Here is a 57,671-nt window from a genome sequence, read left to right on the forward strand (position 1 = left end):
ACTACGAGCCGAACTCCTACGACGGCCCGGTGGAGACCGGCCGCCCGCTGTCGGCCCCGCTGGCCGTGACCGGCCACACCGGCACCCACGAGGCGCCTCTGCACACCAAGGACGACCACTTCTTCCAGGCCGGCGAGCTGTACCGGCTGATGTCGGCCGAGGAGAAGTCCCGCCTGGTCGCGAACATCGCCGGTGGCCTGTCCCAGGTCTCCCGCGACGACGTGATCGAGAAGAACCTGGCCCACTTCCACGCCGCCGACCCGGAGTACGGCAAGCGCGTGGAGGAGGCGGTCCGCGCCCTGCGCGAGGACTGAACCCCCGAGCTGCGTCCGTCTCCTGACAGGAGGTCATGAGCGGACGCACCGCCCGCGCCACGCTGCCGATCGACCCGGATGAGGGGTGGTCGACCGGAAGAGGGCGCGGGCAACGTGAGGACCGCGGCGGCGTGCGAGCCAGTGCGGTGGTGAAGGTCCGGACCTCCTTCTCGACCAGAGGGAAGGGGCCCCGGTTCCGTCGCTGCCGCCGCGGTCCCGAGCCCAGCCGGGCCCTGGACCCCGTCCGGCGGCGCGAACGTCCTGTCGCGCCCAGCCTCGCACCGTCGGACGGCCACAACCGAATACCTCACCGGCTGAAGAGCGCCGGGTACGGACGGTCCCGTACCCGGCGCTCTTCGGCGTCCGGGGTGCCGCGAACGGGCCTTCCGTGGGACGCTCAGGACGCTGGAGGCAGGGCAGCACACCCGGCCGAACGTCCGCGTGTCCGCACGTCCGCACCTCGTAGCGCGTACGCACTTCTGGAGACGTAAGACATCTACGCAAAGCTCAAATCAAGCTCTGAACCTTGTTCAAGGGGCTTCAACTGCCGCCGTTCGAGGGCAACATTCTCATCACACGGGGCCCGCCGGCACGGGGGCGGCGGGCCTCGACGGGGGAGCAACACCCACGGGGGAGCACGGAAAAGGGGCGGTCCGGCCTTTCGGCTGGACCGCCCCTTCTGTGTCCGGGCGGGTGGGAGCTACCGCGTCAGACCTTCAGCGTCCTGATCGACGTCGGCGCGTGCTCCGGCTCCGTCGCGAGCTCCTCGAACTCGACCACGTTGCTGATGTCGTTGGTGGTCGACATGGAGATGTTGGTGACCCGCTCCAGGATCGCCTCCACGACGACCGGCACCTGGTGCTCGGCGGCGAGCTTCTTGGCCTGCTCCAGGGCGGCGCCCAGTTCGCTCGGGTCGGTCACCCGGATCGCCTTGCAGCCGAGGCCCTCGGCGACCTTGACGTGGTCGACGCCGTAGACGCCCAGTTCGGGCGAGTTGATGTTCTCGAACTCCAGCTTGACCTGGAAGTCGATGTCGAACGCCCGCTGCGCCTGGCGGATCAGCCCCAGGTAGGCGTTGTTGACCAGGACGTGCACGTACGGGATCTTGTGCTGCGCGCCGACCGCCAGTTCCTCGATCATGAACTGGAAGTCGTAGTCGCCGGACAGGGCGACGACCTGTGCCTCCGGGTCGGCCTTCGCCACGCCCAGCGCGGCCGGGACGGTCCAGCCGAGGGGGCCCGCCTGGCCGCAGTTGATCCAGTGGCGCGGCTTGAAGACGTGCAGCATCTGGGCGCCGGCGATCTGCGAGAGGCCGATGGTGGAGACGTACCGGGTCTCCGGCCCGAAGGCCTTGTTCATCTCCTCGTAGACGCGCTGCGGCTTGATCGGGATGTCGTCGAAGTGCGTACGTCGCTGGAGGGTCGCCTTCTTCTCCTGCGCGGAGGCCGCCCACGCGGAGCGGTCCGGCAGCTTGCCCGCCGCCTTCAACTCCCTGGCCACCTGGACGAACAGCTCCAGAGCGGCCTTCGCGTCGGAGGCGATGCCGTAGTCGGGGGCGAAGATCTTGCCGATCTGGGTCGGCTCGATGTCGACGTGGACGAACTTCCGGCCTGCCGTGTAGACGTCGAGCTTGCCGGTGTGGCGGTTGGCCCAGCGGTTGCCGATGCCGAGGACGAAGTCGGACTCCAGGAAGGTCGCGTTGCCGTAGCGGTGCGAGGTCTGCAGGCCCACCATGCCGGCGTTCAGCTCGTGGTCGTCGGGCAGCAGGCCCCAGCCCATCAGGGTCGGGACGACCGGAGTGCCCGTCAACTCGGCGAATTCCACGAGCAGTTCGGCGGCGTCAGCGTTGATGACACCGCCGCCCGCGACGATCAGCGGCCGCTCGGAGGCGTTCAGCATCCCGATCGCCTTCTCGATCTGGGCGCGGGTCGCGGCCGGCTTGTAGGCCGGGAGGGGCTCGTACGTCTCCGGGTCGAACTCGATCTCCGTCAGCTGGACGTCGATCGGCAGGTCGATCAGGACCGGGCCGGGACGGCCGGAGCGCATCAGGTGGAAGGCCTGCTGGAAGACTCCGGGGACCTGGGCGGCCTCCAGGACGGTCACCGCCATTTTCGTGACCGGCTTGGCGATCGAGGCGATGTCGACGGCCTGGAAGTCCTCTTTGTGGATCACGGCGGTCGGCGCCTGGCCCGTGATGCACAGGATCGGGATGGAGTCGCCGATCGCGGAGTACAGGCCGGTGATCATGTCGGTGCCGGCGGGACCGGACGTGCCGATGCAGACGCCGATGTTGCCCGCGTGCGTACGGGTGTAGCCCTCGGCCATGTGCGAGGCGCCCTCCACATGGCGGGCGAGGGTGTGGTTGATGCCACCGGAGGCCTTGAGCGCCGCGTAGAAGGGGTTGATCGCCGCGCCCGGCACACCGAACGCGTTGCTGACGCCCTCGCGCTTGAGGATCTCGACTGCCGCTCGGGCAGCGGTCATACGAGCCATTGAGTACTCCTGCTTCGGCTGTCGGATTCGCACTCCCGTCGCGCCCCGCGGTGAGCAATTCCGTGACGATGTCTGTTCTGCTTTACTGCAGCATTTCCGCATTGTGGAAATACTTTTCTACTATCTGGAAGCAATGTAGGTGGGCAGGTGAAGACCGTCAAGGGGCGGACAACCGGGCACCACCTGGAGGACGATGGGGGCGCTGTCCCGATGCGAGATCGTCCTGGAGTGGGCCATGTCCGAGAGCGTGTCGGTGCGCTGCCCGGCCTGTCGGCGGGAGCATCTCTACGCGGCGCCCGTCTACCCGTGTGCGTGCGGGGCGCCCGTCGCGCCGACGCTGGATGCCCAGGGGACCGCCACGGTCATCACCCATCGCTCCTGGGACGAGGAGTGGGTCGGCGTGCGCTGCGGGGCGTGCGGCCGCGAGGACGAGTGGCCCCGTCCGGAGCTGGGCTGCCCCTGCGGGACGGTGCTGCGCGTTCCGGTCGTGGAGACAGGGACCGGCGAGGACGCGGATGCGGATGCAGGAGGGGAAGCGGATACGGATGCGGCACAGCAGAAGACGCCCGTGCCGCGCCGCGCCTTCCAGCCGATCACGATCCGCACCGCCCGCGACGCGGTCACGGCGGCCGCCGTCTATCTGCGCTGGCTCGGCTACCGGGACATCCGCCGCGCCGACCAGCGGCCGCCGACCGGGATCGGGATCGCCGCTCACGGGCTGCTCGCCCAGGTCGACCCGACCGTGGCTCCGGCGTCCCTCCGCGACGTGGAGTGCCTGTGGCTGACCGCGATGACGGAGTCCGCGGCCTGCGTCTACTTCTCCCTCGCCGGATACGCCCCCGAGGCCCGCGCCCGCGCCGACTCGCTGGGCGTCCCCCTGTTCGTCCTGGACCTCACGGGGACACCCCAGCCGGTCAACAGCCTCGCCGACGAACTGGACGCGACGGGCGCCCGGTAATCCGCTCGCGCCCGGCGCCGCGGCCGACGGACACTCGGCCCATGCGCATCCGCCCCGCGATCCCCGACGACCTCCTCGTCCTCCAGGACATCGAGCGCGCCGCGGGCGCCCCCTTCCGCGACCTCGGCATGGCGGCGATCGCCGACGACGAGCCGCCCGCCCTGGACGTCCTGGACCGCTTCCGCCGGGCGGGCCGCGCCTGGGTGGCCCGCGACGCCGACGATCACCCGGTCGCCTATCTGATCTGCGAGCCCGTCGACGGCGCCCTGCACATCGAGCAGGTCTCGGTCCACCCGGACGCCGCCCGCCGGGGCCTGGGCCGGGCCCTCCTCGCCCACGCCGCCGACCACGCACACGAGCAGGGCCTCACCGCCCTCACCCTGACCACCTTCACCGAGGTCCCGTGGAACGCCCCGTACTACGCCCGCCTCGGCTTCCGGGCCCTGGCGGAGGCCGAACTCACCGCGGGGCTGCGGAGGATCCGCGCCCACGAGGCGGAGCTCGGCCTCGACCGGTGGCCGCGCGTGTGCATGCGCCGCGACTGGCCGGAGACCGGCTGAAGCCTAGGCCGAGGGGGCCGCGTACTTCTCCCGCAACTCCACCTTCCGCACCTTCCCGGACACCGTCATCGGGAACGACTCGAGGATCCGCAACCGGCTGGGGATCTTGTAGTGCGCCAACTGCCCGTCGCAGAAGGCCCGTAGCTCCTCCAACGTCAGCGGATCGGCCACGTCGCGCGGGATGACACAGGCCAGCACCTCCTCGCCGTACCGCTCGTGCGGCACCCCGACGACCTGGACGTCCGCGATCTTCGGGTGGGCGTACAGGAACTCCTCGATCTCCCGCGGGTAGATGTTCTCGCCACCCCGGATGATCATGTCCTTGATACGGCCGACGATCTCGACGTAGCCGTCCTCGCGCATCGTCGCGAGGTCACCGGTGTGCATCCAGCGTCCGGCGTCGACGGCCTCGGCGGTCTTCTCGGGCTCGTTCCAGTAGCCGAGCATCACGCTGTAGCCGCGGGTGCACAGCTCGCCCGCCGTGCCGCGCGGCTGGGTCACGCCGGTCGCCGGGTCGACGATCTTCACCTCGATGTGCGGCAGGACGCGGCCGACCGTGGACGTGCGGTGCTCCAGGTCGTCCTCCCGCCGCGTCTGGAGGGACACCGGGGACGTCTCGGTCATGCCGTAGCAGATGGAGACCTCCGCCATGTGCATCTCGGCGACGACCCGCTTCATCACCTCCACCGGGCAGGGCGAGCCCGCCATGATGCCGGTGCGCAGGGAGGAGAGGTCGTACGACGCGAAGTCGGGGAGGTTGAGCTCCGCGATGAACATGGTCGGGACGCCGTAGAGCGAGGTGCAGCGCTCCTGCTGGACCGCCTCCAGCGTGGCCTTCGGGTCGAAGGAGGGGGCCGGGATCACCATGCAGGCACCGTGGGAGGTGGCGGCCAGATTGCCCATGACCATGCCGAAGCAGTGGTAGAACGGCACGGGGATGCACACCCGGTCCTGCTCGCCGTAGGCGATCATCTCGCCCACGAAGTAGCCGTTGTTGAGGATGTTGTGGTGCGAGAGGGTGGCCCCTTTGGGGAAGCCCGTCGTGCCCGACGTGTACTGGATGTTGATGGGGTCGTCGCAGGACAGCTCCTCGTACGGAACCGGGGTCCCGCGAGCGATCAGCGTCTCCCAGCCGGGGTCGCCGATGTACACGGTCTCCCGCAGCCGCGGGCACTTGCCGCGCACCTGCTCGACCATCGCCCGGTAGTCGCTCGTCTTGTGGCTGACGGACGCGAAGAGCAGCGAGATCCCGGCCTGGTTGAGCACGTACTCGACCTCGTGGGTGCGGTACGCCGGGTTGATGTTCACCATGATCGCGCCGATCCGGGCCGTGGCGTACTGGACCAGGACCCACTCGGGGCAGTTGACCGCCCAGATGCCCACCCGGTCGCCCTTGGCGACCCCGCTCGCGAGCAACGCGTACGCCAACTCGTCGACGTCGGCGGCGAATTGGGTGTACGTCCAGCGTCGCCCGGACGGTACGTCGACCAGTGCCTCCCGGTCCGGCCACGCGGCGACCGCACGGTCCAGGTTGGCCCCGATCGTGTCGCCGAGCAGGGCCATCCCGCTCGTCCCGTGGGTGTACGACAGCTGTGCGGTCACCGGAAGTCCTCCTCGTGGTACTCGGCGTCCGACCCCGCGGCCGTGGCCTCGCGCAGCTCGATACGGCGGATCTTGCCGGAGACGGTCTTGGGCAGCGGCGCGAACTCCAGGCGGCGGATGCGCTTGTACGGCGCGAGAACGTCCCGTGAGTGCTCGAAGAGCACCTTGGCCGTGTCGGGGCCCGGCTCCCAGCCCTCCGCCAGGACGACGTACGCCTTCGGCACCGCGAGCCGCAGCTCGTCCGGCGCGGGCACGACGGCCGCCTCGGCCACCGCCCCGTGCTCCAGCAGGGCGCTCTCCAGCTCGAAGGGACTGATCTTGTAGTCCGATGCCTTGAACACGTCGTCCGCGCGACCCACGTACGTGATGTATCCGTCGGCGTCCCGCGAACCGATGTCCCCCGTCCGGTAGTAGCCGCCGGCCATCGCCTCCGCCGTACGGTCGGCGTCGCCGTGGTAGCCGGTCATCACGCCGACGGGTCGGGCCGACAGGTCGAGGGCGATCTCGCCCTCCTCGGCCCCCGGTGCGCCGGAGACCGGATCGAGGAGTTCGACGCGGAAGCCGGGGCTGGGGCGGCCCATCGAGCCCGTCTTCAAGGGCTGGCCGGGGCTGTTGGAGACCTGGACGGCGGTCTCGGTCTGCCCGAAGCCGTCCCGGATGGTCACGCCCCAGGCCCGCCGGACCTGCTCGATGACCTCGGGGTTCAGGGGCTCACCCGCCGCCACGACCTCACGGGGACGGGTGCGCAGCGCGCTCAGGTCGGCCTGGATGAGCATGCGCCAGACGGTCGGCGGGGCGCAGAAGGTGGTGACGCCCGCGCGGTCCATCTCGGCCATCAGCCGGGCCGCGTCGAAGCGCGTGTAGTTGTGGATGAAGACGGTCGCCTCGGCGTTCCACGGGGCGAAGAGGTTGGACCAGGCGTGCTTGGCCCAGCCGGGCGAGGAGATGTTCAGGTGCACGTCGCCGGGCTTGAGGCCGATCCAGTACATGGTGGCCAGGTGCCCGATCGGGTACGAGGTGTGGGTGTGCTCGACCAGCTTGGGGCGGGCGGTGGTGCCGGAGGTGAAGTAGAGCATCAGCGGGTCGTCGGAGGCGGTCGGCCCGTCGGGGACGAACTCGGCGGGGGCCGCGTACGCGTCCTCGTACGACTGCCATCCCTCGCGCGCCCCGCCGACGCTGATGCGCGTGTAGCGGCCGGGCACCTCGTCGAACTTGCCGGTGTCCTCGGCCCGCACCAGCACATGCCGGACGCGGCCCCGCTCCACCCGGTCGCGCAGGTCGGCCGGGCCGAGCAGCGGGGTGGCCGGGATGACGACGGCGCGCAGCTTCATGGCGGCCAGGGCGGTCTCCCACAGCTCGGCCTGGTTGCCGAGCATGACGAGGACACGGTCCTCGGCCCGCACGCCCCGCGCCCGCAGCCAGTTGGCGACACGGTCGGACCGCTCGGCCATCTCGGCGAAGGACAGCCGGACCTCGCTGCCGTCCTCCTCGACGATGTGCAGCGCGGGGCGGTCGTTTCCGGCCGCGATGACGTCGAACCAGTCGAGCGCCCAGTTGAACCGCTCGGGTCGCGGCCAGTCGAAGCCCTCGTAGGCGGTCGCGTAGTCCTCGCGGTGGTCGAGCAGGAAGTTCCGCGCGTCGCGGAACAGCTCCGTCCCCGTCGTCATCTGTCCTCCTGGTCTCCGGACCTTGCCGGGCGGCTCTCTGTCATCGTGTAATCCGTGACGTGGGTCTCACTACCCCCGAACGGGGGTGTGCGCTCGGGAAACAGCGGTGAAAGGGCGAGCACGTGGCAGTTGACGCGGCCGCATCGGTGGAGATGAGGAGCGCGCTGGTACGCCTGCGCCGCTCGACGGGACTGCCGGTCGCCTTCGGCGGCATGGTGGAGCCCGGGCGCCCCCGGATGCGCATCAGCGAACTGAACGGCACGGCGACCGAGTCCCTGCGCAGACTCGCCGTGACCGCCGGCAACGGCCTCGGCGGCAAGGCCGTCGCCCTCGTCCGGCCCTGCGCGGTCACGGACTACTCCGCCTCCCGGCAGATCAGCCACGAGTACGACGCCGTGGTCGCCGCGGAGGGCCTGCGCTCGGTGCTGGCGGTCCCGGTCGTCGTACGGCGCCGGGTGCGCGGTGTCCTGTACGGCGCCCTGCGCACGGCCCAGCCGCTGGGCGACCGCACGCTGACGGCGGCCGTGGAGGCGGCGCGGGACGTGGAGCAGGCGCTGGTGGTGCGGGACGAGGTGCGAGGGCTGCTGGAGGCGGCCCGGCCGCGGACGGCGCCGTACGACGACGAGGGCCGGGGTGCCGCCTGGGAGCAGGTCCGTGAGGCCCACGCCGTCCTGCGCGCCCTGGCCCCGCGCATCGACGACCCCGCGCTGCGCACGGAGCTCCTGGAGGTCTGCGGCCTGCTGGCGGAGGGGCCCGCACCCACGCCGGACGGCCGCCGGGACGGCACGCGGCTGGCCCCGCGGGAAGTGGACGTGCTGGCGTGTGTGGCCGCCGGCTCGACGAACGCGGTCACCGCCGAGCGGCTCGGGCTGCGCGCGGAGACGGTCAAGGGCTACCTGGGCTCGGCCATGCGGAAGCTGGGCGCCCACACCCGCGGAGAGGCGGTGGTGGCGGCACGCCGGGCGGGGTTGCTGCCGTAGAGCGGGGAGGGGCGGGTTGCCTCCGGGGGGCGGTGGGTCTCCGCCCCTGGTCCAGCCCACTCCGACGACCGCCCATTCATTCATCCGCGCCTTGAATTTCCCCATGACGATCGCAAGCTCTCCACGGCTGTTATTTGCCTCACCACGTCGTCCGTCCGAATTTCAAAGATTCGTTGCCTAATATTGGCCCGGACACGACACACGGAGGGGAGCGGTGACCGTGCGACGGGACTTCAAGGAGCCTGCCAGATGCCGCCCCGACCAGGTCATCGGCAGGGACGAGCTGTTCAGGGCGGCGCGTGAGCAGCTCGGGCGGGGCGGCAGCGTGCTGCTTCACGGACCCGCCGGAATTGGGAAGTCGACGGTCCTGCGGGCATTGGCCGGGGAATACGGCGGGGCGGCGCGCACCGTGTTGCGCTGCTCGCCCACGGAGTCCGAATCCCACCTTCCCTTCCTCGCCCTGGCCGACCTCCTCGGCCTGGTCCTGGACGAGGTGTCCGAGCGGCTCCCCGCCGCCCAGCGCACCGCCCTGGAGTCGGCGCTCACCGGCCGCGGCGAGTCCACCCTCCAGCGCGACGGCCTCGCGCTGCGCCTCGCCGTGCTGTCGGCCCTGCGCGCCCTCGCCGACACCGGGCCCGTCCTCGTCGTCGCCGACGACCTCCAGTGGCTGGATCCGGCCAGCGCCGAGCTCCTCGGCTTCGCCGCCCGCCGCCTCGGCGACACCCCGGTCCGGATGTTGTGCGCGGTGCGGACCGACGGCCAGGAGTACGACCGCCATCTACGCGCGTCCCCGCCGGACACCCTCGCCGTACGGCTGGGACCCCTCTCGCGCGCCCAGCTGTCCGCGCTGCTCGACCACCGCGGCTACACCGGCCTGCCCCGCTCCACGGTCCGGGACATCCACCGCACCAGCGGCGGCAACGCCCTGTTCGCCCTCGAACTGGGCCGCGCCCTCGCCGAGAACCCGACCCCGCCCCGCCCCGGCGAACCGCTGCCGGTGCCCACCTCGCTGCGCGCCCTGGTGCTGAACCGCCTGGAGATGCTGTCGGAGGAGGCCCGCCGCACCCTCCTCGTGGCGAGCGCGGGCGCCCGTCCCACGCTGGCGCTGCTGCACGCGGCCGGCCGGGACAACGCCGAGGCCGAGACCGCCCAGGCCGCCGAACTCGGGCTGCTGGCGACCGAGCCCGAGGGCCCCGCCGTACGGTTCGCACACCCGATGATCTCCGCCGCGCTGTACGCGGAGGCGCCCGCGCAGGAGCGGCGGGCCGCGCACGCCGCGCTGTCCACGGCGGCCTCCGACCCCATCGAACGCGCCCGGCACCTGGCCCTGGCGACCCACGGCACCGACCTGGAGGTGGCGGCCCGGCTCGCCGAGGCCGCCGCCCAGGCCCGGGACCGGGGAGCGCCGTCGGTCGCGGCGCAACTGGGCCTGCTCGCGGCGCGGCACACGCCGGCCGACGGCACGTCGAACCCGGAAGTGCTGCGCCTGGCGGCCGCCGAGGACGCGATCACCGCCGGAGAGCTGGACCTCGCCCGGGACATCGCCCGCGAGGTACTGAGCCGCACGACCGTGCCCGAGGACCGGGTGCGGGCCTGGATCATCGTGATCGACACGGCGGGCCACGCCATGACCGAGGTCGACGCGATCTTCCCGCAAGCCCTGGCCGACGCCGGTGAGGACCCGAGGCTGCTCGCCCTGGTCCACTACCAACTCACCTGGCGCGCCCTGCTCGTGGAGGGCGACTTCGACGAGGCCCGCGGCGAGGCGGCGTACGCGGCGGAGTTGGCCGGGCGGGCCGGCGACCGGCACACCGAGCTGATGGCTCTCGCCTTCCAGGCGCAGATCGAGACGCTGATGGGCCACGCGGACGCCCCCGCGACCATCCGGCGGGCGCTGGAGGAGCCGCAGGACCCGAGGGTGGCGTGCCATCACAACGGCGCCGGCTACTCCCGGTTCCGCTGGCTGATCATGAGCGACCAGCTGGCGGAGGCGCGCACGACGGTCACCGCCCTGCTCCGCGAGGTGCGCCGGCGCGGGTCGGTCGAGAGCGAGGTGCACTTCCTGCGCGGGGTGGCCGAGACCGAACTGCACTCCGGGCACTGCGGGCGCGCCCTCGACCTGGCCCGCGAGAGCCTGCGCCTCGCCCGCGACACCGGTATCGGCGAGGTGGCCTCCGCCGTGCTGACCTCGCTCGCCGAGGCGGCGGGCGGCGAGACGGACCGGGCGCTGGCGCTGGCGCGGGAGGCGGTGGAGCACGCCGAGGAGGACGGCGACCAGATGTACGTCTCCCGTGCCCTGGCGGCCCTGGGCCACGCCCAGTTGGTGGCCGGGGACGTGCGGGCGGCGGTCGTCTCGCTGCGCCGGGTACGCGAAGTGGAGCAGGGCCTCGGCATCACCGACCCGGCGCGCGGCCGCTGGCACGGCGACCTCGCCGAGGCCCTGGTCCGCAGCGGCGAGCTCGCGGAGGCACAGGACGTCATCGACGTCACGCGGGAGCTGGCGCTGCGGCTGGACCGCGAGAGCGTGCTGGCCGTCCTGGACCGGGCCGAGGCGCTGCTCCGCGCGACACGCGGCGAACAGGACGCCGCGGTGGCCCAGTTGACGTCGGCGCAGGACCGTCTCGGGAAACTGGGCTACAGCCTGGAGGAGGCCCGCGCCGCCTTCGCCCTGGCCCAGCTACGCACCGGCGCTCCCGGCCCCACGTCGTACGACGAGGCGGCCCGGCTGTTCCGCCGCTGCCGGGCACTGCCCTGGCTGCGGCAGGTCGAGGCGGCCGCCGCGGCGCGCCCCGTGGAGGCGGCCCCCACCCCCGCCGCCGCGCCGCCGGACGGTCTTGAGGGCCTGGACGGGCTCGCCTCTATGGAGCGTCAGGTCGCCGCGCTCGTCATGGAGGGCGCGACGAACCGGGAGATCGCCGCGCGCCTGTTCATCAGCGTCAAAACGGTCGAAGCGACACTTACCCGCGTATATCGCAAGCTCGGGATCCGATCGCGCGTCGACATCGTCAGACTGGCGGCGGGACGGCGCACTACGTGAGTTCGGGACGGCGCACGGCGTGAGTTCGGGGTGCCGGACGACGTGAGTCGAGGTACCGGAGGGCATGAGTTCCGGGTGCCGGACGACGTGTCTTTGAGATGCCGTGCCTGTGCGTCGGGGCGTAGTTCGCAGTGCCCTCGGGTCGTCGTACGACGCCTCGCGGCGCGTGAGTTCACCCGTCCTTGTCGGTCCGCGGAGGTTTAGCCGACCCCGACCGAGGGTTTTCCCTGCCCAACTCCCTTAGGGGGTTCCCTCATTGGGAAGGGGAACTTCCGGGACCTACCTTGAGTGCGTGCCGCTCGCCGGGCACACGGGGGTCGGTCCCGCGGCCCCCGTGCACCACCCCCCACCCGCGCGACCCCCCACCGGCAACCCCCCAATGAGGAGTCTCATGTCCGGGCTCACCCGTGCCAGAAAGACCGCCGCCGTCGTGGCCACCGCTGCCGCGGCCGCGACAGCCCTGCTCAGCGCCCCCACGGCTGAGGCCGCCTCAACGCGCATCGTGGGCGGCACGACCACCACGACGACCGCGTACCCGTTCATGATGCAGATCACCGACGCCTCGCAGAACCAGTTCTGCGGCGGCACGTTGGTCTCGGCCACCAAGGTCGTCACCGCGGCCCACTGCATGGTCGACGAGACCACCAGCAGCGTCCGCGTCGTCGGCGGCCGCACCTACCGCAACGGCACGAACGGCACCGTCAGCCGGGTCAGCGACATCTGGGTCCACCCCGACTACACGAGCGCCACCGACGGCAACGACGTGGCCGTGCTGACCCTGTCGACCTCGATGCCGTACACGACGGCCTCGTACGTCGACTCCTCGGACACCGGCGTGTACGCGGCCGGCACCACCGCCCGCGTCATCGGCTGGGGCACCACGTCCTCGAACGGCAGCTCCTCCAACCAGCTGCGGACGGCCACCGTGCCGCTCGTCTCCAACTCCAGCTGCGCGAGCTCCTACGGTTCGGACTTCCTCGCGTCCGACATGGTCTGCGCCGGATACACCTCCGGCGGCGTCGACACCTGCCAGGGCGACAGCGGCGGTCCCCTGATCATCGGGGGCGTCCTGGCAGGGATCACTTCCTGGGGCGAGGGCTGCGCCCAGGCCGGTTACCCGGGTGTCTACACCCGGCTGACCACGTTCTCGGACGAGGTGACCGAACAGGTCGAGTCCTGACCGGGACTGTCGTCCAGAAGGTCTCCCGAGCACACCTCGGGTGAAAGACCAGGGGGCGTTGCGGGCCTCCACGAGCGGCCCGCAACGCCCCCTATCCATGTCTGCCGCCTGCTCTTGCGCGTCCGCCGCCGTGTCCGTTGTCAGTGGGGCCTGGTTGAATTGGGTGCCGTTCGGAAGTGACGGCACGGGAAGTGAAACAGGCGTCGGGGGTGATGGGCATGGTGTCCGCGGACCGTTTGCTGGCCTTCGCGGCGATGTCGTTGCTGGTGATCGTGGTTCCGGGGCCAAGCGTGCTGTTCGTCATCGGCCGCGCCCTGGCCCACGGTCGCCGCACCGCCATGGCGACCGCGCTCGGCAATGTCCTCGGCTCGTACCTGCTGGTCGTCGCGGTCGCGGTGGGCGTCGGCTCCCTGGTGGAGCGGTCCGTGGCGGTCTATCTGACGGTGAAGCTGGCCGGCGCGGCCTATCTGGTCTACCTGGGCGTGCAGGCGTTCCGGCACCGCAAGGAGCTGAAGGCGTCGGCGATAGAGGTGCGGCCCACGGGACCGTCGCGCGGCGATCTGCGAACGCTCCTCGACGGCGCCCTGGTCGGTGTCACCAACCCGAAGGGCGTGGTGTTCTTCGCCGCCGTCCTCCCCCAGTTCGTGGACCACTCGGCAGGCAGTGTCCCGACGCAGATGCTGCTGCTGGGCCTGGTCCCGATCACCATCGGCCTGGTCACGGACACCCTGTGGGGCCTGACCGCATCCGCCGCCCGCAGCTGGTTCGCCCGCTCCGACCGCCGGCTGTCCCTGATAGGCGGAGCCGGCGGGGCCACGATAATCGGGCTCGGGGTGACCGTCGCGGTGACGGGACGGGCGGACTGAGCCGGAACGAGGCGTGGGCGGTGCCTGTTTGAGGATGCCGGTCACTGGGAGATGACTTGTCGCCAGGAGGCGACAAGTCGCCGGGGGGGCGACGGCCGCTAGGGGATCACGGTCCCGAAGCGGATGTCGTACGAGTCCTCCGAGTGCAGGACCCGCAGCATCCGCTCCCCCTCTTCGAGGACGTCCGCGCGCTGCTGCTTGCTGAGCTCGACGAACGGCTCTATGACCAGGGCGTCGCCGAGGATCCGCCACACCCCCGCGAGGAAGCCGTCGACGAGGAGCGGGCAGTAGAAGGTGTTCGCCTGCCAGGTGCGGCCACGGTTCGCGGGCGGGATCACACGGGTGCGGTCGGCGTGGGAGAGGAGCAGATTGTCGAACTCGGGCAGGAAGCGGGGCGGGGCCGGGGTCTCCGGGTCGGGGCGCGGGGCGTCGGGCAGGTCGAAGAGCTCGACGCCGCTCTCGTCCCGGAAGGTGAGCAGCTGAGGGCGGAGCCGTTCGAAGGCGGCGCGCATCCGGGTCAGGCCGGACCAGGTCTGCATGTCCTTCACGGAGGCCGGCCCGAAAGCGGCCAGATAGCGCAGCACCGCGGCGTCCGGGGAGGCGGCCGGCTCGGCGGGGCGGCCCAGCCAGTGCTCGACGGTGGTGAGGGCGACCTGGGCACTGCGGCCCCACAGTCCGCGCGGGGTGACCTGGACGAGGGGAAGCGTGCAACGGGCGGCGACGGCCAGGGACTGCGGGTCCGCGTCCGGCCACTCGGCGCTCAGCGCCTCGCGCAACTGCTTCATGGTGCGGGGCTCGGCCTCGACGAGGTCACGGGCGATGACGGCGAGGCGGCCCAGGTCGACGCCGACCAGGCCCTTGCGGAAGAGGTTCACCTCGCGGTCCCGGGCGGGCTGGACCAGCGGACGCAGGGTGAGAGTGTCGTCGGCGGTGTGCAGGTGGATCGTCGAACGCAGGGTGACGATGCGTACGGCGGCGCGGTCGGCCAGCGGCCCGGACAGCTTCTCGGGCGTGAAGCCGTCGAGGCGGGCGGCGAGCGCGTAGTACGGCGGTTTGACCTCCTGGGCCTGGAGGCCGACCAGATGTTCCACGGCCGCCATGACGGACAGCGGGGAGCGGCGCAGCAGCAACTGCCGGTCGAGGGTGGCCCGGTTGAGGGCGCGGGTGCTGAGGATGGGATCGGTCCCCGCGGCCCCGGTGGTCCGCTTCGTCGTCTTCGTCATGCTCCGCACGCTAGCGAGACTTGCGGACACCTTCGGTCCGCAACTCTCACGGAATCCAGGATCGGCTCCCCCTCCCATGTCATTCATCCCGTATATCCTGCTCCGTGATCACGCACACGAACACGCACGCACAGACACACACGCACTCATCGTCTCGTCCGGGAGGCAGCCGCGATGTCCGAGCGACGCGCCCGCCCCGCCTCGAAGAACCCCATGAAGTCCGTCTGGCGCCGAGCGCTCACTCCGCCGCAGCCACCTGAGCCACCGGCCCCGGCACATCCCGCGCGGTCCGCGACTGCCGATTCCGCCGAGGTGGCGAGCGTCGTGGAGTCGGCGCTGTACCAGGACGGCGTCCGGGTCTCCTCCCCCGCCACCCTCGCCGAGACCTTCCGCGAGCTGCGCGAGCAGCCGTCCGGCATGGCGTGGATCGGCCTCGCCCGCCCCACTGAGGCCGAACTCCTCTCGCTGGCCGCCGAGTTCGACCTGCACCCGCTCGCGGTCGAGGACGCGATGGAGGCACACCAGCGACCCAAGCTGGAGCGCTACGGCGACACCCTGTTCGTGGTCCTGCGCGCGGCGCGCTATCTCGACGCGCCCGAGGAGGTCGACTTCGGCGAACTGCATGTGTTCGTCGGCCCCGACTTCGTGATCACCGTCCGCCATGGCGCGGCCCCCGATCTGTCGGCGGTGCGCCAGCGTATGGAGGAGACTCCGGAACTGCTCAAACTCGGCCCGGAGGCGGTGCTCTACGCGATACTGGACGCGGTGGTCGACGGCTACGAGCCCGTGGTGACGGGCGTCCAGATCGACATCGACGAGATCGAGACCGAGGTCTTCCGCGGCGACCCCGAGGTCTCCCGCCGCATCTACGAACTCTCCCGCGAAATGGTCGAGTTCCAGCGCGCCACCCGCCCCCTCGTCGGCATGCTGCACGGATTGATGGCCGGCTTCTCCAAGTACGGCACGGACGAGGAACTACAGCGCTACCTCCGCGACGTGGCCGACCACGTCACCCACACCAGCGAACGCGTCGACGGCTTCCGCCAGGCCCTGACCGAGATCCTCACGGTCAACGCGACGCTGGTCACGCAGCAACAGAACGCGGAAATGCGGGCGTTGGCAGAGGCGGGGTTCGAACAGAACGAGGAGATCAAGAAGATCTCCTCGTGGGCGGCCATTCTGTTCGCTCCGACGCTGGTCGGGACGATCTACGGCATGAACTTCACGCACATGCCGGAGTTGCACTGGGTGCTCGGATATCCCTTTGCAATCGCCCTGATGGGCGTTGTATGCACCAGCTTGTACGTCATTTTCAAGCGGCGTGATTGGCTCTGAGTAATCGCCCCGGAGTCCCGAGCTCGTGCAGCTCCGATCCAGGCGCGGCCGACGCGCTTTGAGGCCGCTGGGGAGAATCTGGGGAGCGTGAGCCGCGCTCCGTTCGGGGCGGCCTCCTGCGGTCGTGGGCGGTGGTGTGCGAGGGCGTCGACTCTGCGGCGAGGCGGCGCATTCCCCCGGATCGATGCCACTTCGAGGTCCGGGTAGTCGGCAGATCTTTCAGGGAGTGGAGGTACAACTGGCCGTCCGGCGTGCGGATCCAGGTGGGGCCGCCGAAGGCCGCATGCCAGTCGTTGGGGGGCTCGCTGCCGTTCTTCCCTCTCCCCTCGCGGAAGATGAACCGGTGTCGTTCTGGGGAGCCGGGCGCCGCCGCCAACGCCTCCTGGAACCAGGCGTGTTGGTTGGAGACGTGGTTCGGGACGATGTCGAGGATCACCCGCAGGCCCAGCTCGTGGGCCTCGGTGATCAGCTTTCGGGCCTCGTCCAGGGTGCCGTATGTGGGGTGGATATCGCGGAAGTCGGAGACGTCGTAGCCGAGGTCGGCCAGCGGGGACGGGTACCAGGGAGTGATCCAGATCGCCTCGACACCGAGGTAGGCCAGGTACTGCAGGCGGGAGCGCGGGCCCGCGATGTCGCCGGTTCCGTCGCCGTCGCCGTCGGCGAAGCAGCGTATGTAGACCTGGTAGATGACCGCGAAGCGCCACCAGGATTCGTTCGCGGGGTCGTTCGTGGCGTCGTTCGCGGGGGGGGCGGGTTGTTCATGTGGCTCGGTCCTGTCGGAGGGGACGCGTGGTCCACACCGCCCGCGCATTGATCACAACGAATTTCGGGTGCCTCGCCCGGCTACCCGGTGGTCGCGCCTGCCGTGCCGCCGCGGACGAAGTGCCGTTGGAAGGCGAAGAAGACCAGGGCCACGGGGATGGTCATGAGCAGGGTCGCCGCGAGCTTGATCGGGTGCTGGTCGCCCAGGCCGAGCTGGCCGGAGACGAGTGAGGCGACCCCGGATGTGAGGGTGTTCGGTTCCGGGCTCTGCCAGGACACGATGAAGTGCGGCAGTTCGTTCCACGATCCCTGGAACGACAGGATGGTCAGGGTGATGAGGGCCGGGCGAGCCATCGGCAGCGCGATGGACCAGAAGATCCGGAAGGTGTTCGCGCCGTCGATCCTGGCTGCTTCCTCGACGCTGACGGGGATCGACTCGAAGAACTGCTTCATGGTGAACACCCCTGCGGCATCCGCGAGTCGGTTTCGGCACCAGAAGGACTGATCCTCGAAGAACACTCGGCATCGCGGTCCTGAGGATCATCGGAAGGGGCGGGCCGCCAACATGAGCCTGTGCCGGCCGGCCCCGGCAGGAAGGCCAAGAGGGCCACCGCGGCGATCGCCGGACCGGACAGCGGCATGACGATGCGCCGGTACCGGGCCCGCGGTGCGGGCCCGGCCCGACGTCAGTCACCGGATCGGGCGAGGTCAGGCCAGGTCAGGTCACCGGATCGAGGAAGGTCAGCACCGAGGCGTCTTCCTCGATCAGCGGGACGAGCGCCGCGTTGAACGGGCCGCCGTACGGTGCCTTCAGGTGCGCCTGGAAGGCGTCCTCGTCGCGGTACACCTCGAAGATCCAGAAGGCGCGCGGGGCGGCTGCCTTGGTGTAGACGTCGAAGACGAGGTTGCCTTCTTCCTCTCGCACCTTGAGGGCGTAGTCCCCGATCAGGCGGGCGACCTCGTCCTCAGCTCCCTCACGGGCGGTGAACTCGGCGAGCAGGGTCTTCTTCACGGTGTCGTGTCCTTGTCTGTTGCAGGCGTCAGTCGCGGTAGGAGTCGAGGTGCCAGACGCGGGCCTGGTCCAGCTTCACCGAGCCGTTCTCGGCGAAGATCTGCACTCCCTGGCTGGCGGGGTCGGGGAAGATCTGGTCGGTGATGACGGCCTCGCCGTTGCCGCCGAAGACCTCGACGGACGACCAGTCGACGAGGATCCGCAGCTTCACCTTGCCGTTCTTCGCCTTCAGAGGCGCGGTCTGGACGCCGGGGAAGGTGCTGTTGAAGTCGACAGCGCCGGAGCGGGTGCGGTCGACGTACAGCTCCTGTGTCGTGGTGTCGTAGCCGATGACGGTCTCCTCGCCGTCGGCGCCGGTACGCACCTTCAGACCGAAGCGGTCGGCGTCCTTGAGGGAGAAGGTCGCCTCGATGTCGAGCGCCTTGCCCTGGGCCGCGGGGCCGATCAGGGACTTCGTGGTGCTCTGGACGGTTACACCGGACGCTGTCGCCGGGCGCTTCTTCCGGAGCGACTCCAGGCTGCTGACCGGTGTGCTGGTCAGCCGGATCTGGCCGTTGACCGTACGCAGGGCCATCTCCCGGGGGACGCTCTGCGCACCGCGCCAGGGGGAGGTGGGGATGGCGCCGCTGTAGTCCCAGTTGTTCATCCAGCCGACCATGTACCGCTTGCCGCCCGGTGCGTTCTCCCAGGACACGGCCGCGTAGTAGTCCTTGCCGTAGTCGGCCCAGTCGGCGCGCTGTACGACGGACTTGGCGGCGGTGTCGGCTTCGGTGAACTGGTCGGCCAGGAGGTGGCCCCAGCCGGCGTTGTTCATGTCGACGATCTGGATCTTCGCCTTCTTGCCGGTGTAGGGGCGCAGGTCGAAGGAGGCCCAGTCCAGGGTCTCGCTGTTGGCGCCGGTGGCGCTGCGGACGACCTGGCCGTCGACGATCAGGTTGACGGACGTCTCCTGGGAGACGGGCTGTGCCTTGGTGTCGGACAGCATGATGTGGTCGACGTTGAGGTGGCCCCAGCCGCCGGTGTTGTCGTCGACGACCCTGATCTGCGCCTGCTTGCCGGCGAGGTCGCCGACGTCCCAGGAAGCCCAGTTGAGGGCCTCGCCGTCCTTTCCGGTGGCGCTGCGCACCACTTCGCCGTCGACGACGAGTTCGAGGGCGGTGGGTTCGGCGGAACCGGCGGGGTGGTTGCCGCCGCCGATGAGGAAGTTGATGTGCTTCTTGTCGATGGTGAACTCGGGCGAGGTAAGGGTGCCGGTGGAGGTGTCGCCGTTCAGGTAGCTGTTGACCAGGCCGCTGCCCCGGAATCCGGAGACTTCCTGCTGGTCGGGAAGGGTGCCGGTGGCCGGTGCCGAGCCGAAGGCGTCTCCGGTCGTCGTCCAGTCGCCGTAGCTGCCGCCTTCGAAGTCGGCGAGGACCGTGCCCTCCGGCAGCGGTCCCTGCTCCATGACGGTTCCGGACTCGTGCGGGTGCCGCCCGCCGCCGACCTTGAAGTTCAGGTAGGAGCTGTCGACCGTGAATTCGGGTGAGGTGAGGGTGCCGGTGGCGCCGTCACCCGAGTGGAAGCTGTTGGCGAGGCCCTTGCCGTCGAAGCCGTCGACTGTGCCCTGACCGTCCAGCGCCCCGGCGGCCGGCGCCTGGCCGAACGCGCTGCCCGTGGTCGTCCACGAACCGAAGTTTGTGCCCTCGAAGTCCTGTACCACCGTGCCGGTGGGCGGGGTGTAGGTGCCCTTGTCGTCGGCGGTGAACTTCTTGCCGTCGAAGTCGCCGACGAAGTACTGGGCGGCCGAACCGCCCGCGATACCGCCGGGGTTGATGTTGACGACCAGGACCCACTTGATCTTCTTCTTGTCCCCGTCGACCGCGAGGGGGAACAGGTCCGGGCACTCCCACACACCGCCCGTCGCGCCCGCCGGACCGAACTCGCTCTGCAGCTTCCAGTCCTTGAGGTTCTTGGACGAGTAGAACTGCACCTTGTGCTCGGCGGACAGCGACACCGTCATCAGCCAGCTCTTGGTCGGCGCGTACCACTGGACCTTGGGGTCGCGGAAGTCCTTGGAGCCGATGTCGATGACGGGATTGCCCTGGTACTTGGTCCAGGTGCGGCCCCGGTCGGTGCTGTAGGCGAGCGACTGGGCCTGCTTGCCGCCGTTCTTGTAGGCGCTGGTGTAGATCGCCACCATGGGCGGGTTCTTCTTCGTGCCGAACCCGGTGGTGTTGTCCCGGTCGACGACCGCACTGCCGGAGAACACCATCTCCTCACCGTCGTGCGACAGGGCGAGCGGCAACTCCTCCCAGTGCACGAGGTCCTTGCTCACCGCATGCCCCCAGGACATGTCTCCCCACGAGTTGCCGTTCGGGTTGTACTGGTAGAAGAGGTGGTACTCGCCCTGGAAGTACACGAGCCCGTTGGGGTCGTTCATCCAGTTCTTCTCCGGAGTGAAGTGGAACTGGGGGCGGTAGGTCTCGGTGTACGGCGGGGTGTCGGCAGCTACGGCTGAAGGAGCCAGCGGGGCCGCCGACAGGGCGCAGACGGTCACCACCGCCGCCATCATCCGTATACGAGCATGCCGGGATACACGTCCAGAGCTCATGCTGTCTCCTGTGCTGCGGCCGTCCGCGCAACGAAGCCTGCTGCCCGGCGCGGATCTGGTGAAGAGTGACGCCCTTGTCGGCGCCGTCGTCCACGGCATCGGCAAGGGGTGTCATCGTTGACTTGTGTCATCGATGACATCGAGTGGCCCGATGATGGGGGCAATCCGGCCAATGCGTCAACGGTTCGGCCGTGATGTGCTGTTGAGCGGCAGGCTCGCCCGTCAGGCGCGCTCGGCCGCGGCGAGCGACGCCAGCTGGCTCTGCCACGGCGGGTTGGGTCCGATGACGGAGCAGGTCAGGGCCGCGACGCGGGTGCCGAAGCGGCAGGCTTCCTCGACGTCGTCCAGTCGGAGTTCCGTCAGCCGACCACCCAGAAGCCCACGAGCGCCGAGGTGGTGCAGCAGTCCGGCGGTGAAGGAGTCGCCCGCCCCGACCGTGTCGGCGACGCTCGTCGAGACAGCGGGCACCTGGACCCGTTGGCCGTCGAGCGAGGCCAGGGCGCCGTCGGCACCGCGCGTGATCACGACGAGCCGCGCCCCGGCCGCGTGCCAGATGTCGCACGCCTGCTCGGGCGGCGTGCCCGGCAGCAGGAGTTCCAGGTCGTCCTCGCTCAGCCGGAGCACGTCGGCGAGGGCGCACCAGTGCGCCAGCCGGGCGCGGTAGACGTCGGGGTGCACCAGCAGTGGCCGCACATTGGGGTCGATGCTGATGGTCGCGTGAGGGGCGGCCGCCGCCAGGAAGTCCTCCACCACCACCGCCCCGGGTTCCTGGACCAGGGCCAGGGATCCGGTGTGCACACAGGCCGTTTCGGACAGGTCCACCCGCGCCAGTTCCGCTGCCGTCCACTGCCAGTCGGCCGTGTTCTGCGCATGGAAGGAGAACGCGGCCTGTCCCTGGGCGTCCAGTTCCGCCACGGCCAGCGTGCTGGGCTCCGCAGCCTGGACGGCGTCCGACAGGTCCACCCCCGACGCCTCCAGGTGGGCGCGGAACAGACGGCCGAACACATCGCCGGACAATCGCGCGAGGAAACGGGCCGGGGTGCCGAGGCGGGCCAGTGACACTGCCGTATTCGCAGGTCCGCCGCCCGGCAGTACACGTAGGGCGAGTTCGTTGGTGGTGCTCGCGGGTTCGGCGAACGCGTCCGCGACGCACTCCCCCAGGACGGTGATCTGACGCGGGCTCATGGGCTGACCCTTCTCTGACGGCCGTACGGGCACCGGTCACGTCGAGCGCGGCTGCCGGGCAGCCACGGTGGGCGGCGACGGCGGATGTTTGCCGATTTGTGACGAGCGAAAAGCATTGACGTTTCCGGGAAGCGGAGTCCATCATCCTCGCCAGGCAGTGTCAACGATGACATAAGTCAACGATGACACCCCGGGCGGCGTGCTCTGATCCCAACTCCGTGCCGCTCGCTATCCCACAGGAGTCGATCATGTCTCGCACCACTCGCCTGTCCTCCTCCCTCCTCAGAGTCGCCGCGCTCTCGGGCGTCGCGGCCCTCACCCTGACGGCCTGCGGGTCCGGCTCCGGATCGGGCTCCTCGAGTTCCGGCTCGGGCGAGGTCAAGGTCGGTCTGATCACCAAGACCGACACCAACCCGTTCTTCGTGAAGATGAAGGAGGGCGCGGAGAAGGCCGCCAAGGAGAACGGCGCCCAACTGTCCACTGCGGCGGGCAAGTTCGACGGGGACAACGCCGGGCAGGTCACCGCCATCGAGAACATGGTCGCCGCCGGGGTCAAGGGCATCCTGATCACCCCGAGCGACTCCAAGGCCATCGTGCCCGCGATCGAGAAGGCCCGCGCCAAGGGCGTCCTGGTCATCGCCCTGGACACCCCGACCGACCCGGAGAGCGCGGTCGACGCCCTCTTCGCCACCGACAACCTCAAGGCCGGCGAGCTGATCGGCGAGTACGCCAAGGCCGCCATGAAGGGCAAGACCGCGAAGATAGCCGCCCTCGACCTCGCGCCGGGCGTCTCCGTCGGCGTCCAGCGGCACAACGGTTTCCTCAAGGGCTTCGGCGCCACCGACAAGGACGTCGCCTGCGCCCAGGACACGGGCGGCGACCAGGCCAAGGGCCAGACGGCGATGGAGAACTGTCTCCAGAAGGAGCCCGACATCAACGTCGTCTACACCATCAACGAGCCGGCGGCCCTGGGCGCGTACACCGCGCTGAAGGCCAAGGGCCGGGAGAAGGACGTACTGATCGTCTCCGTGGACGGCGGCTGCACCGGCACCCAGGCCGTCAAGGACGGCAAGATCGCCGCGACTTCTCAGCAGTACCCGCTGAAGATGGCCGCCGAGGGCGTCAAGGCTGTCGTTGCGTACGCCAAGGACGGCAAGAAGGCGTCCGGCTACACCGACACCGGCGTCACGCTGATCAGCGACAAGGCCCAGGACGGCGTCACGTCGAAGGACACCGCCTACGGCCTGGAGAACTGCTGGGGCTGAGCCGGCCGCCTGATCCGTACGCCCCCGCAGCGGGGCGGCCGTCCCTTCCTCCCTGACCGGGGGACGGCCGCCCGCTCGTCCTTTTGTCCTCCGACCAGGAAGGACAACGACCACTGTCTTCCGACAAGGACCTCGCATGACAGCCACGACCACACCCCCGGGCACGTCCTCGCCGTACGCAGAGCTCAAAGCACCGACCACGGCCCGCCGCCTGCTCACGGCACCGACCACCGGCCCCCTGGTCGCCCTCCTCCTGGCCTGTGCCTTCTTCTCCTTCTCGACCGAGCAGTTCCTCACGGGCGGGAACTTCTCGCTGATCGTGCAGCAGGTCATGGTCGTGGGCACCCTCGCCATCGGACAGACCCTGATCATCCTGACCGCGGGCATCGACCTGTCGTGCGGTGCCGTGATGGCGTTCGGCAGCATCGTGATCGCCAAGATGGCGGCCGAGGGCTCCCTGCCTCCGCTCGCCGCCATCGCCCTGGGCCTGGTCGTCTGCGGCGGATTCGGTCTGCTCAACGGGCTGTTGGTGCAGAAGATCCCGCTGCCGCCGTTCATCGTCACCCTCGGCATGCTCAACGTGGCGTTCGCGCTGACCCACATCTACTCCGAGGAGCAGACGGTCACCAACCTGCCGGGCCCGCTGACCGCGCTCGGAGAGACCTTCCCGCTCGGCCACACCGACATCACCTACGGCTCCCTCGTCACCATCGCCCTGTTCCTCCTCCTCGCCTACTCGCTGAGCAACACCGGCTGGGGCCGGCACGTGTACGCCCTGGGCAACAGCCAGGAAGCGGCGCGCCTCAACGGCATCCGCACCTCCCGCCTGACCATCGGCATCTACACCGTGGCGGGTCTCCTCTACGGCATCGCCGCCCTGCTGCTCATCTCCCGCACCGGAGTCGGCGACCCGCAGGCCGGCCAGACCGACAACCTCGACAGCATCACCGCCGTGGTCCTCGGTGGCACCAGCCTCTTCGGCGGACGCGGATCGGTCCTCGGCACCTTCATCGGCGTCCTCATCGTGGGCGTCTTCCGCAACGGTCTGCAGCTGATGGGCGTCGCGTCCATCTACCAGACCCTGATCACCGGCGTCCTGGTGATCCTCGCGGTGACCGTCGACCAGCTCTCCCGGAAGAAGGCCCGATGACCGCCACCTCCTCCCCCACACCCGTCCTCCAGGCCCGCGGTCTGGTCAAGCGCTACGGCCACGTCACCGCCATCGACGGCGCCGACTTCGACCTGCTGCCCGGCGAGGTCCTCGCCGTCATCGGCGACAACGGCGCGGGCAAGACCAGCCTGATCAAGGCGCTCACCGGTGCGGTGGTCCCCGACGCGGGCGAGATACGCCTCAACGGCAAGCCGATCCAGTTCTCCGGTCCGCAGAGTGCTCGTGCCCACGGCATCGAGACGGTCTATCAGGACCTCGCCGTGGCCGCCTCGATGGACATCGCCTCGAACATGTTCCTCGGGCGCGAGCTCCGCCGCCCCGGCGTCCTCGGCAACGTCTTCCGCATGCTGGACAAGAAGCGCATGCGCCAGGAGGCCGCAGAGCACATGGCCGACCTGAAGATCGGTCTGCGCTCGCTGACACAGGCGGTCGAGACGCTCTCCGGCGGACAGCGGCAGGCGGTCGCGGTCGCCCGTTCCGTGGCCTGGGCCCGCAGTGTCGTCGTCATGGACGAGCCCACCGCCGCGCTCGGCGTCAAGGAGTCCGGTCAAGTGCTGGACCTTATCCGCCGGGTCCGGGACAAGGGCATGCCGGTCGTCCTGATCAGCCACAACATGCCGCATGTCTTCGAGATCGCCGACCGGATCCACGTCCACCGCCTCGGCCGGCGCGCCGCCGTCATCAAGCCCTCCGACTACTCCATGGCCGAGGTCGTCGCCATCATGACCGGCGCTCTCACCGTCGACGCGGCCGGAGATACTGTCGTAGCGGATTCCGAGGCGGCGAAGGCCGCCGGAGTCCAGGCCACCTGACAGCACGACCCAGCTCTCGTGGTTTCCGGCCGAGGCCGCGGCCGGAACCGAGAGCCCTCAGGAGACGGTTTCCTCCATGGCAGCGAACCGCCGCCCCACCCTGGCCGATGTCGCCCGAGAAGTCGGCGTCAGCGCCAAGACGGTCTCCCGCGTCCTCAACGAGGACGGGCCCGCCTCCGCCCAGACCAGGGAACAGGTGCTCGCCGCGGTGGCCAAGCTCGGCTTCCAGCCGAACCTCATGGCCCGCAACATCCGCGTCGGCGGACCCGACACCACGGTCGGACTGGTCATCCCGGACCTCGGGAACCCCTTCTTCGGGGCCGTGGCCCAGAGCATCGAGGACACGGTCCGCGACCGCGGACTGACCCTGCTCATGGGCTCCTCCGCGGACGACGCCGAACGCGAACGCGCCCTGACGGACAAGTTCCTCGCCCGTCGCGTCAGCATCCTGATCGTCGTACCGTCCGTCGGCGCCGACCACTCCCACCTCAAGTCCCACCGGACGGCGGGACTGCCCGTGATCTTCCTCGACCGACCCGGAGTCGGCCTCGCCACGGACAGCATCGTCAGCTCCAACCGTGCCGGAGCCCACGATGGTGTCGCCCACCTCATCGCCCACGACCACCGGCGCATCGGCTTCGTCGGCGATCTGCCCACCAAGCTCTACACCCGCCGCGAACGCCTGGCCGGCTACCGCTCGGCGCTGCAGGAAGCCGACATCCTCTACGACCGCCTGCTCGTCACCAACGCCCACGACCAGCAAGGAGCCGAGGCCGCGACCGCCCAACTCCTCGGCCTGGCCGATCCCCCCACGGCCCTGTTCGCCGGCAACAACATCATGGCGCTGGGGATAGTCGCCGAACTGGCCCGCAGCAAACGCAAGGACGTCGCCGTCGTCGCCTTCGACGACGTGTCGCTCGCCGAGGCGCTCGAACCGGCCCTGACGGTCGTCGCCCAGGACCCGGAAGAACTCGGCAGAACGGCGGCGACCACCGCCCTGACCCGCCTCGACGGCGACCGCACCCGCGCCCGCACCATCACGGTCCCCACCCGGCTGATCGTCCGAGGCTCGGGCGAGCAGCCCGCGCCCAAACGGTAGGCGGCTTGTCCCTGCCGGAATCGGGGACGGCACGCGAAGGTCTTCCACTGAGCCCCGCGCCCTGACGTGCCGACCTGACGGGTCGTGGGGCAGCCCGCCCTGGTGGCGACAACGCCGCCGCTGCCGCCTGCCTCGGCTCCGTCCTTCGCCCCGATGACGTGGTGCTCGTAAAGGCGTCACGCGGCGGCCGGCTCTGGCAGATCGCCCAAGCCCTCACAGGGCGGCCCATCACCGGCCCGTGAGCCGCCGTGCATCGCTGTGCAGCAGACCACTTGCCCGTCCCGCCCTGCCTCGGCCACCGCCGTCAGCGGCCCTCGGCCTCCGGCGGCTGACGTCCCTTCCCTCGGCGAGCTCTTCACGAGGGCCGTCGGTGTCATGCTCCGCCGCCGGTCTCGGGTACCGGTGTGCCCGGTGGCGTGAAGGCGGCGAGCACGGTGGCGGTGATGTGGTCGGCGGCGCGGTCGGACGTGAGGCGGCCGGCGCGGATCTCCTCTGCCGCGCTGTGCATGACCGCGTGCAGGACATTGACCAGCCAGGCGATCGGCAGGTCCGTACGGAAGGCTCCCTCGGCGCGGCCGCGGGCGACCAGCGCCTCGACGCGGGCGGCGGGTCCGGCATGCAGTTCGCGGATGCGGCCGGCGGAGAGTTCCCGTTGGGCGGCGACGAGGAGCGCTCGTGCCTGGTCCACCAGGTGCCAGCCGGCCTCGATGTACCGCGCCAGGGCGAGCAGCGGATCACCGGCCAGGTCGACCGTGTCCAGCACGTCGTTGCCCCGGTCGATGGCGCGGCTCATCGCCGCGTCGACGACCTCCGCCCGGGAGGCGAAGTGCGCGTACAGCGTCACCCGGCCCACGCCCGCGGCCCGCGCGATCTCGCTCAGGCTCGCCTCCGGGTTCCGTCCGAGGCATTCGGCCGCCGCCTGCACGATCGCCTCGATGCTGCGCAGAGCGTCGGCACGCTTGGCGGCCGTGGAGTTCTTGCTGCCCATGCACCCACAGTACCCCAGCAAGTCGTACAGCACTGTTTGGCTTATACCCCCGGGGCGTATAACGTGAACACCACTGTTCGACTTAGCGACGAGGGGTGAGCGCGATGAGCGACACGGAAACCACCACCACACGCGCACCTGATGCACCGCATCCGCTGCGCTGGACGGCCTTGGGGCTGCTGGGGCTGGCCCAGCTGATGCTGATCCTCGACATCACCGTGGTCGCGATCGCGCTGCCTGACATGGGCGCCGAACTCGACCTGGGCCGCGCGGCGCTGACCTGGGTGGTCAGCGGATACGCCCTCACGTTCGGGAGTCTGATGCTGCTCGGCGGCCGGGCCGCGGACCTGTTCGGTCCCAAGCGGGTCGTCCTGGCCGGGCTCGCGGTGTTCACCGTCGCCTCGCTGGCCGCAGGACTCGCCACCGGTGCCCCGCTGCTGCTCGCCGCGCGAATCGCCCAGGGTGTCGGCGCCGCGATGCTCTCGCCCGCCGCGCTGTCCGTGGTGGTGCGGCTGTTCGACGGCGACGAGCGCAACCGCGCGCTGGGCATCTGGTCGGCGCTCGGCGGCGGGGGCGCCGCCCTCGGCGTGCTGCTGGGCGGACTGATCACGGCAGGTCCGGGCTGGGCCTGGGTCTTCTTCGTCAACGTCCCTGTGGGCCTGGTCGTCCTCGTCTCGCTTGCCCGGATCCTGCCCGGCTTGCCGCGCGCGGCCGCCGGTTCCCTCGACATACCCGGCGCTGTGCTGGTCGCCGCCGCGACCGGCGCCCTCATCTACGCCCTGCTCCGTGCCGGTGACCACGGCTGGCTCGACCTCGTCACGGTGGCTCTGGTCGCCGCCTCTGCAGCCGTCTACGCGGCCTTCGCCCTCTGGCAACGCCGGGCGGCGGCACCGCTGATGGACCTGCGTCTGCTCGGCCGACGCCCGGTGGTGGCGGGCACCTTCGTCATCGCCGTGACGACGGCGCTGATGGTGGGGGCCTTCTTCCTCGGCTCCTTCTACCTCCAGAACCATCAGGACCACGGTGCTCTGACGACCGGTGTGCTGTTCCTGCCGGTGGCGCTGCTGACCATGGCCGCAGCCGCAGCCGCCGGACGCGTGATCGGCCGTCTGGGAGCACGGCTGCTGGCTGTGGTCTCCCTCGCCGTGGCAGCCGCCGGGTTCCTCGTTCCGGTGCTGTGGTCGGGAACGGCCGCGATGGTCACCGGCGTCAGCGTGGCCGCTGCGGGTCTGGGCGCGCTGTTCGTGGTCGCCTCCGCCACCGCGCTCGCCGGCGTCGCACCCCACGAGGCCGGGGTGACGTCGGGGATCGTGAGCACCTTCCACGAGTTCGGCGCCTCGGCCGGCGCCGCGGCCGTCTCCAGCGCCGCCGCCGCGAGCATCGCCGCCCGCACCGGCGGCCAGACGGCCTCCGGGTTCGACGACGCGTTCCTCGTCGCCACGGGCATGGCCGCGGTCTCCGCCGTCATCGTCCTGTGGCTGATCCCCGCCAAGCACGAGTAAGCCGAGGGCCGATGGGGTCGGCCGGGTTCAGCATCTCCGCAGCCGCGGCGCGGACGAAGCCGAAGACCCGACCCGTACACCCTGCCGGATCCGATCCACAACGCTCGGGCGTACCCGACGCGCTCAACGTGCTCACGGAGGCACTGGATGAACATCGGAAGGCGTCGGCTGCTGACGGCCGGCATCACCACGGCATGTGTCGGCGCGGCACTGGGCGCAGCCCTGTGGATCGGCGGCACACAGCAAGAGAGCAACAACGGGCGAAGCGGCCGACAGGAAGCGGTCGCCGAACGCGGCCGGACCGTGATGCCCTTCGACCTCGAAGAGACCACCCACCACTTCACCCCGAACGAAACGGGCGGCATCCAGGACGTCGTCGCCGACCGACCCGATGACGAGAAGCAGATCGCCCTCATCCGCACCCACCTGAAGCAGGAGGCCAAGGCGTTCGGCCAGGGCGACTTCGGCGACCCCGCCCAGATCCACGGCACCGCCATGCCGGGACTCACGGCACTGCAAGACGGCTACGAGCGAATCGCGGTGCGCTACCGGGAACGGTCCGACGGAGCCACCCTCACCTACACCACCGACGAGCCCGCCCTGGTCGACGCCCTGCACGACTGGTTCGAAGCGCAGCTCAGCGACCACGGCGACCACGCCGAAACCGGCCATTGACCAGCAGCCGAGCATCCCGGCAGGCCGTCACCGCACACGACGCACGATCGGAGGTGGACAGGTTGAGCGACCCGTACGAGTTGAGGGTGGGTGTGCCCTCCGTCGAGGTCTTCCGGCGCCTGCGCACCGACGCCGGCCTCTCGGACAAGGCCCCCGATGCGGTCGCACTCGCCCTGCCCAACACATGGCACGGGGTAGTCCTCCACCACGACGGGAAGCCCGTCGGCATGGGGCGCATCGTCGGTGACAGCGGTACCGCGTTCCAGATCGTCGACATCTGCGTACACCCCGCACACCAGGGCCGCGGCCTCGGCAGGCGCATCATGGCCGCGCTCACCGGGGAACTGGAGCGCCGGGCGCCGGCCACCGCCTACGTCTCGCTGATCGCGGACGGCCCCGCCCGCGTCCTCTACGAGAAGTTCGGCTTCGCCGACACCGCCACGCACGATTCGATCGGCATGTACCGCGTGATGGGCGCCTGATCTCGGGCCTTCACCGGGGCAGGGTCTGGGTGACGCGCCACAGTCGGCGCGGCAGGTCACCCTCCTCGAAGGCGTGGACCTCGTTCAGGGTCCAGCCCTCGGCGAGGGTGTCGACGAGGGCGCGGTCGAAGAAGTGCACGGCGAAGCCGCCATGTTCGTAGATGTGGTCGCCGCGGGCGGTGCCGGTGCCGTAGTGGGCGTCGCCGGTGTGGCGGACGGTGTAGACGAGGGTTCCGCCCGGCCGCAGCACCCGGCCGACCTCGCCGACGAGGGCGTGGATCTCCTCCGTCGACAGGGCCATGCACAGCAGCATGTGCGCGAACACCGCGTCCACCGAGGCGTCCGGCAGAGGCAGCGGGTCGCGAACGTCGTGCACGACCGCGGTCACACGATCGGCCACCCCCTGCTGCCGGGCGGCGGTCCGCAGCTGGTCGAGGCCGGTGGCGGAAAAGTCGGTGGCCCGGACGGTGAAGCCCTCGCGGGCGAGGTAGAGGGCGTCGCGGCCGTGGCCGGCTCCGAGCTCGACAACGTCACGGGCCCCGGCGGCACGGAGGACGCCGGCGGCGTGGACGGCCGCAGCCGAGGGCTCCTCCCCGTACATGCCGGGGTGCGCGGTGTACGTCTCCTGCCAATGAGCCCTTTGCGCGTCGGCCAGGTCCTGTCCCTCGTCCGTCATGAACGCAAGCATAGTCCACCGTTTGCTGAATTCAGGATCTGCTGTACTGTCGTGATGTGCTGACCGTTGCCTCCGACATCGACGTGCTGGCCCGCTTCGGCCGCGCGCTCGCCGATCCCATCCGCTGCCGGATCCTGCTCGCTCTGCGCCAGGCCCCCGCCTACCCGGCCGACCTGGCCGATGCCCTCGGCGTCTCCCGCACCCGGCTGTCCAACCACCTGGCCTGCCTGCGCGACTGCGGCCTGGTCGTCACCGCGCCCGACGGCCGCCGCACCCGCTACGAACTCGCCGACGAACGCCTCGGCCACGCCCTCGACGACCTGCGCACCGCGGTGGTCGCAGTGGAGGCGGACAAGACCTGCCCGGAAGTGGAGTCGAAGGGCTGCTGCTGATGACCGCGACATCCCTCGGCCCCTCCCCGGCCCGCCGCGAGACGCTCACCCGCCGAATACGCCTGCTGGTCACCGCGACGATCACCTACAACGTCATCGAGGCAGCGGTCGCCCTCACCGCCGGCACTCTCGCCTCCTCCACCGCCCTGATCGGCTTCGGCCTGGACTCCGTCATCGAAGTCTCCTCCGCCGCCGCGGTCGCCTGGCAGTTCTCCGCACGCGAGCACGCCGCACGCGAAGCCCGCGAAAGGACCACGCTGCGGATCATCGCGGTGTCGTTCTTCGCGCTCGCCCTCTACGTCACCATCGACGCCGTCCGTGCCCTGACAGGAACCGGCGACGCCGAACGCTCCATCCCCGGCATCGTCCTCGCGGCCCTCTCGCTGGCGGTGATGCCGTTCCTGTCCGCCGCACAGCGACGTGCCGGACGGGAACTCGGCTCCGCCTCCGCGGTCGCCGACTCCAAGCAGACCCTGCTGTGCACCTACCTGTCGGCCGTCCTCCTGGTCGGCCTGATCCTCAACGCCACCCTCGGATGGTCCTGGGCCGACCCCGTGGCCGCCCTGGCCATCGCCGCCATCGCCGTCAAGGAAGGACGGGACGCATGGCGGGGCGAAGGCTGCTGCGCGCCGACGGCCACTCCTACGGATGCTCCGTCGAACGAGGACGCGTGCGGCTGCCGGCCCGGCTGCACCTGCTGCTCATGAACATCTCGTTGCGAAGCACCCCTGTCGGCGGCGCCCGCCTCCAACCCCGCCTGCCCGACCGCGCCCTGCGCCTCCTGCTCGGCACCCTCGCCACCGCCCTCGGCACCCTGTACGCCACCCAGACCCTGGCCTGACCGCCCGGCCGTGGATCTCGAAGGAGGGGCTCCGTAACGCCGCCGCTCGCGCTGCGCCTCAAGGCCGCGTGGCAGGCGTGGGAGAACCACCGCGACGGCGGGGACGAGGAGGAGGCGCAGGCCGAGGAGGGCGGGCCGAGCCCGCTGGAGGTCGCCGCGGTCAGCCTCGCCAACGGTGGCGACAACATCGGCGTCCACGTTCCCGTCTTCGCCACCGCAGGCGTCGCCCCCCGTTCGCCGGTAAGTGATCTGTAGGATCACGTGCCGGCGGGTAACCAGGGGAGGCGATTGCGATGGCCGGCGCAGTACTGGTCCACGGTCTCTACCATCGCCCCGAGCACTTTGCCCTGGTAGTGGAAGGCCTGCAGGCCGCAGGCGTTCACGTGGTCGTTCCAGAGTTGCACCGCGGCTCCCTGAGAGCGGACACGGCGGCGGTTCAGGCTGCCCTCGACGCCTTGGACGAGCCGCCCGTCGTCCTCGGACACTCCTACGGCGGTTCGGTGGTCACCGGTCTTCAGCGCGCGGCGCACCTCGTCTACGTGGCGGCCTTCGTGCTCGACGCGGGTGAGAGCGCGGCGGGCACCGGCGGTGCAACTCCCCGGCTCCGAAGCGCCATCGAGTCCGCACCTGACGACTCCACCTTCATCCGCCGCGATCTGGCCGCCGACGTCTTCTACGCCGACTGCCCCGAGGATCGCGCCGCCTGGGCCGTGGACCTGCTGCGCGTTCAGGGGCCAGGGTGCGGGCGGGGCGTTCCCGAGCGTCAGAGCTGGAAGCACACGCCGTCCACGTACGTCGTCTGCGCGCGAGACCGGGCGATAGAGCCCGAACTGCAACGCGTGTTGGCCCGACGTTGCACATCGGTTCGCGAGTGGCCAACGGGCCACTCCCCCTTCGTCGTCCGACCGGATCTGGTCGTGGACCTCATGCTGGAGCTGCTGCGCGACTGCGCGAGCCCGAACCGGAGCGACGGCAGGCACTCGGCTGCTCATCGACCGTAGCGACGTGCTCCGGCAGGCATCCGGGGTTCGCCACCGTCACGCGCGCTCGACCACTCCCCACCGCCCAACGCGGGGTACCCGAGCGGGCATGGCCGTCTGAGCCTCCCCTGATGGGCGGCCGGACGGACCTGTTGCGACGGGCCGCCGCCCGGCACGATGGCCGCGGTGTGCCCCGACGTCCGGGGCGTCGCATACAAAACGGGAGATGCGGTGACGAGAGCATCCTTCGAAGCCGACGCCGCGGCCGCGGAGCCTCGTCTGGAGGATCTCGTACGCCACAGCGCGAACCGTGTGCCGGACAGGGCAGCCCTGCGTATCGGCCCCCGCCGGGTGAGTTACTCGGAGCTGAGGACCACAGCCGATCGCTGGGCCGGAGTCCTGCGGTCGGTGCACCCCGAGGGTGAGCCCCGCTCGATCGGCATCTTGGCGGATCGGACCTTCACCGGGTACGTGGGCATCCTGGCCGGCATGTGCGCGGGGGCAGCGGTGGTCCCTCTCCCACCGGACCTCCCGGCCGACCGGCTCGGCGAGCTGCTCCGCGACCATCCCATGGATGCCCTGGTCACCGACCCTGTGTGTGCCGCCAAGGTACGGGAACTGGCGGGGCGCGCAAAGCTCCCGCCGGTCTTCTCGCCCGAGGTCGACGCCTCCGCGTGGGCGGGCTCGGACGTGGCCGTTCTCACCGGGACCGGCCCCGTCGCGCTCACCCCTCGGCAACAGCCCAGCGACATCGCCTACGTGCTGTTCACCTCGGGCTCGACCGGGCGCCCCAAGGGGGTGCCGATCGGCCATTCCAACGTCCTCCACTTCGTGACCAGCGTTCTGGACCGTTACGACTTCACCGAGGACGACGTCTTCAGCCAGACCTTCGGCCTCACCTTCGACCTGGCCTTCTTCGACCTGTTCGTGACGTGGGCCTGCGGCGGCACCTTGGTGTACACCCATCCGGCGGCGCTGGCCCGCCTGCCGCAGTTCGTGGCACGGGAACAGGTCACTGTCTGGTTCTCCGTTCCCGGGGCGATCTCGTTGCTGCGGCGCTCCGGTGCGCTGACGGCCGGTTCCCTGCCCTCGTTGCGGTGGAGCCTGTTCTGCGGGGAGGCTCTGCTCCACGAGGACGCGGCCGCTTGGCAGTCGGCCGCGGCCAACTCCACCGTGGAGAACCTCTACGGCCCGACGGAGCTGACGATCGCGTGCTCGGCGCACCGCTGGTCACCGGAGGACGGGCACTCCGGTGACCACGGCATCGTGCCCATCGGCCGGCTGTTCCCCAGTCATGACGCGGTGCTGATCGACGAGAACGGCAAGCCGGACCCCCGTCAGGGTGAGCTGTGTGTGAGCGGCCCTCAGATGTTCGCCGGCTATCTGCGGTCCGAGGACGACGAGGGGCGTTTCCTCCAGTCGGCCGGCCGCCTCTGGTATCGCACCGGTGACGTGGTGCGCCGAAGCGATGATGCAGGTCTGCTCTATCTGGGCCGGACGGACCACCAGACGAAGATCCGGGGTCAGCGCGTCGAGCCGGCGGAGATCGAGCATCGGCTGCGGGCTCTGCCGGGCGTGACGGCCGCGGTCGTCCTCGCGGAGGGCGAGGGCGTCGCCCGACATCTGGTCGCCTTCTGCAGCGGCAGTTCGCTGGACGAGGCCCTGATCGACAGACAGCTGCGCAAGGCGCTACCGCCGACCCTGGTCCCCGCCCGATATGTACTGCTCGACCAGCTCCCGGTGAACGACCGGGGCAAGACGGACCGGAAGGCTCTTGCCGCATGGCCCCGGCCCACGAGCGGGTGAGCCGGGGCCATGACGTCCCAGGAACTGTGATTCCAGCGTCTCGCCGAGAGGACTGCCATACATGAACACGCCAGACGTACCGCAGCAGCGGCTGGAAACGGCGCTGCTGTTGCTGCTGGCTGATGTCGACCTCGACGAGGAACGCGTCGAGCGCTGCCGCGAGCTTCTCGCCCGTAGTGGCCAGGAGCTCGAATGGGGCTTCTTTGTCGACCAGGCGGCACGTCATCGCCTGCTGCCGCTGGTGGCCCGGAACATCCTCCGGCACGGGCTCCACCGCACCTCCGCCATCCCGTATCACTGGGTCTACACCTTCGTGTACTTCGGCAACCGGAACCGCAACGACCTCCTCGCCCGCGAGTTCGGGCAGGTCATCCGCTCTCTCAACGACTCCGGACTGCGCTACGCGATTCGCAAGGGCCCGGTGCTCGGCGAGCGGCTCTACGGCGACGCGGGGCTACGGCCGGTCAGCGACCTCGATGTCCTGGTGGAGCCGCGGGACGCCGCACCCGCCGGGGCGGTGCTCACCGGCCTCGGCTACGTGCAGGGCAAGCTGTCATCCGACGGTGAGCGCATCGAACCCTTCAGCCGGCGTACCAAGATCTACTGGCAGCTCAACGTGCCTGTGGAACTCCCGTACCAGAGGATCTCCGAGCACGACAGCATCGAGACCTTCATCGTCGACATCTGTTCCAACGTTTTCCAGACCCGAGCGGACGGCGCCCGTATGACCGGTGATCTGCTGGAGCTGAGGACCTCGGTGTCGCTCTGCGGTGAGCAGGGCTTCGTCCTCGCCCCGGAGGACCAGTTCATCGACGTGTGCGCCAATCTGCACATGGAGGCGACCTCGCTGTACTACGTCACCGAGGGCGGCGATCTGGAAGTCCTGAAGTTCTTGGACGTCGCCATGGGATGCCGCCGGATCACCGCGGAGAACAGGTGGCCCACCGTGCGGAAACGGGCCGAGGACCTCGGCGTCGTAGAGAGCGTGTACTACGCCCTGCACCACACGGCGCTGCTGTATCCGGAGTCGGTGCCGGCGGAGGAGCTTGTGGCGCTGCGACCCGCGGACTGCGACTACCTGGACGAGTACGGCAGGTTCGAGGGCAGACCGGAACGCTGGCAACAACCCTTCCTCCAGCGCCTGTTCGACACGCGCCGGACGGCCGAGGTACGGCAGGCCAGCCCGATTCCGCGGCGCTGAGCGAGGCATGGAGACGACGGACGGCCCGCCCGGGCGTACCGTGGCGGGCCGTCCGTCCGTGTCAGGCGGCGCCGGCGTCGCGCGCGGCCCGGACCATCTCCTCCACCACGCCCGGAGCGCCGAAGACCGCCGGGACCCGCTCACCTCGGGCCCGCGCTCCGGAGACGAACAGGTTCAGCGGGGTGCCTCGAAGTCCGCGAACCCGCCCGCCGGCCTCGGTCACGATCAGGGCAGGGGCGACGACATCCCAGAAGCGGTACGCGAAGGAGCAGGCGGCCGCCAGAGTTCCGTCAAACACATCGGCGAACATCTTCGCGCTACCCACCGCTCGAACGCCACGCGAACGCTCCAGCAACAGCCGCAGCAGCCGTAGCTGTTCCTCCATGAAGCCGCCGTCCTCGGCCACCGTCGAGAAGTCCACCAGGGCCTGGCTCAGCGGCGGGGCGGCGCCGAGACGGAAGGGCTCTCCGTTCCGGCGGGCGCCGGCTCCGGCCGATGCGGAGTAGAGCACACCGTGGGCGGGGAGATGGATCCCCGCTGCCTGGACCCGGCCACCGATCTGTCTGGAGATCATGACACCGAAGTCCGCTGAGCCCGCGGCGAAGTTCTTGGTGCCGTCCAGCGGATCGACCACCCAGACCGCGTCGGACGTCCCGCGGGACAGCCCGTCCTCCTCGGACAGGACACTGTCCAGGGGGTAGCTCCGCCGGATCTCACCGAGGATGAGTTCCTCGGCCCGTGTGTCCGCCTCCGTGACGATGTCCTGGGGACCCGACTTGGTGTGCCAGGAGAGTCCGTCCCGTCGGACGCCGGTCAGCAGAGTGCCGGCTCGGCGCAGAAGACCGACGATGAATTCCTCCTCCGGTGTCGTCACCGGTGCGCTCCCGTCAGGTCGCGCCGCGAGCCGTCCAGGAGCGCGGTGAGGGCACTTCGGGAACGGTAGACGCCCTTGGCCACCACGCCGAGCGGCTGCCGCAGGGTGCGCAGCGATTCCAGCGGGTTCGCGTCCAGCAGCAGGAAGTCGCCACCCGCACCCGGGCCCTCTCGGCGACCAGCCGGGCCGAACACTTCCGCGGGCACCGTGGTGGCGCAACGCAACGCCTCCGTAGGGGCGAGTCCCGCCTGAACGAGGAGGGACAGTTCCCGGTGCAGGGAGAAGCCGGGGACCAGGAAGGGGTTGGGGGCATCGGTTCCGGCGATGATCCGCACACCGCGTGCGTGGAGGAGCGCCACGATCTCCAGGTAGTTGTCCAGCCTCTGCCGCGACAGGGCGACGATGTCCGGCCACACCGGCGCAAGGTCACGCGTCCGGAAGTCCTGTCGGGGATGCCAGTGGCGCACTCGCTCCGGCGCGAGGTGTTCCAGCGCGGGATCACGCAGGGCAACCTCGGGTTCCTGGAACATCATGCGGTACACGGACAGCGTCGGGCAGATGGCGACGCCCGTGGCGGCCAGTACGTCGGCCATGCGTTCCATCGCGGCCCAGTCGATTCCGGCCGTACGAATCCTCAGCGCCTCCACAGCGGTGTACGCCGGTCCCAGCTGCCGGGCTCGTCCGCCGAGTGAGCGCAGTGCCCGCGCGTACTCGGGGAGCAGATGTCCTGTCTCCACGTTCTCCAGGTGCTCGATACACGCCATTCCCAGGCCCGCCGCCTCCTCGAAGGTGAGGGCACCCGGGCAGTGCCCGACCACTTGCAGGCCGCGCGCCTCGGCGACCGCGCAGATTCCGGCCAGGGTCTCCCGGTCCAGATTCCCGTAGACCTTCAGCATCGGGTATCCCTCGTCGGCGAGTTCGGTGGCCGCCTTGGCGCCCTCCTCGTAGGACCGGCACACGACGACCCCCGGCCAGGTGGACGCCTGTGAGTCCGCCGGACCGTCGATGACGGGGCTTGTCGTGAACAGCCGCGGCCCCGGGAGCCCGGTGTCCTTCCCGGCCGCGAGGGCCAGATGCTCCTCGTTGCCCCACATGTTCCGTACGCAGGTGACGCCGTTGGCCAGATACAGGGCACCGTCGTCGTCGTGGTAGTGGACATGGCCGTCGTGGAGTCCAGGGCACAGATAGCGGCCCGAGCCGTCGATGACCGGGAAAGACGGAGCGGCACCCCGGTCGGCGGGGGTCAGTCGCCCGTCCGAGAGGCGGAGTGTCATGTCGGGGAGCAGGCGGCCGCCCGCCACGTCGACCACGGTCACGCCGACGATCTCGACGGGACGGTCGCTCGCTTCACGGACGTGTACGGGTCCCGGCTCGTCCAGCGGCAGGATCGTGCCGCGGCCGGAGAGCCAGCCGGAGCGTCCGTCCTCGTCGATGGTGCAGACCGTGTTCTCCTCGTCGTGCCGGATGTACTGGGCACCGATCTGGATCCGGTCCCAGAGGGGCAGCCGTATCTCCGTTCCGTCGAGGTCCCGGACCAGACCGGCCCAGTCGAGCGTCGCCCCCTCCCGGGCCCGGTTCACCGCCCGGCGCACGGCACTCAGACTGGACGACGGGGAACGGGACAGGTGCTCCGCGAGCACGGAGTCGAACCGGCCCATGACGGCGTCGATGTCGAGTTCCTCGCCGGGGACGTCGTCGTGGAGTGACGACAGATGCTTTCGGAGGGCCTCCGTCACATCGGCGCCCTCTGCGGTGACGAGTTCCCGTGCCAGTGCGGGACGCTCCTCCGGATCGAAGAGGACGCCCAGTTCCCGGACGATGTCGACCGGTTCGTCGGCCGCGTGGATGAAGGTCATCATCCGGTTCGTGCCGCCGAGTTCGTACCGCAGCTGGCCCTCCTTGCGTACGGACGGGTACGCGGGCCCCTTCAGGCTACGGAAGCGGACAGTTCCCGGTATCTCCAGCGGCGCTGTCTCGTCCCAGAACGCGACCCACAGCGAATCGCAGGCCGGCATCAACAGGTCGGCGACGGCCAGCCGGTCCAACGTGGCGACGTTCCACTGGAACCGCCACAACTCCCTCGCGCGATACCGGTGCAGCCGTACCCGGCGAAAGGCGATCGGCCGGAACCCGTGCCTGGACATAAAGGCCAGGGCCGTGGGGATACGTCGGCCCACTACGGCCTCCGGCTTGAAGGTGATGGCCGCGAGCCGTTGGAGGGCGGGCGCGGCACGCAGACCGCCGACCGCTTCGAGAGTGGCAGCGGCTTCACGGAAGTTGGTCTCTCGCGCGAACTCCAGCGCCTTGTCCTCGACGACCGTCAGCGGCCGCCACCACGCGGGGGCAGGGGGCATGTCCGTCTTTCCTCTCTCGGCGGCGGCCCGTGGGGAGCGGTCAGAGTCTGGTGACATTCGCGCCGTCTGCGCGCCCCCGGGTGTCCAGCACCCGTCGCGCATGCTTGGCGATCTCGTCCAGGTCGTAGTGACGGTGGTGCTGGAGCACCACCGTCAGCTTGGCCTCGGAGACCGCGGTGATCAGGTCGGGAACCCGGACGAGCCGCTCACCCGCGACATGCCACTCGGGCACGAACGGGTCGTGGTAGGAGAGTTCCGCGCCGAGGGCCCGCAGTCGCTCGGCGACGACCAGGCTCGGAGACTCGCGGTCATCCGCGATGTCCGCTTTGTAGGTGACCCCGAGCAGCAGCACGCGCGAGCCCCGCAGAGCGAGCCCGTCCTCGTTGAGCAGCCGGATCACGCGGTCGGCCACGAAGGCCGGCATTCTCCCGTTGATCTCCTGCGCCAGCTCCACGAAACGGAACGGATACCCGAGGCTGCGCACCCTGTGGGAGAGGTAGTTGGGGTCGATCGGAATGCAGTGTCCGCCGACCCCCGGTCCCGGGCGGAACGGATGGAAGCCGAAGGGCTTGGTGGCGGCCGCGTCGATCGCCTCCCACAGGTCGATGCCCAATTCGTGGCAGAACACGGCCATCTCGTTGACCAGGGCGATGTTGACCTGCCGGTAGGTGTTCTCCAGCAACTTGGACATCTCGGCCACCGAGGGCGAACTGACCGGGACCACCCTGTCCGCGAGGAGTTCGTAGAAGCGCACTGCCGCCTCCGAGCAGGCCGGTGTCACTCCTCCCACCACCTTCGGGGTATTGCGCAGCGAGAACTCCCGGTTGCCCGGGTCGATGCGCTCCGGCGAGTAGGCGAGGTGGAAATCGCGGCCCACCTGTAGCCCCTCCCGCTCCAGCATGGGGAGCAGCACCTCCGTCGTCGTGCCCGGGTAGGAGGTGGACTCCAGGACGACGAGGGTGCCCGGCCGGACGGTGAGGGCGATCTGTTCGGTCGCCGCCCGTACGGCGTCCAGATCCGGAACGCCGTCGCGCAGCGGCGTGGGGACGCAGATGATGACGACGTCCGCGCAGGCGAGGCAGCCGGGGTCGGTGGTGGGCACGAACCCGTCGGCGAGGGCCTGGGCGACCTGCTCGTCTGTGATGTCGTCGACGTGGCTGCGGCCTTCGGCCAGCCCCGCGACCCGTGTGTCGTCGCGGTCCAGGCCGTGCACCCGCAGACCTGCCCGCACCGCCTCCATGACCAGGGGCAGTCCGACATATCCGAGACCCACGACCGTCAACCGACGCTGATCCGTCACGAGGCAGCACTCCCCACTTTGTCACCGTCTTCGCGCAGTGCCGCGAGGGGCACGAGCAGCACTCTGTCGTTGAGGTAGTCCGCGATCGAAATGACGTCACCTGAGGGGCCGACCCTGGCGAGGCGAGGGTCCGAGAGGCTGTCGACGGCGTGGCCGCGCCGTCGTCCGTACACACCGGTCACCGCTCCCGAGGGCGTCAAGCGGACGACGCGGTGGTTTCCGCTGTCGGTCACCAGTAGTTGACCGCCGACCAGGTCGACGCTGCGGGGCGATATGAAAGGCGACTCGGTCCCCGCCGCCCGGCGCGGGGTGATGTTCCGCAGCCGTGACTCGCCGTACGGCAGGGCGCAGAGCCGGTCGTGGCCGGTGTTCGCGAACCAGACCGTGCGCTCGTCGTCGATCACGGCGTCATGGACGTCGTCCAGCGGCAGCAGCGTCACTTCGCCGGAGCTCAGGGCCGCTCCGGTCCGCTCACCGCACCAGGCGTGCAGCACTTCTCCGGTCCGCGGGTCGAAGAGCAGCACCGCGTTGAGCCCCGTGTCCGTGACCAGCCAGCCCGGACCGCTCTTGCGCACGGCGTGCGGGTCGATCAGGCCGACGGGCCTGCCGGCGAGGGACAGTCGCAACTCCTGCCAAGTGTCGGCGTCTTGGCCGGGCGACAGGAGCAACCGGCCGTTGCGGCTGTCGGAGACGACCGTGGAGCCGTCGATGACCGAGGCGTTCCGCGGCCAGAACAGCTTTCGGCCGAGGGCGGAAGCCGTGTGGACGACATCGCGGCCGTCCGCGCCGAAGGAGGTCACCCGGTTGTTGTAGGAGTCGGCGACCAGATACCCCGCGGGCGTGGCTTCGAGAGAGCGGGGCAGATGGAACACCCCTGCCTCCACCCGGCTGTCACCGTGGACGGCGGTGACCCTGCCGTCCAGGTCCGCCTCAAGGATGCGGTCGTTGCCCGTATCGGTGATCAGAAGCAGGGATCCGTGGGCGGAGACGGATGTCGGATGCCACAGACGGCCCGGCCCGCTTCCCACCCGGCCCACCCCTCCGAGCGACCAGACAAGTTTGCCGTTCCAGTCCACGAAGAGCACCCGGTGATTACGTGTGTCCGCGATCACGACACCGGAGGGCAGCGGGATGGCGTGCTCCGGGCTGGTGAGGCACCCCTCCTCCGACGAGGGGTGGTTGCTGCGCCCGTACTGCCACACCACCTCGCCTGTCAGGGAGACGACAACGACGCTCTGGCTCTCCCGGTCGCACAGCAGGTAGTGACTGTCATCGACCGGGACGCACGAGCGCACGGACCGTAGTGCGAACGGGGCGGGAAGCCGGTCGGCGGTGCGGCCGTCCGCAGACACCAGAAGCACCGCCTTGCGGGTGTCGTCGCTGACCAGCCACCGGTCCCGCCACTGGCAGGCGAACCACGGGGAGATCCCGGGCAGGTCCAGGTGCCCGTGGATCCGACCGTCGCCGTCGATGCGCGTCAGCCTGCCGATCTCCGGTTGTGCGACGACCGCCAGTCCTTCGGCGCAGCGCGCGACGCCCCGGGGCCCGGTCAGTCCCGCGACCGTCTTCCGGCGGGCCGGGGCACCGCGGTGGATGATCTCTGCTTGCCCGGACCAGTACGAGACGGACAACAGGACATCGGGGTCGAGAAGAAGGCTCCCCGCCCGCCAGTCGTGCGGCCTGGCGGGAGTCGTGCTGCCGGGCAGGTATCCGAGACCGATCTCTGTCACGCCGCCGGGGAGGGCGGCCGAGATCGGCACCATGGGCTCCACGATCAGTGTCCCTTCGATGCGGAGTCGTCGCGGCGACCGGCGTACCGTGCGCGCAGGCGCCGGAGCAGCCGACGTGCCTTCAGGGAGAGCGCGACGACGCTGCGTTTGCCGTCGACGTACACATGGGGGCCGGCCACCGAGAGGGTGTGCGGCCCCACCGGGTAGGGGCCGCTCCCGAAAGGTCCGATCCGGGTGACTTCGACTTCCGCGAACTCGCTCGGGCTCAGCCTCACGACCTCGTTGACGACCATCCGCCAGCCGTACCGCCCGGCGTCGTCCTGGGCGGGGCGCAGCAGTTTCCCGTCGCGTACGAACGGTGCCCCGGCCGGACGGCTGGAGGTGACATCGCTCTTGACGGGGTTGCGCAGGTGCGGGCGCCAAGGCCCCCAAGGGGTGGCGGCGTACCAGATGTACAGGTCGGTGTCCCGTGGTTCGAAACAGTCCGTGTAGAACATCCACCAACGGCCGTCCCACCAGAAGACGGTGGGGTCACCTGCGGCCACTCCGGTGAGGATGTCGCGGTCCTTCTCCAGGCGCGGAGGGTCCTTCAGGCGGTAGACCGACACCGCGTTGTTCCAGCCTGTCTCCGGGACACAGAGCGTCTCGCCGTGGTGCTCGAACAGATAGGGGTACGACATGTGGAACGTCTCCTGTGCGACCACCTCCGAGCCCGACCAGCCTTCCGTCTCCGAGTACGTCGTCGCGATCAGCCGGCCGTGGCGGGTCATGTGGTCGAACTCCTCGGCGTACACCACGCCGGGGCCGCCCGGCAGCGGGATGGGGTCCGCGATGTAGGTGTCGGGCCGGGTTCCTGGATGCCAGTGGAAGTGGTCGCCCCTCACCGATCCGTCCATGACGCTCTCGACCGGCGCCTTCACCACGCCGATCGACCAGTACGTCTCGGTGACGGCGTCCCGCAGCGCCTTGGCACAGCGCCTGCTCACCAGGGTGACGGCGAGGCGGGCGCGCCACAGGAATCCGAGCGTGGCCGTTGCCGGGGAGACCTGTCCTCGGTCACGCGCGGCCGCCGGATGCGGCAGCCGCAGCCGGACGGCGCGCGCGGCCCGGGACGGGAAGTCGGCTGCTCCGCGCAGGACACGGTCGGTCGTTCTGGCGACCGAGGCGGATACGACGCCGTACTTCCCGTCCACGAGCGACTGGCGCTCCCCGTCCGCGGCGGTGCGGATCAAGGCCGCGGTGATCGTCAGGTCGCCGTCGAGCAGCGCACGTGCAGCCATCCGCGCCGGGGGCGTGGGGAACGAGAACCGCCACACGCCGTGGGCCGGCACCTGGAACGTGATGTCCTGGTGCCGCTCACGCAGGTCGAGGACGAAGCCGAGGTCGTGCTCGGCCAGACGGGCCGCCACTTCGCCCGCTTCGACGTCGTACACGGGACCTGTGCAGGCGCCTGGATCCGCATCGGCGAGCGCCACCGACCGCCTCGCCGGATCGTAGAGGACGCCGGTGCGCCCGCGCCTTGCGGAGGGTGCCGCGACCCGGAGCAGTGCGACACAGATTTCCCCCTGGGCCGCCAGCGACTGCAGGCACTGCGTGTGCCAGTGGGGCGGGACGGCGGCATCGGTCAGTACCGCGAACCGCAGCGCCGTGCCGGGGTCGAGCTCGGGTGTCGGAGAACCGGTGGTCACAGGCGGGACCGATCGGGCACGAAGCGGTTGGCCGGTCGCGAGAGGCCGTAGTGCTCGCGTAGCGTGCTGCCCTCGTAGTCACGGCGGAAGATGCCACGGTCCTGCAGGATCGGTACAACCCGGTCGACGAACACCTCAAGTCCGGAGGGCATCACCGCGGGCATGAGGTTGAACCCGTCGGCGGCACGGTTGTCGAACCAGTGCTGCATCGAGTCGGCGATGCTCTCCGCGGTACCGACCAGGGTTCGGTGGCCCCGTCCCGGCCCAAGACGCTCAATGAGTTGACGGACGGTCAGGCGCTCCCGCCGGGCGAGGTCGACGATCAGGGTGAAGCGGCTCTTGACGTCCTCGATCTCGCTCTCCTGAGGGAGATTCGCCGGCAACTCGCGGTCCAGGTGGAGCTCGTCCGGAGACAGACGGAGCCGGGAGGCGAGCTGGAGTTTGGCGTACTCGGGAAGGATGAGCCGATCGAGCGCGTCGGCCATCTCCTGGGCTTCGCTCTCTGTGGATCCGACGACCGGGACGAGACCGGGAAGGATCTTGACCATGCCGGGGTCGCGGCCGGCCCGCGCCACTCGCGTGGTCATGTCGCCGTAGAACCGCTGAGCCTCCTCCAGGGTCTGTTGAGCCGTGAACACCGCTTCGGCGTGTTGGGCGGCGAAAGCGCGTCCGTCTTCCGAGGAGCCGGCCTGGACGAGCAAGGGGCGGCCCTGAGGGCAGCGGGGTACATTGAGCGCGCCCTCGACCCGGAAGAACTTCCCCACATGGGCCGCGGGGTGGATCTTCGCCCCGTCCCCCCAGACGCCGCGCCGCTTGTCCGCGACGACCGTATCGTCCTCCCAGCTGTCCCACAGCCGCAGAGCGACTTCCACGAACTCCGCGGCCCGCGCATACCGTTCATGGTGCGGGGGCGAGTCGTCGAGGCCGAAGTTGCGGGCGGCCGCCGCCCCGGAGCTGGTGACGATGTTCCATCCGGCACGACCGGAGCTGATGTGGTCGACGGACGCGAACCGGCGCGCGAGGTTGTACGGGTCGTTGTAGGTGGTCGAGGCCGTGGCGATGAGCCCGATGCGCCGGGTCACGCAGGCCAGCGCCGTCAGGACGACGGTCGGCTCCAGTGTTCCGGAGGGGCGCCGTCGGATGTCCGTGGTGAGCTTGGGGTTGTCGGCCAGGAAGACCGAGTCGAACTTGCCCCGTTCCGCGATGACCGCCAGGTCCCGGTAGTGATCGATGTCCGTGTCCGCGATGGGATTGCTCTCCGGCAGCCGCCAGGCCGACTCGTGATGGCCCACGTTGTGAAGGAAGACATTGAGGTGCAGCGTCCCGGCGCGTCTCGTACTCACTCCTTGCTCCTGCCTGTGCGTAGCTACTCGGCGGACTCGGGTGCGCGCGGACGTCACCGAGCCGGCCGTACGACCGCTTGCAGCAGACCGCCATCGACACTGCCGTAAGTCCCGGAGCCGCTCCAGGCAATTGCCCGGCATTTACCTCCCGGTCGAGTTGCCGGTTTCTTGCCTGGCCTGCCTTGCCTCCGCTCGTATCCCATGGCTTCTCTTGAGCTCAGGTTTCCACGCCCGAAGGGAAAGGCGCCGCGTCTCGCCAAGACCGTTCCATGCGTCGACGTAAAATTTCCTCGGCTCCCAGGTACTTATACCGCTTTTCCAGATCCTGGCGATGCCTGCGGCATCCGGTGCACCGCCGCGTGAATTTGAATCCCAGAAGAAGCACTCCAGGCCGCGAAGAGCGAGTGCGGCCTGGATCAGTGCGAGGTCCGCCGATCCGGCACATCACCCTGGCCATGCTCGCGCACGCCTTCCTCGCCGCCATGACCGCCGCCGCAGAGGCGGGATTCCGAGTTGGTCGGCCCGGATTTTTTCTACCGCCGCGTATCCGCGCCCCGCGCTCCCGGGCAGCGACGAGGGCAGGTCCCGCTGCAGCACCGGATCCCCGTCCGTCCGGATGTGGTCGGCCGGGCGGCCTGCACATTCGGCAACTCGGTCCTCCGCAGTTGCCGGTCAGTTGCCTGGACGCAGTCGGCTGTGTCCGCCCAGAATTGATCGCTGCCGGAATTCGGTGAGCAACAGCTTACTCCCGGGCGTGTCCTCACTTTCGTGCGGGACCCCACTATACGACCGTCCGTTTTCAAAATTCAAAAACCCCCCTTTTCTCGGCATACCGAGAAAAAGAAGGTCTTGCCAATGCAACGCGACTGTGCTTCAGTTTTTGCGGCTCGCTGACAAGCGACTTCACGGTCTTCAAAAAGGCGCCTCCCTGCAGGGGCTTAAAAGCCAGCGGGCTATCCGCCTACGCGAAAGGAATCCTCATGGAAACCTTGCTTGAGATCGAAGAGCTGGAGCTTTACCTCGACGGCGGTACCGCCGTGGCCGAGGAAGCGCCGACTCAGCTGGGCACCTACGCACCCGCCCAGCTGGGCACCTACGCGCCGACACAGCTCGGCACGTACGCCCCGACGCAGCTCGGCACGTACGCCCCGACGCAGCTCGGCACGTACGCCCCGACGCAGCTCGGTACGTACGCTCCGACCGTCTAACACGAGCTCCTGAGTGAGCCGGGGTATGGCGCCGGACACCGGCATCAGAGCGTTCGGCGCCATACCCCGAACATTTCCTGAAGCAGCAGAACCGAACGGCATTCAGACCGTGAAGAAAACATCTTGGGTCACCGGAAAAGCGTCCGACCCTATTTCCCTTCCACTCCCTTCTTCCGTGTCCCAAGCTGCACACCAAGAACTCCTCACGGAACGACTGAACGCCGCCTCGGCGAAATACCGCGTCGCCGCGGGTCTCTCCGACAAGCCGGTTGTGCGTGACCTGCTCGCCGCGTCTCCCGGCAGGGGCCCGCAGACCGACATCGGACATGTTGACGTGCCCTGGCCCGTCTCTCTGACCCCCATCGTGCTGCCCGCCCGGCTGATCTCGGAGGTGCGGAACATCGGCGCCCTGGTGCCCGGCGCTCTCCGCTGCTCGTGGGACATGCTCGGAGCCTGCGAGGACGTACGTTCGTTCATCTTCCGGTCGCCGAAAGCGGAAGGTGAGCACTTCGACCCCCGGCAGTCGTATCCGCTCGGCGACGCCCCTCTCTTCCGCCTGGACCTCCTTCTCGAACAGAACGGCACCGAGATCGTCCCTTGGCTGGTGGACATCAACCTCATGGCCGGCATGGCCGGCGTCACGGCTGAGATCCAGCACGCCTATGCCGCCTACTCGGACCTCCTCTGGGGCCCGAACGCGCTCCTCGGTTCCTTCGACCTCGACGCCTGGGCACAGGGCATCGCCGACGGACTGCCGGACCCCGCTCCCGGCACAGGCGTGATCGACTACGTCGTCCGGTCCGGGCACGCCCTGGTACCCGACGCGCAGACTGTGGTGTCCGCGCTGCAGCGCAACGGCACCCGGGCCCGGCTGACACCCCTCGACGAACTGGGGTTCGCCGAGGGACGGCTGACCGACGCCTCCGGCGACAGGGTCCGGCGGGTCTTCCGGCAGGTCCGGGCGACGACCAAACACGCGGCGACCGCGGCCGTGGGGCTGCGTGAGGCCCAGGCGTTCGAGCATCTGACGGATGCCTGGCGGTCGGGCGCCGTCCGTATGGCTCCCGGGTTTCACATGTATCTGGAAAGCCACGCCTGGATGCACTACTGGCGCGACGAGGAGTTCGCGCACAACTTCCGCGCCCTGCACGGCGAAGCGGACCGGTCGTACCTGATGTCCCGCATCCCGCCCACCCTGCGGGTCGTCGACGAGGAACGAGTGGCGCCCACCCGGTTCTCGGTGCGTGAGCGTCGGCCCGGTGATCTCGACGGGGCCGTGCTGAAGCGGGCGGACTCCACGGGCGGGGCGGGGCTGAAGATGACCAGCCGGCCCGCGTCGGCCGGCGAAAGGGCAGAGCTCACCGCCTCGCTCACGGCCTCGCACCGCGAGGGACTGCTGCTCCAGGAGCGGGTCCGTCAAAGCCGGTTCACCTTCCCCGTCCCGGACGCCGACGGGGAGCCGTCACCGGTCTCCGGAACGCTGAAGCTCGCCGCCTACTTCCGAGGCGGGACCTATCTCGGCGGACATGCCCTCCTCACCCCCGACGACCGCCGGCGCCTTCCCCCCTCGTCGGTTCTGCGTCTGCTGCCCCTGTTCGTTCCGGTGTACGGCTCCCGCGGCTGAACCGTCGCGCTACCGAAAGGTTTTCCCGGTGTCTCAAGACCTGTGGTCGGCATTCCGGACCGCGTGGGGCCAGTCCGCCCAGGGTTACGACTCCCTGTACGGGCACGGCCTCCACTCGGAAGCGGAGCGCACCGCCTGGCTGCTGCTCCTCCGGCGTCTCCTGCCCGCTCAGGAGAGACCGCTCAAGGTCCTCGACGTCGGTACCGGGACCGGCATGATCGCCCTCCTGGTGGCCGAGCTGGGCCATGAGGTGACCGGCGGCGACTACTCCGAAGCGATGCTGGAGGTGGCCGCCCGCAAGGCCAAGCAATCCGCGCGGGACCTGAACATCTCGTTCGTGCACACCGACGCCATGCTCGGCGAATTGGCGGACGAGCAGTTCGACGTGGTCGTCTGCCGACATCTGTTGTGGGCCCTCCCCTACCCCGAGGACGTGCTGCGCCGCTGGAAGGAGGTGTGCCGTCCGGGCGGAAAGATCATTGTGATCGACCAACTGCGCCCCCGGGTGCACCCCCTGCGCCAGGGCGTCCGGGAGCTGGCCGACCTGCTCAACCCGCTGATCGGCAGCGGTGACAGCCATGACGGTGACTTCCCGAAGATCCCCCTCCACGAGCAGCCGCTGAAGCGGGCCACGTCTGTGCTGCCGGTCGCCAACGCCATGCGCCGGGCCGGCCTGGTCCGGGTCCAGGGAGAGCGCCTGCCGTGGATCGACGCGGTGGAACGCCCGGCGATGCCCCGGCTGGAACGCTGGGCCCGCCGCTGGAACCGCTACGTCGTGGAGGGGTGGGTCTGAGGTGACCCAGCTCGGCATGACGAGCCTCTCCGCCGCCGACCGTGACACCCCGGCGGGCGGCACCCCGGCACCTCGGGCACTGGTGCTGGTCCCGGCGCTGGCCGAGTCCGGTCGGGTGTCCGGTGTGGTCGGCTCCGTCCTGGACGCGCTGGACGCCGATGTGCTCGTGCTCGACGCGGGCGGCAACGCTTTCAGCGCCTCGGCCTTTCCCGACCGGGTGACCTCCGTCGGCGTGCCGCGGGGCGTGGGCTCGGCGGTACGGCACGGCATCGAGTACGCCCTGGCCCACGGCTACCAGGTCGTCACCCGAATCGACGGCGACGGACAGCACGACCCCGTCGTGCTGCAGGACCTCCTGGCACGGCAGCGGGCCGGAGCCGACCTGGTGCTGGGATCCCGCTACCACCCGCAGTCCCACGTCGTCGCCGCGCCGCCCACCGACCGCATCGCGCTCAACGTCATGTTCCGGTCCCTCGTCCAGCAGGTCTGCGGTCTGGCGATGACCGACGTCATCTCCGGCTGCTGGGCCATGGGCCGTGAGGCGATGGAGTTCCTGGCACCGCGGATCCAGGTGCGGGACTACGGAAGCACGCTGGAAATCCTGATGCTGCTCGGTCTGTCCGGTCGTTTCTCGATCACTGAGGTACCGCATCCCGCCATCTACGCCGGGCTGGGTGTGGAACAGCGGTACGGGGCGGACCGGCTCGGCGACCGCTGCGCCCGATCCGCCGTCTACCTGGAAGTGGTGACCGACGTCCTGGACCGCCATGGCGTCAACGCCTGGCCGCTGCTCGTGCAGAGGTGACCACAGTGCGGGAATCACACGCCGGGGCTTCCCGGCTCGCGGAGTTGCTCAACGGTGTGCTGTCGCCGCCGCGGGCCGGCCATGCCGCGTACGGCGACCGGCACACCGTCGTGGTGAGCGCTGGGCTGCACCGGGCGGTGACCGGAAACCGGCCGCCCGTGGACAGCCTGGGCTGTGCCGAGATCCTGCATGGCGCGGCCAGCGACCCGGACCCTGCCCTGGCCGCCCTCAAAGCACGGATGGAAGCGGTGGAACGCTATGCCTCCGTCACCTGTGCCGAACAGCTGTCGACAGTCGCGTCAGCGGTCGAGTTGGGGCCGGGCGCGCTTCCCACGCGTGTCCTGCCCCGCCACGACCCGGGGGAGCCCGGCCCGCGCTCGGGCACGCATGGCGTGCTCGGCGACCGGGACCAGGTGCGTTGGGTACGCGCGACTCGCTGTGGGGACGGGGCCGTGGTGTACGTACCGACGGTCATGGCGTTCAACACCGCGCCCCGGCACCCCGGGGAGGAGTTCTGGGTGCCCGTCTCCACCGGCACCGCCGCGCACCTGTCCTGGGCGCAGGCTCTGGAGAACGCGGTGCTCGAGGTCGTCGAGCGCGACGCGGTCGCACTCACCTGGCTTCTGCGAACCTCCGCGGAGAGGCTTCCGGACGGATTCGGCGATTACCCGGGAGCGGAACCGGAAGCCCGACTGCCGTACTCCGCCGAGCACATGCGGGAGTACACCCTCGCCCGCTGGGACATCACCAGTGACCTCGGTATCCCCACGGTGCTCTCGGTCCTACGTGGCCCCGGACGCAGGGTGCACCAGATCGTCGGAGCCGCGGCACGCCGGACACTGTGGGCTGCCTCCGCGGCGAGCGCCGCGGAGGCAGCCCAGATCCACGCGAGTCTGGAAGCCTCCGTGCGCGCGGGAGACCGGGCGCCCAGGAGCCCGGTCCGATGCCGACGCGTCCATGACGGCGCCCTCTTCATGGCACCGGAGAGCAAGGCTCATCACTTCGACTTTCTGGGCGGCTCCGAGCCGCACGACGCCAAGGAGCCGTCCCGCAGTCCGACGCCCGGTTCCGATCCTGTGCGCCGGCTGATCGAGGCCGGGCACGAGATCTACGCGGTGGATCTGACGCCGCGCGACGTCGCCCCGTCCGGCGTTCGCGTCGTGCGGGCGATCATTCCCTCCCTGCAACCACTGTCCCCCGTGTTCGCGGCGCGATACCTCGCGAGCGACCGCCTCCGTCGCATCGGAGTGCCGCTCGCCGAGGTGAATCCGATGCCCTGTCCCCTGGCCTGAGGAACGGCATGCTCCAAGAAGACCCCGGTCGCCGTAGTGGCGTGCTGCCCGTCGTGCGGTGCACGGCACACGACGCCTTCGGACAGCAGGTGGCCGACCACGTGACCGCGTACCTGCGGCGCCATGAGAGGCCCGGACGTCGCCCCGCCCAGGGTTGCGGCAGTCCGACTCTGGTCGTCGAGGCCTCCGCGTCTCCCGTATCGGCATTCAGCGCCGACGAACACGAGGCGCAGTCGGCGGGCACATGGACGCTCCCTGTGCTGAGCAGTCCTCACGGCCTGTTGGTCGGCCCGCTTCGGGACGCCGGACAACCCTGCCTTTCCTGCCTGTTGCACCGCAGTGACCAGCACCGGTGGGGACTGGAACCGTTCTTCGCCACCGATGGGAGGCCCTGCGGGGTGTCCGGAGTGAGCCCGTTGTCGGCGAGGGCCGCGGCCGCGCTGGTGATGCGCATGGCACTCCGCACCGGGCGCGACGACGCCCCTGCCGGGCTGGCCTGGCACGTGGAGTTCCCACCCCACGGCGCGCGTGCTCTGCACATCCTGCCGATGCCGTACTGCCGTCGGTGCACGGGCGTTCGGGACGCCTCGGCCCGGGAGGTCTCATGACGGACGCAGTCGATCTGAGCCTGCCCGAACTGCCGTTGAAGCCTCGACTCAGGCCGGGGGTGACATGGGCCCTGGAGAACGAGGCCATGGTCGTCCGGGGGACCGACCGGACACACTACGTCCGTGGGCGGCACGTCGGCCGACTGCTCGTGCCCCTGCTCTCCGCCATGACGGGCCGGGCCGACCAGACCGAGCTCGCCGCAGCCGCGGCCTGCTCGCAGGCCGTCCTGCACAAGGCTCTGCGGCAGCTGGATTCCATCGGAGTCCTGGAGGATCTGGCCGGTTGCGAGGACATCCCGGACACCCCGTTGTCCGACTGGTACGCGCGGGCCACCGCCGACACGGGCCTCCACTCCAGTGGCCGCGCAGTGGTGCGGTGCCTGCGGAACCAGATGGTCCGGCTGATCGGCAACGGCAGACTGCACTCCCGCGCCGGCGAACTGCTGACGGAGCACGGCCTGACGGTGCGGACGAGTGTCCTCGGCAGCCCCGACGCCATCGGCCCGGACGGTACGGCCGACCTGACCGTCGTCATCACACCGTGGGCCGCCGATCCGGCAGAGCTCATCGCCGTCGACGACGCCATGGCCGCGTCGGGAGGGCGCTGGCTTGTCGTTCTCGAAAGCGAGGACGGTGCCTTCCTGGGCCCGCTGCTCGACAGGAGTCTGTTTCCGTGCCTCGGCTGCGCCCGACGGGCCCTGCCCGATCGGGCCGGGCAGGGGGAGCCACGGGCCCACGGGAACACCGACACCCTGGTCGAACGGGAGACGCGCACCGATGTCGTGGCCGCCTACGTCGCGGCCGAGTGTCTCGCTCTGACGGCGGGCGTCGGCCACCCCTCCACCGTGCGCCGGATCATCGGTGTGGGAGACGTCGAGGACGGCATCGCCGTGCGGTCGGTCAGCCCGGCTGCCGACTGCCGTCGGTGCGTGTCCGACGGACCGGTGCCGGACACCCCGACGGCGTCGGCCCATGCGTACGAGTACGCGGTCGCCGGGCTTCCGGAGGACCTGCACGGAGGCCGGACCCAGTACGGTCACTACACCGCCGCCAACGTGCTGGCCCAGGTGCCACGACGGCTGTGTGTCGATGAGACGGCGTTGTGGAGCACCGACGTCCGCGAGCCGGCCGTGATCGAGCACGGACCGTGGGCGCGGTTGAGCGCCCTCCTGACCGAGACCTACGGACTACGGCCCGGCACGCTGCGCCGCTATCCGCCGACCGGCGGAAACATCGGCTCACCGCGGGCGCTGGTCTGGTTACCGGAGTCGATATGGGGTTCGGTGCGGGCCGGGCTTCACAGTTACGAGCCGCAGATCGACGCGTTGTGCCGGCTGGAGGTCCCGCACGGGGCGCACAACCGGCTCCAGGCGTCGGCGGGCGACATGACCTGCGTTCTCCAGGTGGTCGACATCGAGCCGCTGGAGAGCAAGTACGGTCCCAGGGCCCCGCGCATCGGCCGACTCGACGCCGGCGTGACCCTCGAACACCTTTTGACGGTCTGCGAGGCCCGGACGATCACAGCGCGCCTGTCTTCTCCCGTGCGCGCGGGGGAGTTCTTCGACGCGGTTCCGGGGCTGTCGCGGCAGTTGCTCCTGTCCGGGCTGGTCGAACTGCCGGACATCCACACGGAGAGCGAGTGACATGACGGGGTATCCGCAGTTCGCGCAGGCACTGGAGCAGGCGCGGGATCCGCGGGCGGGCGCGGCCGGTACGGACGGTCTGCCGCCCTGCCTGCCAGAACGGGGGCACACGCCGGTGCCGCTCCCGGCTCCCGGTGCCCCGGCAGTGGCGTTGTCCGCTGCGCTCGCCGATCGGCGGTCGACGCGGCTCTACGCGGAGCAGGAGGTCCCGGCGGCAGCGGTCTCGGCAGTGCTCTCGGCCGCCACAGGGTTGACCCCGCTGTTGGGCTGGGCCTTGGTCGTCCGGCGCGCGCAGGGTCTCGCCGTCGGTTCGCACCACGTCGAGGCGCTGCCGGACGGCGGCTTGCGGCTGCACCGAGTAGGGCCCGTCCCAGGTGCCGAGGCCTGGCCGCAGCGCGAGTTTCACCTCGCTCCCGTGATCGTCGTCGCCATGGCGAACCTGCTCGTCCCGGCAGGGCGGTCCGCCGCCCCGCTCTACCACCTGGCCGGACGGGCGGCCTACCGGGCGCACATGGCGGCCGCGACAGCGGGACTGGAGTCGTGCCTTTTCTACGGCCCCACTCTCGCGGGGCGCACCGCCCTGCGCTTCGACAATGTCACCCGCGCGCCACTCATCGGCCTGTCGGTGGGGCTGCCGCTCGACGCCTGTCCCCGGCCGGCCGCGAGGGAGGGACCGCCACATGATCAGGCTCTGTCAGGGGCGGCTTCGGGGTGACAGCCCGCGTGGTCCTCGCGTGCTCCCGCTGGTGGCTCGCCGTACGCCTGAATTCCGACACGACCGCCCTCCGAAGGAACTTTCATGCCCGACAACCGGCACATGTACCTGCCGCTTCGCCTGGACATCGGCGGCGGCTCAGCCCGGGGAACCGACGACGGCCTCACCGCGCAGGCTGACACCGCGATCACGGCGCACGCTCCGGCGACGGCCGTCGAGAGCGGCGAGCCGACCCCACTCACCCGCACCTCGGTGGAGATGCGGGATCCGACGTTCGGAATCGAGTCCCTTCTCACCAAGGCGATTGCAGAATGAAACACGGAACGTCGCTGGCGAACACGCCGGCCATGGCCCAGCAGGACGCCCTGCACGTCTCGCTCTTCGTCGAGGACGAACTTCTGCGGAAGGGGCTGCAGAAGCAGCTGAGCGAGCTGGCGATCGTCCGGCTCGCCCACAGCTGTGCCACTCTCGCCGAACTGTCGCGCGTCCTGTCGCAGGGACGGACGGACGTGCTGGTCGTCTCGGGTTCCCGGACCGCCGCGCTGCGTGCCTGTCTGTCTGGACGTTCCGGCCCTACACCACGGGTTCTGGTCCTGCTCGACGAGTCACAACTGACCTCGACGACGGCGGTGAACGCCCTGCCGGCCGACGGCTTTCTGCTGCGGGAGGAAGTGACCGAGCAGACCCTGGACCGGGCCTTGGCGCAACTGGCCAGGAACGAGATGCCGATGCCGCTCCGACTGGGCAGGCGGCTCGTTGACTCCCTGCAAGAGACCGGCCGGGGCCGGTTCCCGCTGTCCCCGCTCACGGAACGCGAGCGGGAGACCCTGATGCACCTGACGGAGGGGTTGAGCAACAAGCAGATAGCGCGGCAGCTCGGCATTTCCGACCATGGCGTCAAGCGGCTTGTCGGCAACATCCTGTTGAAACTGGGAACGCCCAACCGTACGGCTGCCGCCGTGTTCGCGCTGGAGGCGGGGTTGCTCACGGACCCCCCGTCCGGAGCGGCCGCGGCGCGAGGTGAGCGCCGATGACCGCCACTGTCCACGAAGGGAACACGGCTGCGGCCTTGCGCACCGGGCCGGTGTACGAGTGGCTGGCGAAGGCTGCCGAGCGGGTGCCCGACGCGGTCGCGGTCCGGGACGAGACCGCCGTATGGACGTACCGAGAACTCGACCGGTTCAGCAGGTCGGTGTGCGCCTGGCTGAGGGCCCAGGGCGTTCTCCGGGGGGACCGGGTAGTCGTCTGCCTGCCCAACTCCCGTACGGTGGTGGGTCTGTTGTACGGCGTCATCCGGTACGGCGCTGTGTTCGTTCCGGTGAGCCCCGAGTCGCGGCCGTACCAGCTCACCGCGCTGCTGCAGGACTGTCGACCGGTCCTCTTCGTGCACGAGGAACGGAAGGAACACGACCGCGACGTCCCCGCGGGCGATGCCCGGCAGATCTCCGTTGAGCAGCTTCTCGCGGACCTGCCCGCCCCGCTGCCACGCGCGCACGCGGATCGGGCGGATCGCTCCGACGTCGCTCTGCTGATGTACACCTCCGGATCCACGTCCCGGCCCAAGGCGGTGGTGTGCCGGCACGAACAGATCGCCTTCGCGGTGGCAGCGGTGGCGAGCCGGCTGGCGTACCGTCCGGACGACGTCGTCTACTGCAGGCTTCCGTTCTCCTTCGATTACGGCCTCTATCAGGTCTTCCTCTGCGCACAGGCCGGAGCCGCTCTCGCGGTGACCGGCCATCAGCCCGAGCCGGCGGTCCTGAAGTTCGCCGCCCAGTACGGAGCGACCGTCCTGCCACTGGTTCCGACGCTGGCGATCCTGCTGCTGCGGCTCGCGCGACGGGGCCGGCAGCTGCCACCGGTGCGTCTGATCACCAACACGGGTGCCGAGCTGACGGCGGGTACGGCCGCGGAGTTGCGGTCCGTGTTCCCGGGAGCCGCGGTCGTCTTCATGTACGGCATGACGGAGTGCAAGCGGATCACCATCGCCGGTGCCGACGAGGATCTGCGCGCTCCCGGCACGGTGGGCACGGCGCTGCCCGGCACGACCGTCGACATCGTGGACGAGGCGGGGACGGTCCTGCCTCCGGGGCAGCCCGGCCAGATCGTGGTGTGCGGACCCCATCTGATGGACGGTTACTGGCAGGCCCCCCGGCCCACCGACGAGCGCTACCGCCCACATCCGGTCACCGGTGAGAGGGCTCTGTTCACGGGCGACCTCGGGATGCTCGACTCGGCGGGGCGTCTGACATTCCTCGGCCGGGACGACGACATCTTCAAGCGGCGCGGCATGCGGACCAGTACGGCCGAGATCGAGGCGGCCGCCCTCGACGTGCCCGGCGTCGTCCAGGCCGCGGTCAACCCGCCCGGCTCGGACGGCAGGTTGCACCTGTGGGTGGTCTCGGAGGCCGGTCCCGCCGATGTCCTGCGGGGACTGTCCGAACGGCTGGAGCCCGCCAAGGTTCCCGACCACTGCTGGGTACGGGAGCAGCTTCCGCAGACAGCGCACGGAAAGGTGGACAAGCGGCGGCTGCGCGAGGCCGAGCGGGAGCTGCCGGAACCCTCGACGCCCGTGACGCGGACGGGCACCAAGCCATGATCGACTACGCGGGCCGCTACGGCACCCCCTTGTACGTCTACCGGCTGGAGAAGGTCCGGGAAGCAGTCACCGCACTGCGGCGCGGACTGCCCGAAGGGTCCCGGCTCTACTACTCCCTGAAGGCGAATCCGCACCCCCGGATCGTGCGGGAGCTGACGGATCTGGCCGTGCACGCCGAGATCAGCTCGTCCGGCGAACTGCGGGCGGCCCTGGCCGCTTCCCAGTCTCCGTCCGACATCCTCTACACCGGTCCCGGCAAGACCCTCCAGGAGGTGCGGACCGCGATCCGGTCCGGAGTCCGTCGCTTCTCCATCGAGTCCGCCACCGAGCGGGACCGGCTCGCCGAGGCCGCCGAGGCAGAGGCGGAGGAGATCGGCTGTCTGATACGGATCAACGCCCCCGGCCCAGCGGCAGGGAGCACCGGGCTGCGGATGACGGGAGTGCCCTCGCAGTTCGGCATCGACTTCGACCAAGCCTGTGCCCAGCCCGGGCTGTTCCGGGCCACCGGCCGGCTGCGTCCCGTGGGGCTGCACTTCTTTCCGGCCACCAACGTCGCCGACCCGGCCGCGCTGGCCCGGGAGTTCCGGTTGAGCGTGGAGACGGCCGCCGCCCTGCGGGAGAGAACCGGTTTCGACCCCGAGCTGATCGATCTCGGAGGGGGCTTCGCCGCTCCCTTCGCCAAGCCGGGAGACCTCCCGGACTACGGCGGCCTGCGTGAGGTGCTTGAGTCGGTTCTGGACCGCCACCTGCCCGGATGGCGGGACGGCCGTCCGGTCATCGCCTTCGAATCGGGGCGCCACCTCACTGCCGCCTGCGGCACCCTGCTGACCACCGTGCTCGACATCAAGCACAGCGGCGACAGGACGTACGCGATCCTTGACGCGGGGACGAACGTGCTGGGCGGCATGTCCGGACTGGGCCGGATCATGGCCCCCGCCGCCCTTCCGGAACCGGGCGCGGATGCCGGTGTCGACACGCGGGAGGCGTCGGGCGGCGAGCCGGCCCGGGAAGCCGTCACCCTCGTGGGCCCCCTCTGCACCCCCCTCGACGTGCTCAGCCGGTCGGCGCCCCTCGGTTCGCTGAAGGTGGGAGACGTACTGCGCATACCGAACACGGGTGCCTACGGCCTGACCGCGAGCCTGTTGGCCTTTCTGAGCCACCCCCCGGCCACGGAGGTGGTCGTCGACGGCGCCGCCGAGGTGCACGTCCGTCGGCTCGAAGTGATCGAGACACCACTGGAAGGTAGAGAGAGATGACGGCCCCCTGGGACTCGGCATTCGAGTCCATCCTGCGCTCCGTGTTGCGCACCCTGTCGGACGCTGAGCCGCTACGAGCCGACCTGGAACTGGCAGCGGCAGGACTGGACTCGATGGCCAGCGTCGAACTGCTGCTCATGCTGGAGGAGACGTACGGCGTGGAGATTCCGGACGAGTTGCTGCAGCCG

50 protein-coding genes and 1 pseudogene (2 of these 51 running past the window's edge) are annotated in these 57,671 nt (G+C 70.1%); 33 read left to right on the plus strand and 18 right to left on the minus strand.

What is annotated here, in order from left to right; all coding sequences use genetic code 11:
* Positions 1–314, plus strand: partial view of a catalase gene (locus tag ADK36_RS08405; protein WP_048582811.1) — the end only. It extends 1,144 nt beyond the left edge of the window; only the last 314 of its 1,458 coding nucleotides appear in the window; its start codon lies beyond the left edge, outside the window; it ends in the stop codon at positions 312–314.
* Positions 315–1,022: 708 nt separating this feature from the next.
* On the opposite strand, the gene gcl is transcribed toward ADK36_RS08405, so the two are convergent.
* On the minus strand, positions 1,023–2,807 hold the full coding sequence (gene gcl, locus ADK36_RS08410; protein ID WP_053196889.1) for a glyoxylate carboligase: 1,785 nt from the start codon (positions 2,805–2,807) through the stop codon (positions 1,023–1,025).
* 235 nt (positions 2,808–3,042) lie between these two features.
* Between gcl and ADK36_RS08415 the strand changes: the two genes are divergently transcribed.
* Both ADK36_RS08415 and ADK36_RS08420 read left to right on the plus strand, forming a co-directional pair.
* Positions 3,043–3,765, plus strand: coding sequence for a hypothetical protein (locus ADK36_RS08415; RefSeq protein WP_053196928.1), 723 nt, complete (start codon positions 3,043–3,045; stop codon positions 3,763–3,765).
* A gap of 41 nt (positions 3,766–3,806) precedes the next feature.
* Positions 3,807–4,325, plus strand: a complete 519-nt coding sequence (locus tag ADK36_RS08420; RefSeq protein WP_053196891.1) for a GNAT family N-acetyltransferase — start codon at positions 3,807–3,809, stop codon at positions 4,323–4,325.
* 3 nt (positions 4,326–4,328) lie between these two features.
* Here the strand turns inward: ADK36_RS08420 and ADK36_RS08425 are convergent, their stop codons facing one another.
* Together ADK36_RS08425 and ADK36_RS08430 are read right to left on the minus strand one after the other, a co-directional pair.
* Complete coding sequence (locus ADK36_RS08425; protein ID WP_276525475.1) at positions 4,329–5,888, minus strand: AMP-binding protein; 1,560 nt, start codon at positions 5,886–5,888, stop codon at positions 4,329–4,331.
* A 35-nt stretch (positions 5,889–5,923) separates the two neighbouring features.
* Positions 5,924–7,594, minus strand: coding sequence for an AMP-binding protein (locus ADK36_RS08430; RefSeq protein ID WP_053196893.1), 1,671 nt, complete (start codon positions 7,592–7,594; stop codon positions 5,924–5,926).
* Positions 7,595–7,746: 152 nt separating this feature from the next.
* Here ADK36_RS08430 and ADK36_RS08435 point away from each other — a divergent pair, with 152 nt between their 5' ends.
* From ADK36_RS08435 to ADK36_RS08450, 4 genes are all read left to right on the plus strand, one after another.
* Positions 7,747–8,574, plus strand: coding sequence for a helix-turn-helix transcriptional regulator (locus tag ADK36_RS08435; RefSeq protein WP_053196895.1), 828 nt, complete (start codon positions 7,747–7,749; stop codon positions 8,572–8,574).
* A 214-nt stretch (positions 8,575–8,788) separates the two neighbouring features.
* Complete coding sequence (locus ADK36_RS08440) at positions 8,789–11,611, plus strand: helix-turn-helix transcriptional regulator (protein ID WP_053196897.1); 2,823 nt, start codon at positions 8,789–8,791, stop codon at positions 11,609–11,611.
* A 391-nt stretch (positions 11,612–12,002) separates the two neighbouring features.
* Complete coding sequence (locus ADK36_RS08445) at positions 12,003–12,791, plus strand: S1 family peptidase (RefSeq protein WP_048582818.1); 789 nt, start codon at positions 12,003–12,005, stop codon at positions 12,789–12,791.
* 218 nt (positions 12,792–13,009) lie between these two features.
* The gene (locus ADK36_RS08450; protein ID WP_053196929.1) at positions 13,010–13,657 is read left to right on the plus strand and encodes a LysE family translocator; all 648 of its coding nucleotides are present in this window, start codon (positions 13,010–13,012) and stop codon (positions 13,655–13,657) included.
* Positions 13,658–13,755: 98 nt separating this feature from the next.
* Here ADK36_RS08450 and ADK36_RS08455 read toward each other — a convergent pair whose 3' ends face one another.
* Positions 13,756–14,880 carry a winged helix DNA-binding domain-containing protein gene (locus tag ADK36_RS08455; RefSeq protein ID WP_053196899.1) on the minus strand — a complete coding sequence of 375 codons (1,125 nt, stop codon included), beginning with the start codon at positions 14,878–14,880 and terminating at the stop codon, positions 13,756–13,758.
* Positions 14,881–15,054: 174 nt separating this feature from the next.
* Between ADK36_RS08455 and ADK36_RS08460 the strand changes: the two genes are divergently transcribed.
* Complete coding sequence (locus ADK36_RS08460) at positions 15,055–16,215, plus strand: magnesium and cobalt transport protein CorA (RefSeq protein ID WP_078942752.1); 1,161 nt, start codon at positions 15,055–15,057, stop codon at positions 16,213–16,215.
* Positions 16,216–16,441: 226 nt separating this feature from the next.
* On the opposite strand, the pseudogene ADK36_RS08465 reads toward ADK36_RS08460, so the two are convergent.
* The 5 genes and pseudogenes from ADK36_RS08465 to ADK36_RS08485 form a co-directional block, all read right to left on the minus strand.
* Positions 16,442–17,026: pseudogene (locus ADK36_RS08465) on the minus strand (alpha-amylase family glycosyl hydrolase); the annotation flags it as partial.
* 32 nt (positions 17,027–17,058) lie between these two features.
* Positions 17,059–17,430 carry a carbohydrate ABC transporter permease gene (locus ADK36_RS08470; RefSeq protein ID WP_078916345.1) on the minus strand — a complete coding sequence of 124 codons (372 nt, stop codon included), beginning with the start codon at positions 17,428–17,430 and terminating at the stop codon, positions 17,059–17,061.
* A gap of 265 nt (positions 17,431–17,695) precedes the next feature.
* Entirely contained in the window at positions 17,696–17,989 is a 294-nt protein-coding gene (locus tag ADK36_RS08475) for a putative quinol monooxygenase (protein WP_048582822.1), read from the minus strand.
* Between the two features lie 28 nt (positions 17,990–18,017).
* On the minus strand, positions 18,018–20,579 hold the full coding sequence (locus ADK36_RS08480) for a glycoside hydrolase family 32 protein (protein ID WP_053196904.1): 2,562 nt from the start codon (positions 20,577–20,579) through the stop codon (positions 18,018–18,020).
* A gap of 222 nt (positions 20,580–20,801) precedes the next feature.
* Entirely contained in the window at positions 20,802–21,764 is a 963-nt protein-coding gene (locus ADK36_RS08485) for a carbohydrate kinase family protein (protein ID WP_048582824.1), read from the minus strand.
* Between the two features lie 248 nt (positions 21,765–22,012).
* Here ADK36_RS08485 and ADK36_RS08490 point away from each other — a divergent pair, with 248 nt between their 5' ends.
* The 4 genes from ADK36_RS08490 (at position 22,013) to ADK36_RS08505 (ending at position 26,111) form a co-directional block, all read left to right on the plus strand.
* On the plus strand, positions 22,013–23,029 hold the full coding sequence (locus tag ADK36_RS08490; RefSeq protein WP_048582825.1) for a sugar ABC transporter substrate-binding protein: 1,017 nt from the start codon (positions 22,013–22,015) through the stop codon (positions 23,027–23,029).
* Positions 23,030–23,165: 136 nt separating this feature from the next.
* A complete protein-coding gene (locus ADK36_RS08495) occupies positions 23,166–24,179 on the plus strand; it encodes an ABC transporter permease (protein WP_048582826.1) in 1,014 nt (337 codons plus the stop codon).
* Entirely contained in the window at positions 24,176–25,012 is an 837-nt protein-coding gene (locus ADK36_RS08500; protein WP_048582827.1) for an ATP-binding cassette domain-containing protein, read from the plus strand. Before ADK36_RS08495 ends, ADK36_RS08500 begins: the two co-directional genes overlap by 4 nt.
* Before the next feature lie 76 nt (positions 25,013–25,088).
* Positions 25,089–26,111, plus strand: a complete 1,023-nt coding sequence (locus ADK36_RS08505) for a LacI family DNA-binding transcriptional regulator (protein ID WP_048582828.1) — start codon at positions 25,089–25,091, stop codon at positions 26,109–26,111.
* Between the two features lie 373 nt (positions 26,112–26,484).
* On the opposite strand, the gene ADK36_RS08510 is transcribed toward ADK36_RS08505, so the two are convergent.
* A complete protein-coding gene (locus ADK36_RS08510) occupies positions 26,485–27,099 on the minus strand; it encodes a TetR/AcrR family transcriptional regulator (RefSeq protein ID WP_048582829.1) in 615 nt (204 codons plus the stop codon).
* Between the two features lie 104 nt (positions 27,100–27,203).
* Here ADK36_RS08510 and ADK36_RS08515 point away from each other — a divergent pair, with 104 nt between their 5' ends.
* From ADK36_RS08515 to ADK36_RS08525, 3 genes are all read left to right on the plus strand, one after another.
* Positions 27,204–28,601 carry an MFS transporter gene (locus tag ADK36_RS08515; protein ID WP_048582830.1) on the plus strand — a complete coding sequence of 466 codons (1,398 nt, stop codon included), beginning with the start codon at positions 27,204–27,206 and terminating at the stop codon, positions 28,599–28,601.
* 147 nt (positions 28,602–28,748) lie between these two features.
* Positions 28,749–29,276: a hypothetical protein gene (locus tag ADK36_RS08520; RefSeq protein WP_048582831.1), complete on the plus strand. Its 528-nt coding sequence runs from the start codon at positions 28,749–28,751 to the stop codon at positions 29,274–29,276.
* Positions 29,277–29,329: 53 nt separating this feature from the next.
* Positions 29,330–29,758: a GNAT family N-acetyltransferase gene (locus tag ADK36_RS08525; RefSeq protein ID WP_048582832.1), complete on the plus strand. Its 429-nt coding sequence runs from the start codon at positions 29,330–29,332 to the stop codon at positions 29,756–29,758.
* A gap of 10 nt (positions 29,759–29,768) precedes the next feature.
* Here the strand turns inward: ADK36_RS08525 and ADK36_RS08530 are convergent, their stop codons facing one another.
* Entirely contained in the window at positions 29,769–30,434 is a 666-nt protein-coding gene (locus ADK36_RS08530) for a class I SAM-dependent methyltransferase (protein WP_048582873.1), read from the minus strand.
* Between the two features lie 56 nt (positions 30,435–30,490).
* On the opposite strand from ADK36_RS08530, the gene ADK36_RS08535 reads away from it, so the two are divergent.
* From ADK36_RS08535 to ADK36_RS48700, 3 genes are read left to right on the plus strand one after another with little or no spacing between them, the layout of a single operon-like run.
* Positions 30,491–30,826, plus strand: coding sequence for an ArsR/SmtB family transcription factor (locus tag ADK36_RS08535; RefSeq protein ID WP_048582833.1), 336 nt, complete (start codon positions 30,491–30,493; stop codon positions 30,824–30,826).
* Positions 30,826–31,533, plus strand: a complete 708-nt coding sequence (locus ADK36_RS08540) for a cation transporter (protein WP_048582834.1) — start codon at positions 30,826–30,828, stop codon at positions 31,531–31,533. Before ADK36_RS08535 ends, ADK36_RS08540 begins: the two co-directional genes overlap by 1 nt.
* A gap of 8 nt (positions 31,534–31,541) precedes the next feature.
* Positions 31,542–31,667, plus strand: a complete 126-nt coding sequence (locus ADK36_RS48700; protein WP_267887393.1) for a hypothetical protein — start codon at positions 31,542–31,544, stop codon at positions 31,665–31,667.
* A 257-nt stretch (positions 31,668–31,924) separates the two neighbouring features.
* Here ADK36_RS48700 and ADK36_RS50020 read toward each other — a convergent pair whose 3' ends face one another.
* Positions 31,925–32,071 (minus strand): hypothetical protein, encoded by a 147-nt coding sequence (locus ADK36_RS50020; protein WP_234329724.1) that lies wholly within the window; start codon positions 32,069–32,071, stop codon positions 31,925–31,927.
* On the opposite strand from ADK36_RS50020, the gene ADK36_RS08545 reads away from it, so the two are divergent.
* The 3 genes from ADK36_RS08545 (at position 32,030) to ADK36_RS08555 (ending at position 35,654) form a co-directional block, all read left to right on the plus strand.
* Complete coding sequence (locus ADK36_RS08545) at positions 32,030–32,668, plus strand: alpha/beta hydrolase (protein ID WP_425315309.1); 639 nt, start codon at positions 32,030–32,032, stop codon at positions 32,666–32,668. The two genes, ADK36_RS50020 and ADK36_RS08545, sit on opposite strands and share 42 nt — an antisense overlap.
* A gap of 210 nt (positions 32,669–32,878) precedes the next feature.
* A complete protein-coding gene (locus ADK36_RS08550; RefSeq protein ID WP_053196906.1) occupies positions 32,879–34,453 on the plus strand; it encodes an amino acid adenylation domain-containing protein in 1,575 nt (524 codons plus the stop codon).
* A 61-nt stretch (positions 34,454–34,514) separates the two neighbouring features.
* On the plus strand, positions 34,515–35,654 hold the full coding sequence (locus ADK36_RS08555) for a nucleotidyltransferase domain-containing protein (protein ID WP_048582836.1): 1,140 nt from the start codon (positions 34,515–34,517) through the stop codon (positions 35,652–35,654).
* 61 nt (positions 35,655–35,715) lie between these two features.
* Here ADK36_RS08555 and ADK36_RS08560 read toward each other — a convergent pair whose 3' ends face one another.
* Genes ADK36_RS08560 through ADK36_RS08585 form a run of 6 tightly spaced genes read right to left on the minus strand, consistent with a single transcriptional unit; the run spans position 35,716 to position 44,943 of the window.
* Positions 35,716–36,528: an inositol monophosphatase family protein gene (locus ADK36_RS08560; protein WP_053196908.1), complete on the minus strand. Its 813-nt coding sequence runs from the start codon at positions 36,526–36,528 to the stop codon at positions 35,716–35,718.
* Complete coding sequence (locus tag ADK36_RS08565; protein ID WP_053196910.1) at positions 36,525–38,882, minus strand: amidohydrolase family protein; 2,358 nt, start codon at positions 38,880–38,882, stop codon at positions 36,525–36,527. The genes ADK36_RS08560 and ADK36_RS08565 overlap by 4 nt, the downstream gene beginning before the upstream one ends.
* A gap of 40 nt (positions 38,883–38,922) precedes the next feature.
* Positions 38,923–40,182 (minus strand): nucleotide sugar dehydrogenase, encoded by a 1,260-nt coding sequence (locus ADK36_RS08570; RefSeq protein ID WP_425315308.1) that lies wholly within the window; start codon positions 40,180–40,182, stop codon positions 38,923–38,925.
* Entirely contained in the window at positions 40,179–41,945 is a 1,767-nt protein-coding gene (locus tag ADK36_RS08575; protein ID WP_159391095.1) for an NHL repeat-containing protein, read from the minus strand. The genes ADK36_RS08570 and ADK36_RS08575 overlap by 4 nt, the downstream gene beginning before the upstream one ends.
* Positions 41,946–41,956: 11 nt before the next feature.
* Complete coding sequence (locus tag ADK36_RS08580) at positions 41,957–43,600, minus strand: glucosamine inositolphosphorylceramide transferase family protein (protein WP_048582840.1); 1,644 nt, start codon at positions 43,598–43,600, stop codon at positions 41,957–41,959.
* Positions 43,597–44,943 carry an LLM class flavin-dependent oxidoreductase gene (locus ADK36_RS08585; protein WP_053084697.1) on the minus strand — a complete coding sequence of 449 codons (1,347 nt, stop codon included), beginning with the start codon at positions 44,941–44,943 and terminating at the stop codon, positions 43,597–43,599. Before ADK36_RS08585 ends, ADK36_RS08580 begins: the two co-directional genes overlap by 4 nt.
* Positions 44,944–45,923: 980 nt before the next feature.
* On the opposite strand from ADK36_RS08585, the gene ADK36_RS08590 reads away from it, so the two are divergent.
* The 12 genes from ADK36_RS08590 to ADK36_RS50025 form a co-directional block, all read left to right on the plus strand.
* Entirely contained in the window at positions 45,924–46,151 is a 228-nt protein-coding gene (locus tag ADK36_RS08590; RefSeq protein WP_053196914.1) for a hypothetical protein, read from the plus strand.
* A 175-nt stretch (positions 46,152–46,326) separates the two neighbouring features.
* On the plus strand, positions 46,327–47,775 hold the full coding sequence (locus tag ADK36_RS08595) for a hypothetical protein (RefSeq protein ID WP_159391096.1): 1,449 nt from the start codon (positions 46,327–46,329) through the stop codon (positions 47,773–47,775).
* A gap of 28 nt (positions 47,776–47,803) precedes the next feature.
* Positions 47,804–48,568, plus strand: coding sequence for a class I SAM-dependent methyltransferase (locus ADK36_RS08600; protein ID WP_053084698.1), 765 nt, complete (start codon positions 47,804–47,806; stop codon positions 48,566–48,568).
* A 16-nt stretch (positions 48,569–48,584) separates the two neighbouring features.
* Entirely contained in the window at positions 48,585–49,373 is a 789-nt protein-coding gene (locus tag ADK36_RS08605) for a glycosyltransferase family 2 protein (RefSeq protein WP_159029194.1), read from the plus strand.
* A 5-nt stretch (positions 49,374–49,378) separates the two neighbouring features.
* Positions 49,379–50,665 (plus strand): YcaO-like family protein, encoded by a 1,287-nt coding sequence (locus ADK36_RS08610; RefSeq protein ID WP_159029195.1) that lies wholly within the window; start codon positions 49,379–49,381, stop codon positions 50,663–50,665.
* A gap of 604 nt (positions 50,666–51,269) precedes the next feature.
* Positions 51,270–52,916: a hypothetical protein gene (locus tag ADK36_RS08620; RefSeq protein ID WP_048582846.1), complete on the plus strand. Its 1,647-nt coding sequence runs from the start codon at positions 51,270–51,272 to the stop codon at positions 52,914–52,916.
* A gap of 1 nt (position 52,917) precedes the next feature.
* Positions 52,918–53,631: a hypothetical protein gene (locus ADK36_RS08625; protein ID WP_048582847.1), complete on the plus strand. Its 714-nt coding sequence runs from the start codon at positions 52,918–52,920 to the stop codon at positions 53,629–53,631.
* 84 nt (positions 53,632–53,715) lie between these two features.
* Complete coding sequence (locus ADK36_RS08630) at positions 53,716–53,946, plus strand: hypothetical protein (protein WP_048582848.1); 231 nt, start codon at positions 53,716–53,718, stop codon at positions 53,944–53,946.
* The gene (locus ADK36_RS08635; protein ID WP_078916341.1) at positions 53,943–54,665 is read left to right on the plus strand and encodes a LuxR C-terminal-related transcriptional regulator; all 723 of its coding nucleotides are present in this window, start codon (positions 53,943–53,945) and stop codon (positions 54,663–54,665) included. The genes ADK36_RS08630 and ADK36_RS08635 overlap by 4 nt, the downstream gene beginning before the upstream one ends.
* Positions 54,662–56,227: a class I adenylate-forming enzyme family protein gene (locus tag ADK36_RS08640; RefSeq protein WP_053196916.1), complete on the plus strand. Its 1,566-nt coding sequence runs from the start codon at positions 54,662–54,664 to the stop codon at positions 56,225–56,227. The genes ADK36_RS08635 and ADK36_RS08640 overlap by 4 nt, the downstream gene beginning before the upstream one ends.
* A complete protein-coding gene (locus ADK36_RS08645; protein ID WP_048582851.1) occupies positions 56,224–57,483 on the plus strand; it encodes a hypothetical protein in 1,260 nt (419 codons plus the stop codon). Before ADK36_RS08640 ends, ADK36_RS08645 begins: the two co-directional genes overlap by 4 nt.
* A protein-coding gene (locus ADK36_RS50025) for a phosphopantetheine-binding protein (RefSeq protein WP_048582852.1) crosses the window boundary here: on the plus strand, positions 57,480–57,671 show its 5' portion. 72 nt of this gene lie beyond the right edge of the window; 192 of the gene's 264 nt are visible here — the first part of the coding sequence; it begins with the start codon at positions 57,480–57,482; its stop codon lies off the right edge, out of view. Before ADK36_RS08645 ends, ADK36_RS50025 begins: the two co-directional genes overlap by 4 nt.

This window comes from Streptomyces viridochromogenes, from assembly GCF_001270495.1.
Taxonomy (GTDB): domain Bacteria; phylum Actinomycetota; class Actinomycetes; order Streptomycetales; family Streptomycetaceae; genus Streptomyces; species Streptomyces viridochromogenes_A.

Bases quoted from the DNA above. Each gene is read 5' to 3' on its own strand.
- gcl (WP_053196889.1), bottom strand. From the start codon at position 2,807: ATGGCTCGTATGACCGCTGCCCGAGCGGCAGTCGAGATCCTCAAGCGC.
- ADK36_RS08415 (WP_053196928.1), top strand. From the start codon at position 3,043: ATGTCCGAGAGCGTGTCGGTGCGCTGCCCGGCCTGTCGGCGGGAGCAT.
- ADK36_RS08420 (WP_053196891.1), top strand. From the start codon at position 3,807: ATGCGCATCCGCCCCGCGATCCCCGACGACCTCCTCGTCCTCCAGGAC.
- ADK36_RS08425 (WP_276525475.1), bottom strand. From the start codon at position 5,888: ATGGCCCTGCTCGGCGACACGATCGGGGCCAACCTGGACCGTGCGGTC.
- ADK36_RS08430 (WP_053196893.1), bottom strand. From the start codon at position 7,594: ATGACGACGGGGACGGAGCTGTTCCGCGACGCGCGGAACTTCCTGCTC.
- ADK36_RS08435 (WP_053196895.1), top strand. From the start codon at position 7,747: ATGAGGAGCGCGCTGGTACGCCTGCGCCGCTCGACGGGACTGCCGGTC.
- ADK36_RS08445 (WP_048582818.1), top strand. From the start codon at position 12,003: ATGTCCGGGCTCACCCGTGCCAGAAAGACCGCCGCCGTCGTGGCCACC.
- ADK36_RS08450 (WP_053196929.1), top strand. From the start codon at position 13,010: ATGGTGTCCGCGGACCGTTTGCTGGCCTTCGCGGCGATGTCGTTGCTG.
- ADK36_RS08455 (WP_053196899.1), bottom strand. From the start codon at position 14,880: ATGACGAAGACGACGAAGCGGACCACCGGGGCCGCGGGGACCGATCCC.
- ADK36_RS08460 (WP_078942752.1), top strand. From the start codon at position 15,055: ATGTCCGAGCGACGCGCCCGCCCCGCCTCGAAGAACCCCATGAAGTCC.
- ADK36_RS08470 (WP_078916345.1), bottom strand. From the start codon at position 17,430: ATGAAGCAGTTCTTCGAGTCGATCCCCGTCAGCGTCGAGGAAGCAGCC.
- ADK36_RS08480 (WP_053196904.1), bottom strand. From the start codon at position 20,579: ATGAGCTCTGGACGTGTATCCCGGCATGCTCGTATACGGATGATGGCG.
- ADK36_RS08485 (WP_048582824.1), bottom strand. From the start codon at position 21,764: ATGAGCCCGCGTCAGATCACCGTCCTGGGGGAGTGCGTCGCGGACGCG.
- ADK36_RS08490 (WP_048582825.1), top strand. From the start codon at position 22,013: ATGTCTCGCACCACTCGCCTGTCCTCCTCCCTCCTCAGAGTCGCCGCG.
- ADK36_RS08495 (WP_048582826.1), top strand. From the start codon at position 23,166: ATGACAGCCACGACCACACCCCCGGGCACGTCCTCGCCGTACGCAGAG.
- ADK36_RS08500 (WP_048582827.1), top strand. From the start codon at position 24,176: ATGACCGCCACCTCCTCCCCCACACCCGTCCTCCAGGCCCGCGGTCTG.
- ADK36_RS08505 (WP_048582828.1), top strand. From the start codon at position 25,089: ATGGCAGCGAACCGCCGCCCCACCCTGGCCGATGTCGCCCGAGAAGTC.
- ADK36_RS08510 (WP_048582829.1), bottom strand. From the start codon at position 27,099: ATGGGCAGCAAGAACTCCACGGCCGCCAAGCGTGCCGACGCTCTGCGC.
- ADK36_RS08515 (WP_048582830.1), top strand. From the start codon at position 27,204: ATGAGCGACACGGAAACCACCACCACACGCGCACCTGATGCACCGCAT.
- ADK36_RS08520 (WP_048582831.1), top strand. From the start codon at position 28,749: ATGAACATCGGAAGGCGTCGGCTGCTGACGGCCGGCATCACCACGGCA.
- ADK36_RS08530 (WP_048582873.1), bottom strand. From the start codon at position 30,434: ATGACGGACGAGGGACAGGACCTGGCCGACGCGCAAAGGGCTCATTGG.
- ADK36_RS08540 (WP_048582834.1), top strand. From the start codon at position 30,826: ATGACCGCGACATCCCTCGGCCCCTCCCCGGCCCGCCGCGAGACGCTC.
- ADK36_RS08555 (WP_048582836.1), top strand. From the start codon at position 34,515: ATGAACACGCCAGACGTACCGCAGCAGCGGCTGGAAACGGCGCTGCTG.
- ADK36_RS08565 (WP_053196910.1), bottom strand. From the start codon at position 38,882: ATGCCCCCTGCCCCCGCGTGGTGGCGGCCGCTGACGGTCGTCGAGGAC.
- ADK36_RS08575 (WP_159391095.1), bottom strand. From the start codon at position 41,945: ATGGTGCCGATCTCGGCCGCCCTCCCCGGCGGCGTGACAGAGATCGGT.
- ADK36_RS08590 (WP_053196914.1), top strand. From the start codon at position 45,924: ATGGAAACCTTGCTTGAGATCGAAGAGCTGGAGCTTTACCTCGACGGC.
- ADK36_RS08605 (WP_159029194.1), top strand. From the start codon at position 48,585: ATGACGAGCCTCTCCGCCGCCGACCGTGACACCCCGGCGGGCGGCACC.
- ADK36_RS08620 (WP_048582846.1), top strand. From the start codon at position 51,270: ATGACGGACGCAGTCGATCTGAGCCTGCCCGAACTGCCGTTGAAGCCT.
- ADK36_RS08625 (WP_048582847.1), top strand. From the start codon at position 52,918: ATGACGGGGTATCCGCAGTTCGCGCAGGCACTGGAGCAGGCGCGGGAT.
- ADK36_RS08630 (WP_048582848.1), top strand. From the start codon at position 53,716: ATGCCCGACAACCGGCACATGTACCTGCCGCTTCGCCTGGACATCGGC.
- ADK36_RS08635 (WP_078916341.1), top strand. From the start codon at position 53,943: ATGAAACACGGAACGTCGCTGGCGAACACGCCGGCCATGGCCCAGCAG.
- ADK36_RS08640 (WP_053196916.1), top strand. From the start codon at position 54,662: ATGACCGCCACTGTCCACGAAGGGAACACGGCTGCGGCCTTGCGCACC.
- ADK36_RS08645 (WP_048582851.1), top strand. From the start codon at position 56,224: ATGATCGACTACGCGGGCCGCTACGGCACCCCCTTGTACGTCTACCGG.